General features: G+C 74.3%; 46 protein-coding genes (1 of these 46 cut by a window edge). 31 read left to right on the top strand and 15 right to left on the bottom strand.

Going from position 1 to position 57671, the window contains the following annotated elements; all coding sequences use genetic code 11:
* Positions 1-165: 165 nt before the first annotated feature.
* A complete protein-coding gene (locus tag EKG83_RS05615) occupies positions 166-1584 on the bottom strand; it encodes an MFS transporter (RefSeq protein ID WP_033435612.1) in 1419 nt (472 codons plus the stop codon).
* 1275 nt (positions 1585-2859) lie between these two features.
* Positions 2860-3828 (bottom strand): oxidoreductase, encoded by a 969-nt coding sequence (locus tag EKG83_RS05620; RefSeq protein WP_063741556.1) that lies wholly within the window; start codon positions 3826-3828, stop codon positions 2860-2862.
* A 125-nt stretch (positions 3829-3953) separates the two neighbouring features.
* Between EKG83_RS05620 and EKG83_RS05625 the strand changes: the two genes are divergently transcribed.
* Positions 3954-4874 (top strand): LysR family transcriptional regulator, encoded by a 921-nt coding sequence (locus EKG83_RS05625; protein ID WP_051767006.1) that lies wholly within the window; start codon positions 3954-3956, stop codon positions 4872-4874.
* A gap of 91 nt (positions 4875-4965) precedes the next feature.
* Here the strand turns inward: EKG83_RS05625 and EKG83_RS05630 are convergent, their stop codons facing one another.
* Entirely contained in the window at positions 4966-5916 is a 951-nt protein-coding gene (locus EKG83_RS05630; RefSeq protein ID WP_051767007.1) for a mycofactocin-coupled SDR family oxidoreductase, read from the bottom strand.
* A gap of 227 nt (positions 5917-6143) precedes the next feature.
* Between EKG83_RS05630 and EKG83_RS05635 the strand changes: the two genes are divergently transcribed.
* The 11 genes from EKG83_RS05635 to EKG83_RS05685 all read left to right on the top strand — a co-directional run bounded on the left by EKG83_RS05635 (position 6144) and on the right by EKG83_RS05685 (position 18153).
* On the top strand, positions 6144-7178 hold the full coding sequence (locus EKG83_RS05635; protein WP_084717165.1) for an ankyrin repeat domain-containing protein: 1035 nt from the start codon (positions 6144-6146) through the stop codon (positions 7176-7178).
* Between the two features lie 201 nt (positions 7179-7379).
* The gene (locus EKG83_RS05640; RefSeq protein WP_051767009.1) at positions 7380-7721 is read left to right on the top strand and encodes a muconolactone Delta-isomerase family protein; all 342 of its coding nucleotides are present in this window, start codon (positions 7380-7382) and stop codon (positions 7719-7721) included.
* Positions 7718-8419, top strand: coding sequence for an EthD domain-containing protein (locus EKG83_RS05645; protein WP_033435613.1), 702 nt, complete (start codon positions 7718-7720; stop codon positions 8417-8419). The genes EKG83_RS05640 and EKG83_RS05645 overlap by 4 nt, the downstream gene beginning before the upstream one ends.
* Before the next feature lie 119 nt (positions 8420-8538).
* Entirely contained in the window at positions 8539-9345 is an 807-nt protein-coding gene (locus EKG83_RS05650) for a type 1 glutamine amidotransferase domain-containing protein (RefSeq protein ID WP_228122512.1), read from the top strand.
* Between the two features lie 13 nt (positions 9346-9358).
* The gene (locus EKG83_RS05655; protein ID WP_033435615.1) at positions 9359-10972 is read left to right on the top strand and encodes a thiamine pyrophosphate-binding protein; all 1614 of its coding nucleotides are present in this window, start codon (positions 9359-9361) and stop codon (positions 10970-10972) included.
* A 13-nt stretch (positions 10973-10985) separates the two neighbouring features.
* Positions 10986-11468 carry a Cif family virulence factor gene (locus EKG83_RS05660; RefSeq protein ID WP_051767010.1) on the top strand — a complete coding sequence of 161 codons (483 nt, stop codon included), beginning with the start codon at positions 10986-10988 and terminating at the stop codon, positions 11466-11468.
* Positions 11469-11657: 189 nt separating this feature from the next.
* Complete coding sequence (locus EKG83_RS05665) at positions 11658-12275, top strand: DJ-1/PfpI family protein (RefSeq protein ID WP_033435616.1); 618 nt, start codon at positions 11658-11660, stop codon at positions 12273-12275.
* Positions 12265-14070 carry an AGE family epimerase/isomerase gene (locus EKG83_RS05670; RefSeq protein WP_033435617.1) on the top strand — a complete coding sequence of 602 codons (1806 nt, stop codon included), beginning with the start codon at positions 12265-12267 and terminating at the stop codon, positions 14068-14070. The genes EKG83_RS05665 and EKG83_RS05670 overlap by 11 nt, the downstream gene beginning before the upstream one ends.
* On the top strand, positions 14067-16073 hold the full coding sequence (locus EKG83_RS05675; RefSeq protein ID WP_051767011.1) for a glycogen debranching protein: 2007 nt from the start codon (positions 14067-14069) through the stop codon (positions 16071-16073). The genes EKG83_RS05670 and EKG83_RS05675 overlap by 4 nt, the downstream gene beginning before the upstream one ends.
* Positions 16070-16387, top strand: coding sequence for an STAS domain-containing protein (locus EKG83_RS05680; RefSeq protein ID WP_033435618.1), 318 nt, complete (start codon positions 16070-16072; stop codon positions 16385-16387). Before EKG83_RS05675 ends, EKG83_RS05680 begins: the two co-directional genes overlap by 4 nt.
* A 623-nt stretch (positions 16388-17010) precedes the next feature.
* Positions 17011-18153 carry an IS701 family transposase gene (locus EKG83_RS05685; RefSeq protein ID WP_170191979.1) on the top strand — a complete coding sequence of 381 codons (1143 nt, stop codon included), beginning with the start codon at positions 17011-17013 and terminating at the stop codon, positions 18151-18153.
* 178 nt (positions 18154-18331) lie between these two features.
* Here EKG83_RS05685 and EKG83_RS05690 read toward each other — a convergent pair whose 3' ends face one another.
* From EKG83_RS05690 to EKG83_RS05705, 4 genes are all read right to left on the bottom strand, one after another.
* Entirely contained in the window at positions 18332-20365 is a 2034-nt protein-coding gene (locus tag EKG83_RS05690) for an iron ABC transporter permease (RefSeq protein WP_033435619.1), read from the bottom strand.
* Complete coding sequence (locus EKG83_RS05695) at positions 20365-21330, bottom strand: ABC transporter substrate-binding protein (RefSeq protein WP_033435620.1); 966 nt, start codon at positions 21328-21330, stop codon at positions 20365-20367. Before EKG83_RS05695 ends, EKG83_RS05690 begins: the two co-directional genes overlap by 1 nt.
* Before the next feature lie 35 nt (positions 21331-21365).
* Positions 21366-22187 carry an ABC transporter ATP-binding protein gene (locus EKG83_RS05700; RefSeq protein ID WP_033435621.1) on the bottom strand — a complete coding sequence of 274 codons (822 nt, stop codon included), beginning with the start codon at positions 22185-22187 and terminating at the stop codon, positions 21366-21368.
* Positions 22188-22352: 165 nt separating this feature from the next.
* On the bottom strand, positions 22353-22676 hold the full coding sequence (locus tag EKG83_RS05705) for a hypothetical protein (protein ID WP_033435622.1): 324 nt from the start codon (positions 22674-22676) through the stop codon (positions 22353-22355).
* 268 nt (positions 22677-22944) lie between these two features.
* On the opposite strand from EKG83_RS05705, the gene EKG83_RS05710 reads away from it, so the two are divergent.
* The gene (locus EKG83_RS05710) at positions 22945-23106 is read left to right on the top strand and encodes a hypothetical protein (RefSeq protein ID WP_153277898.1); all 162 of its coding nucleotides are present in this window, start codon (positions 22945-22947) and stop codon (positions 23104-23106) included.
* A gap of 117 nt (positions 23107-23223) precedes the next feature.
* Here the strand turns inward: EKG83_RS05710 and EKG83_RS05715 are convergent, their stop codons facing one another.
* A complete protein-coding gene (locus tag EKG83_RS05715) occupies positions 23224-23676 on the bottom strand; it encodes an SRPBCC family protein (protein WP_211269317.1) in 453 nt (150 codons plus the stop codon).
* 196 nt (positions 23677-23872) lie between these two features.
* On the opposite strand from EKG83_RS05715, the gene EKG83_RS05720 reads away from it, so the two are divergent.
* The 4 genes from EKG83_RS05720 to EKG83_RS05735 all read left to right on the top strand — a co-directional run bounded on the left by EKG83_RS05720 (position 23873) and on the right by EKG83_RS05735 (position 32862).
* The gene (locus tag EKG83_RS05720) at positions 23873-26071 is read left to right on the top strand and encodes a terpene synthase family protein (RefSeq protein WP_033435623.1); all 2199 of its coding nucleotides are present in this window, start codon (positions 23873-23875) and stop codon (positions 26069-26071) included.
* 101 nt (positions 26072-26172) lie between these two features.
* On the top strand, positions 26173-29196 hold the full coding sequence (locus EKG83_RS05725) for an AfsR/SARP family transcriptional regulator (protein WP_153277899.1): 3024 nt from the start codon (positions 26173-26175) through the stop codon (positions 29194-29196).
* A 385-nt stretch (positions 29197-29581) separates the two neighbouring features.
* The gene (locus EKG83_RS05730) at positions 29582-31822 is read left to right on the top strand and encodes a hypothetical protein (protein WP_051766449.1); all 2241 of its coding nucleotides are present in this window, start codon (positions 29582-29584) and stop codon (positions 31820-31822) included.
* A gap of 158 nt (positions 31823-31980) precedes the next feature.
* Positions 31981-32862: an alpha/beta fold hydrolase gene (locus EKG83_RS05735; RefSeq protein WP_033433323.1), complete on the top strand. Its 882-nt coding sequence runs from the start codon at positions 31981-31983 to the stop codon at positions 32860-32862.
* Positions 32863-32919: 57 nt separating this feature from the next.
* Here the strand turns inward: EKG83_RS05735 and EKG83_RS05740 are convergent, their stop codons facing one another.
* Entirely contained in the window at positions 32920-35907 is a 2988-nt protein-coding gene (locus EKG83_RS05740) for a LamG-like jellyroll fold domain-containing protein (protein WP_153277900.1), read from the bottom strand.
* A 223-nt stretch (positions 35908-36130) separates the two neighbouring features.
* On the opposite strand from EKG83_RS05740, the gene EKG83_RS05745 reads away from it, so the two are divergent.
* On the top strand, positions 36131-38794 hold the full coding sequence (locus EKG83_RS05745) for an AfsR/SARP family transcriptional regulator (protein ID WP_033433322.1): 2664 nt from the start codon (positions 36131-36133) through the stop codon (positions 38792-38794).
* Between the two features lie 197 nt (positions 38795-38991).
* Here EKG83_RS05745 and EKG83_RS05750 read toward each other — a convergent pair whose 3' ends face one another.
* Positions 38992-40269 (bottom strand): MFS transporter, encoded by a 1278-nt coding sequence (locus tag EKG83_RS05750; protein ID WP_033433321.1) that lies wholly within the window; start codon positions 40267-40269, stop codon positions 38992-38994.
* Positions 40270-40357: 88 nt separating this feature from the next.
* On the opposite strand from EKG83_RS05750, the gene EKG83_RS05755 reads away from it, so the two are divergent.
* From EKG83_RS05755 to EKG83_RS05765, 3 genes are read left to right on the top strand one after another with little or no spacing between them, the layout of a single operon-like run.
* Positions 40358-40936, top strand: a complete 579-nt coding sequence (locus EKG83_RS05755; protein WP_033433320.1) for an NADPH-dependent FMN reductase — start codon at positions 40358-40360, stop codon at positions 40934-40936.
* A gap of 2 nt (positions 40937-40938) precedes the next feature.
* A complete protein-coding gene (locus EKG83_RS05760; RefSeq protein ID WP_033433319.1) occupies positions 40939-41880 on the top strand; it encodes a zinc-binding dehydrogenase in 942 nt (313 codons plus the stop codon).
* A gap of 10 nt (positions 41881-41890) precedes the next feature.
* Positions 41891-44581, top strand: coding sequence for an AAA family ATPase (locus tag EKG83_RS05765; RefSeq protein ID WP_033433318.1), 2691 nt, complete (start codon positions 41891-41893; stop codon positions 44579-44581).
* Between the two features lie 323 nt (positions 44582-44904).
* Here the strand turns inward: EKG83_RS05765 and EKG83_RS05770 are convergent, their stop codons facing one another.
* Positions 44905-45681, bottom strand: coding sequence for a hypothetical protein (locus EKG83_RS05770; protein ID WP_228122513.1), 777 nt, complete (start codon positions 45679-45681; stop codon positions 44905-44907).
* Positions 45682-45791: 110 nt separating this feature from the next.
* Positions 45792-46043: a hypothetical protein gene (locus EKG83_RS05775; RefSeq protein WP_033433316.1), complete on the bottom strand. Its 252-nt coding sequence runs from the start codon at positions 46041-46043 to the stop codon at positions 45792-45794.
* Between the two features lie 198 nt (positions 46044-46241).
* On the opposite strand from EKG83_RS05775, the gene EKG83_RS05780 reads away from it, so the two are divergent.
* The 7 genes from EKG83_RS05780 to EKG83_RS05810 all read left to right on the top strand — a co-directional run bounded on the left by EKG83_RS05780 (position 46242) and on the right by EKG83_RS05810 (position 52541).
* A complete protein-coding gene (locus EKG83_RS05780) occupies positions 46242-47333 on the top strand; it encodes a hypothetical protein (RefSeq protein ID WP_033433315.1) in 1092 nt (363 codons plus the stop codon).
* Positions 47330-48475, top strand: coding sequence for a hypothetical protein (locus tag EKG83_RS05785; RefSeq protein WP_153277901.1), 1146 nt, complete (start codon positions 47330-47332; stop codon positions 48473-48475). Before EKG83_RS05780 ends, EKG83_RS05785 begins: the two co-directional genes overlap by 4 nt.
* Positions 48476-48589: 114 nt before the next feature.
* On the top strand, positions 48590-49714 hold the full coding sequence (locus EKG83_RS05790) for an acyl-CoA dehydrogenase family protein (RefSeq protein ID WP_051766445.1): 1125 nt from the start codon (positions 48590-48592) through the stop codon (positions 49712-49714).
* A complete protein-coding gene (locus EKG83_RS05795; RefSeq protein WP_033433314.1) occupies positions 49714-50721 on the top strand; it encodes a s-methyl-5-thioribose-1-phosphate isomerase in 1008 nt (335 codons plus the stop codon). Before EKG83_RS05790 ends, EKG83_RS05795 begins: the two co-directional genes overlap by 1 nt.
* Positions 50714-51379, top strand: a complete 666-nt coding sequence (gene mtnC, locus EKG83_RS05800) for an acireductone synthase (RefSeq protein WP_033433313.1) — start codon at positions 50714-50716, stop codon at positions 51377-51379. The genes EKG83_RS05795 and mtnC overlap by 8 nt, the downstream gene beginning before the upstream one ends.
* Positions 51376-51963: a methylthioribulose 1-phosphate dehydratase gene (gene mtnB, locus EKG83_RS05805; protein WP_033433312.1), complete on the top strand. Its 588-nt coding sequence runs from the start codon at positions 51376-51378 to the stop codon at positions 51961-51963. The genes mtnC and mtnB overlap by 4 nt, the downstream gene beginning before the upstream one ends.
* A 5-nt stretch (positions 51964-51968) precedes the next feature.
* Positions 51969-52541 carry a 1,2-dihydroxy-3-keto-5-methylthiopentene dioxygenase gene (locus tag EKG83_RS05810; RefSeq protein WP_033433311.1) on the top strand — a complete coding sequence of 191 codons (573 nt, stop codon included), beginning with the start codon at positions 51969-51971 and terminating at the stop codon, positions 52539-52541.
* Here EKG83_RS05810 and EKG83_RS05815 read toward each other — a convergent pair.
* From EKG83_RS05815 to EKG83_RS05825, 3 genes are all read right to left on the bottom strand, one after another.
* Positions 52516-53124, bottom strand: a complete 609-nt coding sequence (locus tag EKG83_RS05815) for an HD domain-containing protein (RefSeq protein WP_033433310.1) — start codon at positions 53122-53124, stop codon at positions 52516-52518. The two genes, EKG83_RS05810 and EKG83_RS05815, sit on opposite strands and share 26 nt — an antisense overlap.
* Complete coding sequence (locus tag EKG83_RS05820) at positions 53117-54436, bottom strand: HAMP domain-containing sensor histidine kinase (protein WP_051766444.1); 1320 nt, start codon at positions 54434-54436, stop codon at positions 53117-53119. The genes EKG83_RS05815 and EKG83_RS05820 overlap by 8 nt, the downstream gene beginning before the upstream one ends.
* A gap of 290 nt (positions 54437-54726) precedes the next feature.
* Positions 54727-55404 carry a response regulator transcription factor gene (locus EKG83_RS05825; RefSeq protein ID WP_033433309.1) on the bottom strand — a complete coding sequence of 226 codons (678 nt, stop codon included), beginning with the start codon at positions 55402-55404 and terminating at the stop codon, positions 54727-54729.
* 162 nt (positions 55405-55566) lie between these two features.
* Here EKG83_RS05825 and EKG83_RS48890 point away from each other — a divergent pair, with 162 nt between their 5' ends.
* From EKG83_RS48890 to ctaD, 3 genes are all read left to right on the top strand, one after another.
* Entirely contained in the window at positions 55567-56493 is a 927-nt protein-coding gene (locus EKG83_RS48890) for a hypothetical protein (protein WP_153277903.1), read from the top strand.
* 126 nt (positions 56494-56619) lie between these two features.
* Positions 56620-57330, top strand: coding sequence for a hypothetical protein (locus EKG83_RS05835; protein ID WP_033433308.1), 711 nt, complete (start codon positions 56620-56622; stop codon positions 57328-57330).
* Positions 57331-57567: 237 nt separating this feature from the next.
* Positions 57568-57671 carry the 5' end (the start) of an aa3-type cytochrome oxidase subunit I gene (ctaD, locus tag EKG83_RS05840; RefSeq protein WP_033433307.1) on the top strand. Its footprint extends 1684 nt past the window's final position, so the window shows 104 of its 1788 coding nt (coding positions 1-104); it begins with the start codon at positions 57568-57570; its stop codon lies beyond the right edge, outside the window.

The following is a 57671-nucleotide window of genomic DNA, read 5'->3' on the forward strand; positions in this document are numbered from 1 at the left end:
TCCTCACTCGATAGGCGGAACAACGGAGTACACCCCTCGGCCCGGAGGTCTGGGGAACCTCCGGGCCGAAGATCGGGATTCGGTGCACGCTCGCGGGGAAGCCTGTGCACCTAGCCCCCGCCCCACCCTGGGGGGAAAGCGGAACGGGAGCCCCGAGCCGGGTGGTCAGGTGCGCCGCGCACCCCGCAGGAGCACGGCGATGAAGACGACGCCCACCCCGATCACGGCTATCGCGGCGAGGTAGGCGGCGTGGTAGCCGGCCAGCACGTCCGCCGGCTCGGCGGTCCCGGACACCGTGGCGGCCAGCGTCACCAGGGCCGCCACCCCGACGCTGCCGCCGAGCTGCTGCGCGGTGACGTTCAAGCCGCCCGCCACGCCGTGCTCGTGCTGCGGGACGCCGGTCAGCGACGCCGCGGTCAGCCCCGCGAACGCCACGCCCTGCCCGACGCTCATCACGAGCACGGCCGGGAACACGTGCAGCCAGTACGTGCCGCCCAGCGGGGTGGCCGCCCACAGGCCGACACCCGCCGCGATCAGCAGCAGACCCGCGATCAGCAGGGGCCGCTGGCCGGTGCGGGCCATCAGCCGCCCGGCGACGTTCGAGCTGACGACCACCGTGACGCCCATCGGCAGGATCGCCAACCCCGACTGCAGCGGCGTGTAGCCGAGCAGCCCCTGGAGGTAGAGCGGCGCGAAGAACAGCACGGCCAGCACCGCGGTGAAGAACACGACGGCCGCCACGGTCGCCGCCGACACCGAGGGCAACCGGAAGATGCCGAGCTGGAGCAGCGGGTTCGCCGCCCGGCGCTCCCAGGCGACGAAACCCGCCAGCAGCACCGCGGCCAGCACCAGCGGCACCACGGTCAGCGGGTCGGTCCAACTGGAGTGACCGGCCTGGCTCAACCCGAGGACGGCCAGCAGCAGACCGCCGGTGACCGAGGTCGCGCCCCCGAGGTCCAGCTTCTCGCGCTTCCGGCTGCCCGCCGGCAGCACCGACTTCACGGCGGCGAGCACCGCGACCCCGATGAGCAGGTTGAACACGAACACGGCGCGCCAGCTGAACAGGTCGGTCAGCACACCGCCGATCACCACGCCCGCGCTGAAGCTCGACGCGCCGACGGAGGTGTAGACGGCGAGGGCCTTGTTGCGGCGCGGGCCCTCCGGGAACAATTCGGTGAGCAGGGCCAGCGAAGCGGGCCCCGACAGCGCGGCGCCGATCCCCTGGAGGGCGCGGGCCACCATCAGCACCTCGGCCGCCGGAGCGACCGCCGCCACGACCGTGGCGAGCGTGAACAGCCCCACCCCGATGGTGAACACGCGGCGACGCCCGAGCACGTCCGCCGCGCGCCCGCCGAAGAGCAGGAAGCCGGCGAACGTGACCGCGTAGGAGGTCATCGTCCACTGCAACCCGCTGCTGCCGATGTTGAGCTCCTGTCCGATCACGGGCAACGCCGCGTTCACCACGGCGACGCTGCTGGTGTCCAACGCCAGCGCGGCGGCCAGGACGATGACCGCGAGCGGGCCCGGGTTGCCGTCGTCGGGTTTGCGGGTGGTGGTGTCGACCGGGTCGACGTGGGTTGACACTGTGGGTTTCTCCAGTTCAGAGGACGCGGCGGCGCGGCTCGTGCCGCAGGCGCGCCGCGTGGGTTCGAGGCCCCGCCTCGCTCCGGCCGGCGCTCAGGGGCGCGGGGGCGGGCGGGTGCGCTCCGGGTGGCGGGATGATCAGCGCCATGGCACGGTTGTGCCGGCACAGGGCTGCCGGGCCACACGATTGGGTGATCATCGCCGGAAGATGTACGTAACCGGGGGTCTCGGCCATCGGTTGAGAGAAACGGACGCCCGAGACCACCCCGGGACCCCGGCCCCCTCCGCGCCGCGGGTCGCCGGCCGTCGCGCTGGGAGGAGGACGGAGGGGAGAGCGGTGAACGGCTGGTGCGGGTTGGGACGGGCCGGTGGGCAAGCCCGAGCCCGCGTGTTCGAGCCGCCCGCGGACCTGGGTGCACGCACGGGGGTGAGCCTGGGTGCACGCATGGGTGCGGGCTTGGGTGCACGCATGGGTGCACGCATGGGTGCAGGCTTGGGTGCACGCATGGATGCGGGCCCACACGCCCAGGCACCCGGGTACGTGCCCGCGAGCCCGCGCCCGCCGGCCTGCGCTCGTGGGGATGAGGCCAGGAGCCTGCCGGCCTGAGCCATGGCCAGGGGCTGCCGCACTCGCGCCCCCGCGCTCGTTGCCACCCGCCCGCACCCCGCGGCCAGCTCCCGGCCCGCACCCGCACCCGCACCCGCAGCCAACTCCCGGCCCGCGGCCACGCGCCCGTGCCCGCCGCCAAGCCCTTGGGGCGCGCCCACGCGCTCGCCGGCGGCCGGGTGCCTGCTTGCGGCCGGGTGCCTGCCGGCGCCCGTGATCGGTGCGCGGACGTGCGTCCACGCGTGACCAACCGGTGCGTGGTTGGCGCCGCCCACCGGCGGTACCGGCTGCCTGCGGCGAGAACGGGCCTGCGGTGCGAGCGCCTGGACTCGCGGCGTTGGCCGCCTGTACCCGGAAAGTGGGTGGTGGGCATGGGGGTGGTCGGGGAAGTGGTCGGGGTGGGGCGCGGGACGGGCGTGGAGCATGTCGCGATTGTCTTTTTGGTGTGAAATGGGAAGTTCATCCCATTTTGGAGCGAATGCGTCGCGGCCGGTCGCCGTCGTCGCTCGCGCTGGAGCCGTTGCCCGTGGTCCTGCCGGCGCGAACCGGTGGGCTCGCCGTGCCGCGCTGCCGGATGGGGGTTCATCGGCGCGCGAGGCGAGCGGGTGGGTTCGGGGGGCGGCGGGGCGCGTCAGGCCCCGCGGCTGGTGTGCGGGCACGGCTCGCTCTCAGCCTTCGGTCCGGCCGACGGGCTGGGGTTCGGGTGCCCGGGTGGCCGTCTCGATGTCGGAGGTGTCGGAGGTGTCAGAAGTCCCGGTGTCGGTCCCGGCGGTCTCGACGTCGGTCGACCGGCCGACGGCTTCCCACTCGTCCAGCTCCGCCCGCACGGTCGCCAACCGCGCCCCGATCGCGTCCACGGCGTCGTTGCCGAGCGCCAACCGCAGCGGGGTGTTCGGCGCGTCCAACGCCGCGCGGATCGCCCGAGCCGCCTTGGCCGGGTCACCCGGCTGGGCACCGTGCACCTCGCGGAGGAACTCGCGGGCCGGGTCGATCACGTCCCGGTACTCCGGGATCGGTGCCCCGAACCGCAGCGCGCTCCCCGCGAACTCCGTGCGGAACGCGCCGGGCTCCGCCAGCAGCACCTTGATCCCGAACCCGGCGACCTCGGCGGCCAGCCCCTCGGACCAGCCCTCCAACGCGTACTTCGCCGCGCAGTAGCCCGAGAACCCGGGCCACACCACCTGCCCGCCCATGCTGGACATCTGCACGACCGCCCCGGTCCGCCGCGCCCGCATGTGCGGCAGCACGGCCTTGGTCAACGCCACCGGACCGTGCAGGTGGACGTCCATCAACGCCCGCAGCTCGTCGTCGGGCGTCTCCTCGGCCGCGCCGACGAAGCCGTGCCCCGCGTTGTTCACCAGCACGTCGATGTGCCCGTGCCACGTGATGGCGTCCTGCACCGCGTGCGCGATCTGCTCGCTGTCGGTGACGTCGAGCCGAAGTGGAGTGACACGATCGGGGGCAATTGCGATCAATGGGGCGAGCGATTCGATGTTGCGAGCGGTGGCGACGACGAGGTCGCCGTGCGCCAGGGCGTCCTCCGCGATCGCCCGACCGAGACCCGACGAGGTGCCGGTGATGAACCACACCCGCGCCGGCGCGGCATCGGTCTGGTGCGGTACCTGGTTCGTGCTCATGGGATCCTCCTCGCCCGTGGACCGGTCAGCCCTGTAGATCAAGAAGACACCGGGACTTCACAGGAAGTCCAAGACCCTTGCCCATACGTTCACGGCATAGATCGCAACAGGGGGCTTTCAACTCGATGGACGTCGACACCCGCGTCCTGCGCTACTTCGTCGCGGTGGCCGAGCAGCTCAGCTTCACCCGCGCCGCGGAAAGCCTGTTCGTCTCGCAGCCGGCCCTCAGCCGGCAGATCCGCCAGCTGGAGGCCGACCTCAAGATCACCCTGTTCGAGCGCACCAGCCGCGAGGTCCGCCTGACCGCGGCAGGCGAGGCGCTGCTGCCGGTGGCGCGCAAGCTGATTGACGACTGGCGGGACGCGCAGCGCGTCGCCCGCGGCATCGCGGCCGCCGAGAAGCGCGTGCTGCGCGTCGGGTTCGAGGCCACCGGCGCCGGCCCGCTGACCACCCTGGCGCGCACCGCGTTCGCCGCCCGCCACCCCGACGTCACCGTCGAACCCAAGCGCTTCGACTGGGGCGGCGAGGTCGCGGCCCTGCGCGACGGCCTGGTCGACGTCGCCTTCCTGTGGCTGCCCGCCGACACCACCGGCTTCCACACCGAGATCGTCGCGATCGAGGAGCGCCTGGTCGGCTTGGCGGCCGGGCACCGGCTGGCCGGCCGCCACAGCGTCGGCATCATGGACCTGCGCGACGAACCGGTGGTGTGGACCCGCAAGGCGCCCAGGTACTGGGTGGACTGGTGGGCGGTCAACCCGCGCCCGGACGGCTCGGAACCGGTGTGGGGCCCGGAGAACGACAACGTCGAGGAGATGCTGGAGCACGTCGCCGCGGGCGAGGCGATCTGCATCGGCCCCCGCTCGATGGCGGCCTACTACGCCCGCCCCGACCTGGTGTGGCGGCCGATCACGGACGTCGCGCCGCTGCGCATCGCCTTCGCCCGGCCGGCCGCCGGCACCAACCCGCTGGTCGCCGACTTCGCCGTGGTCGTCCGCGAGCTGGCGGACGTGCCGGAGCGGCGGCGCGAACCCGACCAGCGAGCCTGACCAGCGAGCCTGACCAGCGAGCCTGACCAGCAAGCCTGACCAGCAAGCCTGACCAGCAAGCCTGACCGGCGAAACCGACCAGCGGAACCGCCTAGCTGCTCCACCTCGTGCTGGCTCCCGCCGTGACGTCCAGGACCGTGCCGGAGACGTAGCGGGCGCGCGGCGAGGCGAGGAACGCGATCGACTCGGCCACGTCCTCTGGCTCGATCAGGCCGACCGGCTGCGTGTTGTACGTGCGCAGCGAGCGCTCCAGGTCGTCGACCGTCGTGCCGCCCGCCCACCGGTAGGTGGCCTCGTTGAGCACCATCGCGGTGCGCGTGCCGGTCGGCGCGACGCCGCTGACCCGCACGCCGGCCGGCCCGACCTCGGTCGCCAGGGCCTTGACCAGGCCGATCACGCCCCACTTGGCGGCCTGGTAGTGCGGCAGCAGCGGCGCGCCGTGGCGGCCCTCGCTGGAGGACACCACGACGACCGACCCGCTCTTCCGCGCCACCATGTGCGGCACGACCGCGCGCATGGTGTTGGCCACGCCGACGAGGTTGACGTCGAGGACGTCGGCGAACTGGCGCGGTGACATGTCGGCCATCGAGTTGTAGCTGCAGATGCCCGCGTTGGCGACGGCGACGTCGAGCCGCCCGTGCTCGCGCACGACCTGCCGGGCGACCTCCTGCATCCGCGCCGCGTCCCGCACGTCGGCCTTGACGGCCGTGGCGCGCCGGCCGAGCGCGCGGACCCCGCGCACGGTCTCGTCGAGCTCCGCCTCGCTGCCGAGCGGGTAGTCCAGCGCGATCGCGCGGGGGGAGGCGATGTCGAGCGCCACCACGTGCGCGCCCGCGCGGGCCAGCGCCAGGCACGTGGCCCGGCCGATGCCCCGGGCCGCACCGGTCACCAGGGCGACCTGCCCGCGCAGGTCGCCGCCCTTGTCGCCCTCGGGGGCGGCCTGGGCGCCACCGGCGCCCGCCACGACACCCGCCGCCGCGCCGGCGCCCGCCAGCAGCGCCCGCCTGCTCACCCCGGCCTGTTCCCTGGCCTGTTCCGTCATGGGCACGATCGTGGTGAGCGGGCCCGCGCGGTGTCCAAGACCCGCGACGATGCCGTTTGGTAATGGCTCCCGTGCACCCGGTCAAGTCCGACCAGTCGCGCACCGCGCCTTGTCGCCCGTCGCCGACCGCTAGTTGACTGGACCTCGTTCCCGGGCACGTCGTCCCGAACCACCTTGTCGCACAAGGGGAATCGGCCGTGCCCAGAAACCCACCCTAGGAGAGATCCATGAGTGACGCGGTGCGCACGCTGCTGCTCAACGCGGTCCGGCGGGACGACGTGGCCGAGGTGCGCGGCCTGCTGCGCAACGGCGTCGACCTCAACTGGCGCGGCTCGGACGGCCTCACGCCGCTGATGGTCGCCGCCGGCAAGGGCAACGCCGACCTGGTGCGGCTGCTCCTCGACGCCGGCGCCGACGTCTACACCACCGACAGCGCCGCCGGCGGCACCGCCCTGCACAAGGCGGTCCAGGGCGGTGACCTGGAGACGGTGAAGGTGCTGGTGGAGGCCGGTGCGTTCATCGACGCGGTGGCCGTGACCACCGGTCACACGCCGCTGCTGGACGCGTTCTGGTACAAGCACCCGGACGTCGTCGGCTACCTGCTGGACCTGAACGCGGGGCTGAACCTGGCCACGCACTACGGGTTCTCGATGCGCGACCACTTCGAGTACGCGATCAACGTCAACACCCTCGGCCGGGAGAAGCTGCTGGCCGCGGAGGCGTTGCTGAAGCGGCGCATCGAGGCCGACGAGCGCGCGGTGGAGCGGCAGAAGCTGATGGCCGCCACCGCCGCGGGCGACCTGATCGGCGTGCAGGTGCTGCTGGCCAACGGCGCGGAGGTCGACGCGCGCTACCCCGTGCTCAACGGCTTCAACGACCTGCACACCCCGCTGCTGGTCGCCTCCCGCGACGGGCACGTGGAGATCGTGCGGGCGCTGATCGCGGCGGGCGCGGACGTCAACGCGACCGAGCCGACGTTCGGGGCGGTGCCGCTGCACAAGGCCGTCTACAACGGACACGCCGAGATCACGCAGATCCTCGTCGACACCCCCGGCACGGACATCGACTTCCAGGGCTCGACGAACGGCTACACCCCCCTGCACGACGCCCTGTGGCACGGCTTCGAGGACTGCGCCCGCATCCTCGTCCGGGCCGGTGCCCGCCTGGACCTGGTCGGCCACGACGGCAAGACCCCGCTGGAGATGGCGGTGGACGTCTTCGGCCCCGACCACGACCTGACCAACACCATCCGCAACACCTGACCCCGCGCGAGTCGAACCCCCACGACCCGCGTGTCGAACCTCCAGGACCCCCGAGTTCGACATTCGGGACCGGAGGACCAGGTGCCTGCCCGCGCCGGAGTGTTCAACACGAGGGGGCTGAACGTTGAACACGGGGGGCTTGAGGGTTCGACACGAGGGGTCTGGAGGGTTCGACTCGCGCGAATTCGGAGGAGAAGAGAGATGTTGTTTTACTGCCAGATGCGGTGGAACCACGAGGGCCGCATCAGCTTGGACGAGCTGTGGGAGATCGAGGAGGAGGAGACCCGCCACGCCGAGGAGACGCTGAGCTCCGGCTACTGCATCGGCTTGTGGAAGGTGGCCGGGCAGAAGCGGGTCATCGCGGTGGTGGACGCGGAGTCCGCCGAGGAGCTCGACCGGTCGGTGTTCCGCCTGCCGATGCGCGAGTACCTGGAGTTCGAGGTCATCTGGCCGCTGCGCGACTACCTCGGTTTCGCCGAGGACGTGGCCAACCGCTACCGGCCGGCCGAGGACCCCGCCGGGGCGACCGGGGGCAGCCGGTGATCCACCAGTTGATCTTCGCCTACCCCAGGCCGGGGATGAGCGAGGAGGAGTTCCACCGCTACTGGGTGGAGGAGCACGCCGTCCGCTACGCGAGCCGGATCCCGCAGATCCGGCAGTACGCGGTGGACACCCGCGTCGAGCTGGGCCTGGACGGGCCGGAGCCGCTGTGGTCCGGGGTCGCCGAGATCTGGCTGGCCAACGAGGAGGAGCAGCTCGCCTCGCTCCAGACGCCGGAGTTCCTGGAGGGCGCGCGGCTGGACGAGCCGCGGTGGGCGGCGTTCTGGCGGACGCTGGTCCTCGACACCGACGCGCACGTGGTCGTGCCGGGTCCGCCGCAGCGCGCCGACCGGCCGGGCACCAAGCTGTTCGTGCTGGTCAAGCGCCGCGAGGGGATGCCGCTCACGGAGTTCCGCCAGTACAGCCGGGACGCCCACGCGCCGCTGATGGCCAAGGTCCCCGGCCTGCGCCGCTACTACCAGAACCACACCCGCGACGGCGCCTACGGCGTCGGCGAGGCGACGCTCGACTGCGCCTTCCAGCTGTGGTTCGACGACGCGGCCGCCCTGCGCCGGGCGATGCGCACGCCCGAGTTCCAGCGCGCCATGGCCGACCTGGCCACGTTCACCGAACCCCGGTACGTGCACACCCTCGCGGTCCGCGAGAACTGGGTCATCGGCCCGTCCGAGAACGTCATCTAGTCAACTCGGCGATATCGTCCGGCGATTCTCGCCAAACCAACCGGAAAACGGTTGGATGAGAAGTGCAAGCCCCGTTGGAAACCTCTTTAGGGAGAACTGTGACCAAGCGAATTTTGGTCGTGCTTTCCGAGTACGGTTATTGGGGTGAGGAACTGGTCGGCCCGGTCGAGGCGTTCGACGCCGCGGGCTACCGCACCACCTTCCTCACGCCCACCGGCAAGCGGCCCCAGGCCCTGCCGCCGAGCCTGGACCCCGAGTACCTCGACCCGCCGCTGGGCCGCTCGGTCACCACGCCCGACATGGCCCGCCGCGCCCGTGAGCTGGACGCTTCGCCCCGCCTGGACAACCCGCTGAGCCTGGCCGACCTCGTCCCCGAGCGGCCCTACTACAGCGCGGTCAACCACCTGCGCGAGGTGGAGGAGTACCACCGCCGGCTCGACGGCGCGATCGCCGACCTGGTCGGCAGCTTCGACGCCCTGGTGCTCGTCGGCGGTTCCGGCCCGATCGTCGACATGGCGAACAACGAGCGCCTGCACGAGCTGGTGATCGGTTTCGTGAACGCCGACAAGCCCATTCTCGCGGAGTGCTACGGCGTCGCGGTGCTGGCTTTCGCGCGGGACCTGGAGAACCGCGCCAGCATCATCCAGAACAAGCACGTGACCGGGCACCCGAAGGAGTACGACTACAAGGACGGCACCGGTTTCATGGGTGTCGAGTTCAACATGGGCCCGCCGCCGTACCCGCTGGAGTACATCCTGCGCGACGCGACCGGCCCGGTCGGCCGCTTCCACGGCAACGTCGGCAAGGAGACCTCGGTCATCGTCGACTACCCCTTCATCACCGCGCGGTCCACCCCGGACTCCGTGCCGGCGGGCGAGCTGCTCGTGCGGGTGCTGGAGCAGGGCCTGCGCCGGTTCGGCTGGTAGGAGGGGACCACCCATGAACGGCAGGCCGGGAAAGGTCGCCATCTTCGAGCAGTTCGCGGCCGACGGCATCAGGCACATGTTCGGCAACCCGGGGACCGTCGAGCAGGGTTTCCTGGACGCGGGGGGCGAGTTCGACGTCGAGTACCTGCTGGCGCTGCACGAGGGCGTCGCGGTGGGCATGGCCGACGGCTACGCCCGGGCCGCGCAGCGACCCGCCCTGGTCCAGCTGCACAGCGGGGTCGGGCTGGGCAACGGCATCGGCATGCTCTACCAGGCCAAGCGGGGCGGTTCGCCGCTGGTCGTGCTGGTGGGCGAGGCGGGCATCCGCTACGACGCCATGGACGGGCAGATGGCGGCCGACCTGGTCGCCATGGCCGAGCCGGTCACGAAGTACGCGACGCGGGTGCTCGACCCGTCGTCGACGCTGCGGGTGCTGCGCCGCGCGGTGAAGATCGCCATGACGCCGCCGCGCGGCCCGGTGCTGGTCGTCGTCCCGGCCGACGTGCTGGACGAGATCACCACCGAGCCCGCGTTCCCCACCCCGATCCCCAACACCCGGGTGGTCCCGGAGACCCCGCTGGTGGCCGAGGCCGCCGCCGCGCTGCTGGCCGGCGAGCGCCGGCTGGTGCTGATGGGCGACGGCGTCGCCACCAGCGGGGCGCAGCGCGAGCTGACCGCCGTGGCCGAGGCGCTCGGCGCGCGGGTGTGGGGGGTGAACTCCTCGGAGTTCAACTTCGACGCCACGCACCCGCTCTACGGCGGTCAGCTCGGGCACATGTTCGGCGCGGACAGCGCCCGCGTGGTCGCCGAGGCGGACTCGGTGCTCATCGTCGGCACCTACGTGTTCCCCGAGGTGTTCCCGAGCCTGGACAACCCGTTCAAGCCGGGCGCGCGGATCGTGCACGTCGACCTGGACGCCTACGAGATCGCCAAGAACCACCCGGTGGACGTGGGCATCGTGGCCGACCCGAAGCCCACCCTGGCCGCCCTGGCCAGGGAGCTGCTCCGCCACGGCCCGGCCACCGCGCCGGCGCCCGCGCGGCCCCGCCCGGTGCACCCCGAGCCCCCGCTGGCCGAGGACACCGTGCTGGACCGGTTCGTGCGGCGGCTGGCCCGCCGCGCCCCGGAGGACCTGGTGGTGTTCGACGAGGCGCTGACCGCGTCGGCGCCGCTGGCCAGGCACCTGCCGCCGCAGCAGCCCGGCCGGTTCTTCCAGACCCGCGGCGGCTCGCTGGGCGTGGGCATCCCCGGCGCGCTGGGCATCAAGCTGGCCCGCCCCGAGCTGCCGGTGGTGGCGTTCACCGGCGACGGCGGCTCGATGTACACGTTCCAGGCGCTGTGGACCGCGGCCCGGTACGGCATCGGCGCCAAGTTCGTCATCTGCAACAACCGCCGCTACCACCTGCTGGACCTGAACATCGAGCAGTACTGGCGGGAGCGCGGGATCTCCCCGCACGCCTTCCCGGCCGCGTTCGACCTGTCCGACCCGGACATCGGGTTCACCGGGCTGGCCGCGGCGCTGGGCGTGCCGGGGCAGCGGGTGGAGAAGCTGTACGAGGTGGACACCGCCGTGGAGGCCATGCTCGCCCACGACGGCCCCTACCTCGTCGACCTGGTCATCGACTGAGGAGGCAGGAGCTGTGACTGGGGGAGCCGGTGACCGGATCACCGAGTCGGCCGTGCGCGGCCTGGTGCGCGACTGGTTCGCCGCGCTGGACCGGCACGACGAGGTCGAGGTGCTGCTGGACCTGCTGACGGAGGCGGGCCTGGTGATGCACCTGCCGCAGCGCACGGTGCGCGACCACGACGACTTCCGCGCGTGGTACCGGGAGACCACCAGCACCTACTTCGACGAGGTGCACGACGTGCTCGACGCGAAGGTGACGGCCACGTCGCCGCTGCACGCCGAGGTGGTGCTGCGGGTGAACTGGCAGTCCCGGATGTGGGCGCCGCCCGCGCCGAGCAGCGCGTGGGTCGGCGTCACCTCGAAGGAGACGTGGTCGGTCGTGCTGCGGGACGGCCGCCCGAGGATCCGCACCTACACCGTCGGGGGCCTGACCCCCATGCCGGGATCCGCCGCCCCGCGCGCGACCGGGGACGCCCCGCAGGGCGCCGCGGCGTAGCAGGCGTCGATCCCCCCGCCGCCGGTCGCGTCGCGGGAACGCGACCGGCGGCCCGCGCCCGGTCCCGGTGGGGCGGCGAACCCACCGGGACCGGGCGCCACCCGGGCCCACCCGGGGCCCACCCACGAGGCCCACCCGGGGCCGATCCACGAGGCCCACCCGAGGCCGACCGCGAGCGGAGACGAGGAAATGACCCAGACCACGGAAGTGCCGGGCACCACCGGCAGGCTCCAGGGCAGGCGCATCGGCATCCTGATGGAGAGCGACTACGTCGAGGAGGAGATCGCCTACTACCGGATGCGCTTCGCCGAGGAGGGCGCGCAGGTCGAGCTGCTGACCCGGCTGTGGGGCAGCGACTCGCTCACCTTCACCGGGCACGAGCAGCGCGCCCCGATCGAGGTGTCCGGCGACCTGGAGAAGCTGGACTACGACGAGCTGTCCCGGCTGTCCGCGCTGATCGTGCCCTCGGGCATGGTCGCGGACCGGCTGCGCTACACCGACGACGTGACCAGGCCCGCGCCCGCGGTGGAGGTGATGCGGCGGGCGTTCCGCCTGCCGAACCTGGTCAAGGCGTTCTCCTGCCACGGGCTGCTGCTGCTCTCGGCGGTGCCGGAGCTGGTCCGCGGCAGGTCGGTGACCTGCCACAACAACCTCGTCGGCGACGTGCGCAACATGGGCGCGGTCTACACCGGCCGCGACGTGGTGGTGGACGGCGACCTGGTCACCTCCCGCACGGTCGAGCAGTGCAACCTGCTGGCCCGCACGGTGATCGACATGCTGGCGGCCAGGGGCAACGGTGGCCGCTGAGCACACCGCCGTCCCCCACTCCTACTCCGACACCACCGCGGGCCGCGTCCGCTCGTTCACCGGCGACGCCCTCGTGCTGCGCACGCTCGACGGCCGCGACGTCGCCCTGCACCTGACCGGCACCACGTCCGCGCAGGTCGTGCGCAACCTCGGCGAGCCGTACCGGGACGCCACCGGTCGGCTCGCCGAGCTGCTGCGGCCGGACCGGCTGGTGTTCGCCCACGGCCCGGTCTACCGGGACGGCCGCCACCAGGCGGCGCAGCTGCTGCTGGTGGGCGACGAGACCGAGGAGCACGTGTTCGAGCGGCCCGGGTGGTGGGTCGACCAGCTGCGCGAGCTGGCCCGGTTCTACCGGCGCGCCCAGTTCGGCGCCGGCGAGGTCGACTACGCCGACTACCGCACCGAGATCCGGCTGGGCGGCGACAAGGGCGGCCGGCACGTCCAGGAGACCGACACGATCTCCCGCCTGGTCTACGGCATGGCGTCGGCGTACATGCTGACCGGCGACGAGGACTTCCTGACCGTCGCCGACCGCGGCTCGGCCTACCTGCGCGAGCACATGCGGTTCGTCGACCGGGACCTGGGCGTCACCTACTGGTACCACGGCGTCGACGTGGACGGCGGGCGCGAGCGCAAGCTGTTCACCTCCGAGTTCGACGACGACTACCGCGCCATCCCCGCCTACGAGCAGATCTACGCCCTGGCGGGCCTGGTGCAGAACTACCGCGTCACCGGCGACCCGGCGATCAAGGCCGACGTCGACGGCACCATGCGGCTGTTCGAGCGGTTCTTCGCCGACCCGGTGCGCGGCGGCTACTGGTCGCACGTGGACCCGGTGGACCTGAGCCCGCACGCCGCGTCGCTGGGGCCGAACAGGGCGCGCAAGAACTGGAACTCCGTGGGCGACCACGCGCCCGCCTACCTGTTCAACCTGTACCTCGCCACGGGCGACGAGCGGCACCTGGACATGTTGGAGCACACCTTCGACATGATCGTGGCGCACTTCCCCGACCGCGGCACGCCGTTCGTGCAGGAGCGCTTCCACGGCGACTGGACGCCGGACCGCGAGTGGGGCTGGCAGCAGGACCGGGCCGTGGTGGGGCACAACCTCAAGATCGCCTGGAACCTGACCCGGATGAACGCGGTGCGCGCCAAGTACGACTACGCGCGCCTGGCCGAGACCCTGGCGCGCACCATGCCGGACGTGGGCCGCGACGGGCAGCGGGGCGGCTGGTACGACCTGGTGCAGCGGCAGCCGCCGCACGACTTCGTGTGGCACGACCGCAAGGCGTGGTGGCAGCAGGAGCAGGCGATCCTGGCCTACCTGGTGCTGGCCGGGCACCGGCGCTCGCCGGAGTTCCTGGCGCACGGCCGGGAGGCGGCGGCGTTCTACAACGCGTTCTTCCTCGACCACGACGAGGGCGGCGTGTACTTCAACGTGCTCAACAACGGCATCCCGTACCTGGTGGGCACCGAGCGGCTCAAGGGCAGCCACTCCATGTCGATGTACCACTCGGCGGAGCTGTGCTACCTGGCCACCGCCTACACCGGCCTGCTGGTGCGCGGCGAGCCGCTGGAGCTGTGGTTCAAGCCCCGCCCCGACGCCGACTTCCCGGGCCGGCTGCTGCGGGTCGCGCCCGACGTGCTGCCCGCGGGCCGGGTGCGGCTGGACGGGGTCCTGGTCGACGGCGAGCCGTACCGCGACTTCGACGCCGGGGCCATGGCGGTCCGGCTGCCCGACAGCGCGTCGGCGGTGACCGTGCGGGCGCGGCTGGTCCCGGTGGAGGGGGCATGACGGCGACCCCGGAGCGGTGGGTCGACGGGTTCCGGGTGGCGCCCGCCCCGCCGCTGCCGCTGGGCTCCACCGCCGTCGCGCGGGGCATCTGCTTCGCGGTCGCCTCCGGCACGGCCCGGCGCATGACCCTGGTGCTGCTGGACCCCGAGCACGGCGACGTGGTCGCCGAGCTGCCGTTCCCCGAGGAGTACCGGGTCGGCGACGTGTGGGCGATGACCGTGCTGGGGCTGGACCCGGACCTGGTGCACTACGCGTACCGGGTGGACGACGGCGACGCGCTGCTGCTCGACCCGCGCGCCCGGCGCATCGCCGGCGGCGAGGAGTGGGGCAGGCGGCCCCGGTACCGGTCGGCGGTCGTGCCGCCGGACGACTTCGACTGGGGCGACGACCGGGCGCCGCGCATCCCAGCGGCGGACCTGGTGGTCTACGAGCTGAACGTGCGCGGCTACACCCGGCACCCCTCGTCCGGGGTGGCGGCGCCCGGCACGTTCGCGGGCCTGCGGGAGAAGGTGCCGCACCTGCGGGAGCTGGGCGTGAACTGCGTGGAGCTGATGCCGGTCTTCGAGTTCGACGAGACCGACGTGGCGGGCGCGCCCGACCGGCTCAACACCTGGGGCTACCACCCGGTGGGCTTCTTCGCGCCCAAGGCGTCCTACGGTTCGCCGCGCGAGCTGAAGGAGCTGGTGCGCGACCTGCACGCGGCGGGCATCGAGGTGGTGCTCGACGTGGTGTTCAACCACACCGGCGAGGGCGACCACCGCGGGCCGACGCAGTCGTTCCGCGGCCTGGACAACGGGGTGTACTACCTGCTCACCCCGGACGGCGACCACTACAACTTCAGCGGCACCGGCAACACGCTCAACTGCAACCACCCCGTGGTGCGCGAGCTGATCGCGGACAGCCTGCGGCACTGGGCGCTGGAGTACCGGGTGGACGGGTTCCGGTTCGACCTGGCCTCGGTGCTGACCCGCGGCCCCGACGGCGCGCCGCTGCCGAACCCGCCGCTGCTGGAGGCGCTGGCCCGCGACCCGGTGCTGGCCGACCGCAAGCTGATCGCCGAGGCGTGGGACGCGGGCGGCCTGTACCAGGTGGGCTCGTTCCCGTCCTACGGCCGGTGGATGGAGTGGAACGGGCAGTACCGCGACGCGCTGCGCCGGTTCCTGGTGGCCCGGCCGGGCAGCGCCGCCGCGCTGGCGGGCAGGCTGATCGGCTCGCCCGACCTCTACGCCGGGCGCGGCACCGGGGCGTCGGTGAACTTCGTGACCTGCCACGACGGGTTCACCCTGGCCGACCTGGTGTCCTACGACCACAAGCACAACGAGGCCAACGGCGAGGACAACCGGGACGGCCACGACGCCAACGAGAGCTGGAACTGCGGCGTCGAGGGACCCACGGACGACCCCGGGGTGCTGGCGCTGCGGCAGCGGCAGGCGCGCAACGCGCTGACGCTGCTGATGGTGAGCAACGGCGTGCCGATGCTGCTGGCGGGCGACGAGTTCGGTCGCACCCAGCGGGGCAACAACAACGCCTACTGCCAGGACAACGAGATCACCTGGGTGGACTGGGAGCTGGCCGGGCGCAACCGGGACCTGGTGGCGTTCGTGGCCTGGCTGACGCGCTTCCGCGCGCGGCACCCCGTGCTGCGGCGGGCCGGGCACCCCGGCGGCCAGGACGTGCCCGGGTGGCAATACCCCGCGGTGAGCTGGCACGGCGCGCGGCCGTTCGAGCCGGACTGGTCGCCGGACTCGCGGCTGGTGGCCGTGCTGCTGCACGAGGAGGGCGTGGACTCGGTGTTCGTGGTGGCCAACACCGACCCGGCGGCGGTGGAGGTCGTGCTGCCGGAGGCGCCCGGTGGCACGGCGTGGCACGTCGCCGCGGACACCGCCACGGGCCGGTTCGGCGACGGCGGGGACCGGCGCGACGCGCTCGTGGTGGCCGGGAAGTCGGTGGTGGTGCTGGAGGCGCTGCCGCAGGTGGTCGTGAGCGGAGGAGGACAGCGGTGAGCTTCGAGGCGTACCTGGGGTTCAACGGCCGGACCGGGACCGTCTACCTGACCGGTGAGCTGGACGCGGGCACCGCGCCGGTGTTCCGGTCGCTGGTGGAGCAGGCGGCGCAGCGGCCGCTGGAGCGGCTGGTGCTGGACCTGACCGGGCTGGCGTCGATGTCGTCGGCGGGCGTGCGCTGCCTGGCGTTCGCGCAGCAGCAGCTGCCGCCGTCGGCGGCGATCATCGTCGTGGGCGCGCGGCCGGAGGTGGTGGAGGTGATCCGGCTGGCCGGGTTCGACCGGGCGGTCACCATCGCCGAGCGCACGATTTGACCGAAATGGCCAGAGGACCGATAGGGAAATAATTAACGGGCGCGCGGGCGCGCCGGCGAACCCCTGCCGGGTAATCGGTTCACGTGAACCGCTCGCCAACGCAGGGTAATGCCGGCGTGCCCGCGTCGTGTGGAATGCGGCACGTCTACCGGCGCAGCCGGCATCGATTCCGAGCGGCACGGGACGACCGCGGGCCAAGAGCTTGAATCTTCAACTTGATCACGCTCCGTCTAGGGCGTGGTGACCCAGGTACACCCGGATGTACGCAGTGGGCGTCCGCCGGGTGGACCTGTCTTTTCGCTACTCCGTGTGATCGACCGGACGCGGCAGGCGGTTCGCCGATCCGCCCTTCTTCCTGCTGGCAAGGGCGCGGGGGACGGTGTCGAACGACCTCCGCAAGCCCGCCTCTACAGAGGGTGAGCATGGGCGGCGCGCAGGATAACTATTCAACGATAGCGCTTGCGTTTCGACCTCACGAGATCGTCCCGACTTGAGTCGGAGCGACTTGCCGCGCGCGTTCCCCATATGGAGTATCAATTGGGTACGGTTTGTACCAGTTTCGGGGGTCAACGGTGGTCGAGAGCAGTCTTCGCACTGGTCTTTCGCTTGCCAAGAATGATGAGGTGGCACGCTTCGCGCACGACAAGTTCAGCTCCCTTCCGCGCTCTGACCAGCGCAGATGGGCTGAGGTGTATCTCCGGGGGCTGTTGCTTGGACATGGTCGGAAGTCTGTCCGCAGAATTGCGGAGGAGGTGCTCAGGTTACCGGTTTCACAGTCGCTCCAGCAGTTCATCAACCAAAGTCCCTGGGACTGGCGGGAAGTACGGTCCCGAATTGCCGGGGAAGTCGACGGGTTGCTCTCGCCCAGGGCGTGGGTGATCGCCGAGACGACTATTCCGAAAAGGGGCGACCACTCGGTCGGCGTGGAACGCAGGTTCGTGCCGAGCGAAGGTCGCGCGATCAATTGCCAGTTGGGCACCGGGCTGTTCCTGGCCGCGGAAGCGGCGAGCATCCCGGTGAACTGGCGCATCCAGCTCACCCGGCGGTGGACCGATGACCCGTGCCGCCGCACCCGGACCTACATCCCCGACGGGGTCGAGGCGCTGCCCGCGTGGCGGTACGCGCTCGACCTGGTCGAGGAGGTCGGTGAGTGGGGCGTCCCGCGGGCGCCCGTGGTCGGCGACCTGCGGCACGCCGCGGGTGCCAACCTGCTGATGGCGAAGCTGGCCGAACTGGGGGCGGACTTCGTCTTCGAGGTGCCCGACACGTTCGAGCTGGTGCCCGGTCCGCACCTCGCCGCCGTGCGCGGCGGCCTCGGCCCGCAGCGCGGGCCGAACCTGGTCCGCGCGCGCGACTGCCTGCGGGGCGCGGACATCAAGCACCGGCAGGTCGTCACCTGGGCGCCGGGCGTGGACGGCAAGCACCGCGCCACGCAGGCGCTGTCGGTGCCCGTGCGGCTGCCGTCCGACCCGGGCCGGCGCGGCGGCCCGGCGCTGCACCTGATCGGCACCACGCGGCAGGACGGCCGGGTGAAGCTCTGGCTGACCAACCGCACCGACCTCCGCGCGGCGGAGGTCATCTCACTGGGGGCACTCGTCGACCGGACCGCGTCCGACCTGCTGGACCTGCGGGCGCACTACGGTCTGCTGGACTTCGAAGGCCGGTCCTACCGGGGTTGGCACCACCACATGACGCTCGTCTCCGCGGCGTACACCTTCGCCAAGCGCAGCGCGGTGCTCGGCCGGCGGGAGCGGCAGCTGTCCTGATGCGCGCGCACGCCTCAACGGCGAGGTGTGCGTCCGCGCCGGGGAGGGCCGGGCGCGCCGGCGGGTCGCGACGCCGCCGGCGGGGAGCCCTCCGGCTGCCCGGCAGGTCCGGGTGCCCGTCGGGGTTCCGGGGCGCCGGGGTCCGCCGGTCCGGGCCCGCCGCGTCAGGTGCCCCGCGTCAGACCCGGTTCTCCCGCGTCCGCCACAGCGCCAGCACGAAGTACGGCGTGCCCAGCAGCGCGATCACCAGCCCGGCGGGCACCTGGGCGGGCGAGATGACCGTGCGCCCGATGGTGTCCGCGAGGCTCACCAGCACCGCGCCGACCGCGGCCGCCACCGGGACGACCCGCCGGTGCCGCCCGCCGACCAGCGAGCGCGCCAGGTGCGGCGCCACCAGCCCGACGAACGCCACCACGCCGATCGCCGACACCGCCGTCGCCGCCAGCAGGCCGGCGCCCACCAGCACGGCCAGCCGCGAGCGCTCCACCCGCACCCCCAGCACGCGCGGCGTGTCCTCGTCGAGGCCGTGCAGGTCCAGTTCCCGGTGCCGCAGCCACAGCAGCGGCGTGACCACCGCCAGCGCCAGGGCCGTCGGCAGGACCTGCTCCAGGGTCCGCCCGTACGTGGAGCCGGACAGCCAGGTCAGGGCCTTCGCCGTGTTCCACGGGTCCGACACCACGATCAGCAGCGTGATCAGCGCCATCCCGGCCGACCACGTGGCGATGCCGATGACCACCAGCCGGTCCGGGTCGACGCCCGACCGCCACGCCAGCCCGTAGACCAGCGCGAACACCACGAACGCGCCCGCTCCCGCGGCACCGGCGACGGCCCACGCGCCCGCCACCGGCACGAGCGTGATCAACGAGATGGCGCCCAGGCCCGCGCCCGCCGTGATGCCCAGCAGCCCGGGTTCGGCCAGCGGGTTCCGGCTCACCGCCTGGATGCCGCACCCGGCCACCGCCAGCGCGGCGCCCGCCGCCAGCGCCGCGAGCACCCGCGGCAGCCGCTGGTCGAGCACGAACGTCAGCGCGGTGCCGGTGCGCCCGGACAGCCAGTTCGCCAGGTCGCCCAGCAGCACCACCCGGTCGCCCAGCATCAGGCCCGCGACCGGCGCCGCCACGACGAGCACGGCGAGCGCGCCCGCGACCGCCACGAGCCGGCGCCGCGACCCGGCCACCCCGACCCGCCCGGCGGGCGCCTGGCGCGGCGTCCCGCTCGACCGGCCGCGCCGCGCCAGCCACACCAGCACGACCGCGCCGAGGAGCGTGGTCATCACGCCGGTGGGCACCCGCACCGCCGCGGCCGACCCCATGACCGCCCGCAGCAGCACGTCCGCGCCGAGCACGATCAGCACGCCGACCAGGCCGGACACCGGCAGCAGCAGCCGGTGCCCGCCGAGACCGGGCGCGAGCGGCACCAGCAGGCGCGTGATCACCGGCGCGCTCAGCCCGACGAAGCCGACGGGCCCGGCGACCGTCACCGCCGCGGCGGTCAGCGCCACCGTCAGCAGCACCGCGCCGACCCGCGTCCGCCGCACGTTCAGGCCCAGCACGGTCGCGTTGTCGTCGCCCAGGGCGAGGACGTCGAGCGACCGCCCCATGAACACCAGCCCCACCACCGCGATCACCACGACAGGTGTCACCTGACCGGTGGCGCGCAGGTCGCTGACGGTCAGCGAGCCGCTGCCCCAGGCGAACAGCCCGGTCGTCTCCTGCTCATACATGAGCAGCAGGAGCATGGTCACCGACTGCACCGCCAGCATCACCGCCGAGCCCACCAGCACCAGCCGCGGGCTCGTCGACCCGCCGCCGGACAGCCCGAGCACCGCCACGGCCGCGGCCAGGCCGCCGGCGAACGCCGCCGCGCCCGCGGGCAGCGCGGGCAGGGACACCCCGAACGCCGCGATCGCCACCACGGCGAAGTGCGCGCCCGCGTTCACGGCGAGCGTGTCCGGCGAGGCCAGCGGGTTGCGGGCCACCGACTGCATGCCCGCGCCCGCGACGCCGAGGGCGACGCCCAGCAGCAGCGCGGTCAGCAGGCGGGGGACGCGCGAGCCCTCCAGCACGGCGAGGGTCTGCGCGTCGCCGTCGCCGACGAGGGCGGCCAGCACGTCGAGCACGCCGGTGTCGGAGGTGCCCTGGGTGAGGTGGACGGCGGAGAGCAGGGCGATGGCCGCCACGATCCCCGCCGTCACGGCGGCGGTGCGCGGCATCAGGCGGTGACGGCCTTCACGACCTGCTCGGCGATGTGCACGACCGACCGGGGACCGCCGAAGGTCCACGTGCCGGGCGCCAGCTTGACCACCTTGCCGGAGGTCACGAACGGCAGCCGCTGCCACACCGGGTTCTGCGCGAGGCCGGTGGTGAACACGTCGTCCTCGGAGGCGCTGTAGAACAGGACGGTCTTCGGGTCGGTGATCGCGGTCATGCCCTCGACGTCGGTGGCGCCCAGGCCCCACTGCGGGTCGACCTCGCCCGTCCAGGCGTTCTCCAGGCCGACGGCCTCGGCGGTGTCGGAGACCAGCGAGCCCTTGCCGAACGGGCGGATGTTGACCGTGCTGCCCTCCAGCCAGCCGTCGGCGGCCACGAACGGCGTGCCCCCGGCGCCCTTGTCGGCCACGGCCTTCTTGCCGTCGGCGAGCGCCTTGTCCATCTCGGCCAGCAGCGCGTCGCCCTCGGAGGTCTTGCCGAGGGCCTTGGCGACCAGGCCGAGGTCGCCGCGCAGGCGGTCGAGGTTGCGGCTCGCGTCGCTGGCCTCGGTGACGATCACCGGGACGTACTTCTCCAGCTGGTCGGCCAGCGTGGCGTCGCGGCCCTCGGGCATGATCACCACGTCCGGGTCGAGCGCGACGATCGAGTCGACGCTGGGCTCGTTGCGCTTGCCGACGTCCTTGACGCTGTCGTCGAGCGGCGCCACCGAGTCCCACGCCTTGTAGCCGGTGGTGTCCGCGGCACCCACCGGCATGACACCCAGTGAGGCGACCATCTCGGTCTCGGCCCACTCCAGCGTGACGACCTTCTGCGCGGGCGCGTCGAGCTTGACCTCCTTGCCGCGGGCGTCGGTCACGGTGACCGGCCCGCCGGCGCTCTGCGCGGTCGGGGCGGTCGGCGCCTCGGTGGTGCCGCAGGCGGACAGCAGCACGGCCGCCGCGACGAGGGCAGGGGTGGACAAGCGCATGGCGCGCACCTCTTCCGGTTCGGGTCTTCGGGGGTTCAGGCGGTGGGTCGGGGCGTGTGGCGCCCGACGGGGCGGCAGTGGACCGCGCCGGTGACCGGGTCGTCGGCGACGTGCACGGTGATGCCGTAGGCGCGGGAGAGGTGCTCGGCGGTCAGCACGTCGCGCACCGCGCCCGCGGCGACCACGCGGCCCTCCGCCAGCAGGACCACCTCGTCCGCGACGACCGCGGCGTGGTCGAGGTCGTGCAGGACCACGCCGACCGCCACGCCGTGGTCGTTCGCCAGGTCGCGGACCACGTCCAGGACCTCGACCTGGTAGCGCAGGTCGAGGTGGTTGGTGGGTTCGTCGAGCAGCAGCACGGAGGTCTGCTGCGCCAGGCAGGAGGCGAGCCAGACGCGCTGCAGCTCGCCGCCGGACAGCTCGTCGACGCCCCGGTGCGCCATCGGCGCGACCCCGGTCAGCTCCATGGCGCGGGTGATGGCGGCGTTGCCCTCCAGGTCCACGCCGCGCCAGCCGGAGCGGTAGGGGTAGCGGCCGTAGGAGACGACGTCGCGGACCGAGACGCCCGACGGGGTGGGGCGCTGCTGGGTCAGCAGGGTGACGTTGCGGGCGAACTCCTTGCCGGACAGGGCGGCGTGGCCCCAGACCGCGCGGTCCCCGACGCGGATCCGGCCCTGCTTCGGCTTGTGGAGGCGGGCCAGGGAGCGCAGCACGGTGGACTTGCCGGAGCCGTTGGGGCCGACGAGCGCGGTCACCGCGCCGGCGCGCAGGTGCAGCGAGACGTCTTCCACGACGGTGCGGTCGTGGTGCGCGAGGACCAGGCCGTCACCGGCCAGCAGCGCCTCTCCCTTGGACATGAAGGGGAGCCTAACCTAAGCCGTGGGTTCACCCGTATGGGTGCGATCTACCGCACTTTTCGGACGAGTCGATCTCGTGGCGGTGGTCGGCCCGGCCGCAGTGCCCCACGAGGTGCGCACGGGTGGGAAGCCGCGTCCGGACGCGGGTGGACCTGCGCGGCCCGCTCAACGCTCCCCGTACGGGGCCAACACCCACTTCGGGCCGCCGTCGGGTCCTTCGGCGAGCGAATAGCGCGGCCTGTCGCCCATGCCGGTGACGCGGTAGGGCTCGCCGTCGTTACCGTCGATCACGACGTCGGGGGACAACGTGAACTCGACGCGGTCGACCACGTCGCCGAAGTGGAGCGTGAACACCTCCGGCTCACCCCGGTTGACCTGGTACGGGAATCCGCCCTGCGATTCGCCGACCGCTTCTCCGGCCTCGGGCGGGAACGGCTCCACGCGCGACGGGGAGGTGTCCGGCTCGACCGAGAAGTTCCTGGGCGGCACGGGGGCGGTGTGCGCGCGACGATCTCGACGCCCATGCCCATGAGCAGGACTTCGCGGGCGCTGGGGTTCTGCAGGGTGGGTTCGACCTTGCCCGACGTGAGGGTCGCGTGCTTGTTCGTGCTCCACACTCGTTCGACGTCGATTCCGGTGGTGCCGCCTTCAACGTGCCGTGGGCGGCAGCCGGTGTGCAGCAGTTGCGCGGAGGAGCCGAGGGTCTTCTTCGGCGACCGCCCTGCCCGCTTCCCGGGCCGGCGGTGTGTCGACCGCCGTGACCAGCACCGCGGCGATGACCGCCAACGGCGAGGTCGCCGCTGTCACCGCCGCCCGTCCGGGTGATCGGGTCGACGACCGCGTAGTGGTGTTGACGTCGCCGTGGACGTCGCGGCCTTGGAACGCCGTTTCCGTCGTTCCGGTGAACCGGTTGCCATGATTCCTGGATCGGTGCTGTCCGGTCACGTCGCACTCCGGGGGCCTGCAGCCGGACTCCTCCTCACATCGCCGCCCGGGACGACCTGTTGCGACTGCCATCACGGCCGAAGGACCGGGCTCACCCGCCGAAGTGCCGCCGCGTGTCCGCCACCAGCGAGCCGAACACCGCCGCGTTCACCCGGTCCCCGCCCCGCACCACCGGCTCCCACGCGAAGGTCCAGGTGAACCGGCACCCGCCGGCCGAGGGCTCCACCAGGTAGTCCTCCGCGAACCGCCGGAACACCGGCAGGTTCGCCGACTCCGCCCAGAACGACTGCCGCCCCCGCTCCCACCGGAAGAACCGCTCCCGCATCCGCAGCACCCCCAGCACCGACGCCCGCCGCGTCGTGCCGACCCCGAAGGGCCGGGGCGAGGTGTGCTCCACGGAGAGCAACCGGCACCACCACAGCGGGTTGGAGGCGGTCAGCCCGCGCCACACGCGTTCGGGTGACACGGGCAGCTCCAGCACGTACGCGCGGCGCCGGGGTGCCGTGGTGAAGAAGTCCTCGTCGACGGGCTGCAAGCGGGGCACGCCACCCAGTGTGCGACGGAAGGGGCCGGAGCACCGCTCCACGCGCAATGCGGACACCGGGAGCAGACCGCGTTGCGCCCGACGGGGGACGGGTGCGCTCGAACGTGTGGATCAGCGCCGCGGGGTATTGGCCCGCGCGGCCCGGCCCTGGTTGCGTACCCCTGGTACGCCCTGCCGACCGGAGAGGTGCGAGCCGATGCAGCCGTTCCAGTTGCCGGACTTCTACCTGCCCCACCCGGCGCGGCTGAACCCGAACCTCGAACGCGCGCGCGCCCACGCGAGGGCCTGGGCGCGCGACATGGACATGATCGACGTCCCGCAGCACGGCACCGTGATCTGGACCGGGCACGACCTCGACTCGCACGACTACGCCCTGCTCTGCGCCTACACCCACCCCGACGCCTCGGCCGACGACCTGGACCTGGTCACCGACTGGTACGTGTGGGTCTTCTACTTCGACGACCACTTCGTCGAGCTCTACAAGCGCAACCCCGACCTCGCGGGCGCCAAGGCGCACCTGGACCGGCTCCCGCTGTTCATGCCGGTCGACGGCGCCATCACCGAGGAGCCCGCCAACCCGGTCGAGAAGGGCCTCAAGGACCTCTGGGAGCGCACCGTCCCCGCCCACTCGCCCGACTGGCGCCGCCGGTTCGCCGAGAACACCGAGCACCTGCTCGACGAGTCGATGTGGGAGCTGCTCAACATCTCCGAGGGCCGCCTGGCCAACCCGGTCGAGTACGTCGAGATGCGCCGCAAGGTCGGCGGCGCGCCGTGGTCGGCGAACCTGGTCGAGCACGTCACCGGCATGGAGGTGCCCGCCCGCATCGCCCTGTCGCGGCCGATGGGCGTGCTGCGCGACACCTTCGCCGACGCCGTCCACCTGCGCAACGACCTGTTCTCCTACGAGCGCGAGGTGCTGGACGAGGGCGAGCTGAGCAACGGCGTGCTCGTGCTGGAGAAGTTCCTCGACATCCCCACCCAGGAGGCCGCCGAGGCGGTCAACGACCTGCTCACCTCGCGCCTGCACCAGTTCGAGCACACCGCGGTCACCGAGGTGCCGCCGCTGCTCGACGAGCACGGCGTGGACCCGGCGGGCCGGCTCGCCGTGCTCGCGTACGTCAAGGGCCTGCAGGACTGGCAGTCCGGCGGCCACGAGTGGCACGCCCGCTCCAGCCGCTACATGAACGAGGGCGCGGTCACCACCCCGGTGCTGGGCGGCCCCACCGGCCTGGGCACCTCGTCGCTGCGCTCGCTGGTCGCCACCGCGCCGCAGCGGCTGCGCGCCTTCACCCACGTGCCGTTCGAGCCGGTGCCGCCGATCCGGGTGCCCGACATGCGCATGCCCTACCCGACCAGGGTCAACCCGCACCGGCGGGCGGCGGGGGAGCACAGCCTGGAGTGGAGCCGGGACATGGGCTTCTTCGACGACGTGCCGCGCGTCTGGACCGAGGAGAAGGCCCGCGGCCACGACGTGGCGCTGTGCGCGGCGGTCATGGACCCGCGCGCCACGCGCGGGCAGCTCGACCTGTCCGCGGACTGGCTGGCCTGGCGCACCTACGGCGACGACTACTACCCGGCCGCGTTCGGCCGCACCCCGGACCCGGTCGCGGCGAAGGCCGCCACCGAGCGCCTGAAGCAGCTGATGCCGCTGGAGGGCGCGGCGCCCGTCACCCCGGTGACCCCGCTGGAGCGCGGCCTGGCCGACCTGTGGCGCCGCACCGCCGTCCGGCTGCCCCCGCCCCGCCGCGAGGAGCTGCGCGGGAACGTGTCCGCGATGCTGGACTCCTGGCTGTGGGAGCTGCACGGCCACCGGCTCAACCGCATCCCCGACCCGATCGACTACGTGGAGATGCGCCGTCACACGTTCGGGTCGAAGCTCACCATGGGCCTGACCGCGGCGGGCGGCGCGGCCGTGCCGCCGGAGGTCCTCCGCACCCGGACCGTGCGGAACCTGGAGAACGCCGCCGCCGACTACGGGTGGATGGTCAACGACCTGTTCTCCTACCGCAAGGAGGTCCAGTACGAGGGCGAGCTGCACAACCTCGTGCTGGTGGTGCGCAACTTCCTCGACGTCGACCTCGACCGCGCGCTGCAGGTGGTGCACGACCTCCAGACCGCGCGGATGCGGCAGTTCGAGCACGTCGTGGACGTCGAGCTGCCCGCCCTGGTCGCCGAACTCGGCCTGGACCGCAGGGCGCGCGAGGCCCTGTCCGGGTACGCCACCGCCCTCCAGGACTGGATGGCGGCGATGCTGGAGTGGCACCGCCGGACCTACCGCTACGGCGACGACGCCCTGGAGGAGCACCACCGGCCGCGGGTCGTCGCGCCCCCGTCGCTGCCCGGTCCCACCGGTCTCGGCACCGCGTCCACGCGCATCCTGGTGAACAAAGGGTGAAATAGAACTTAAGCAATAACGGACGAATAGTTAATTGCCATCCGGAACGGTGTGTTGAAACTCTTTCGTGGAATTCGCGCGTTCGGTGGCAGTATGTATTCGTGACCGAAGGGGACGTGCGCTACCGGGTGTTGGGCCCGGTGGCCGCGTACCTCGACGACGAGCCGGTGCGGCTCGGCGGGCCCCAGCAGCGCGCCGTGCTCGCCGCGCTGCTGCTCAACGCCAACCGCGTGGTCTCCGAGGAGCAGCTGATCGGCGCCACCTGGGAGGGCGAGCCGCCGGCCAGCGCCCGGGGCCGGCTCCAGGTGCGCGTGTGGGAGCTGCGCAAGCTCATCGGCCGGGACGCGATCGTGCGCCGGTCGCCGGGCTACCTCGTCCGCGTCGAACCGGGGCGGCTCGACCTCCAGGTGTTCGCCGACGAGGTCGCGGCGGCCCGCGCCGACCTGGCCGCGGGGCGGGTGGACGCCGGCGTCGCGCGCCTGCGGGCGGCCCTCGCGCTGTGGGAAGGACCGGTGCTGGGCGGCGCCACCGAGGTCCTGGTGGACCGGGAGGCCCGGCCGCTGGAGGAACGGCGGCTGGCCGCCCTGGAGGAGCTGTTCGACGCCGAGCTGCGGGCCGGGCGGCACGCGGCCGTCGTCGGCGAGCTGCGCCGGCTGGGCGCGGAGCACCCGTTCCGCGAACGCCTCCAGGCCGCCGTGATGCTCGCCCTGCACCGCTCGGGCCGCACGTCCGAGGCGCTGGCGGCGTACGCGCAGACGCGGCGCAGGTTCGCCGAGGAGCTGGGCATCGAACCCGGGCCCACCCTGCGCGACCTGCACGTCCAGGTGCTCCAGGGCGGCGCCCCCGCCCCCGGACCGACCCCGCCGCCCGCCCCTGACCCGGCCCCCGCCCCCGTCCCGGCCCCCGCCCAGCTGCCGCACGACGTGCGCGGCTTCACCGGGCGCGCGGCGGAGCTGTCCCGCCTGGACGAACCGGGCATCTGGGTGATCAGCGGCCCGGCGGGCGTCGGCAAGACCGCGCTGGCCGTGCACTGGGCGCGCGGCGCCCGCGACCGCTTCCCCGACGGCCAGCTCCACGTGGACCTGCGCGGCTTCGACGCCGACCACGAGCCCGTGCCGCCCGCCGTCGCCCTGGCCCAGCTGCTGCGCGCCCTGGGCCACCAGCGCCTGCCGTCCGACGTGGACGAGCTGACCTCGCTCTACCGGACCGCCCTGGCCGACCGGCGGGTGCTGGTGCTGCTGGACAACGCGCGCGACGCCGGGCAGGTGCTGCCGCTGCTGCCGCCGTCCGGCGTGGTCCTGGTGACCAGCCGCCACCGGCTCGGCGACCTGGTCGTGCGGGCGGGCGCCCGACCGCTGCCGCTGGCCGCGCTGCCCGCCGGCGACTCCCGCGCCCTGCTCGCGGACCTGCTCGGCGCGGCCCCGGCCGACGAGGGCCCGCTGGACGAGCTGGCCGCCCTGTGCGGGCACCTGCCGCTGGCCCTGCGCATCGCCGCGGCCAACCTCCAGGTCGCGCCCCGGCCGCGGGTGGCGGACCTGGTGGCCGTGCTGCGCGGGGGCGCGCTGGCGGGCCTGACCGTGGACGGCGCCGAGGAGAGCGCGCTGACCAGGGCGTTCGACGTGTCCTACCGGGCGCTGCCCGAGCCGCAGCAACGCCTGTTCCGGCTGCTCGGCCTGGTGCCCGGCCCGGACTTCACCCCGGCCGCGGCCGCCGCGCTGCTGGACGTGCCGGTCGCGCAGGCGGGGCGCCTGCTGGCCCGGCTCGCCGCCGCGCACCTGGTCGAGCAGCACGCGCCGGGCCGCTACCGCTTCCACGACCTGGTGCGCGACCACGCCCGCGCGCTGGGCGCCGACGAGGGCGGGTGGGACCGCCTGGTGGCGTTCCACCTGGCCGCCGCGGACGCGGTGGACCGGCACTTCAGCCGCCGCCCGCTGCGGCTGCCCCGCCGTCCCGCGCCCGGACCGCCCGACGAGGTCGCGTTCGGCTCGTCCGCGGAGGCCGTGGCGTGGCTGGAGGCCGAGCACCGCAACCTGACCGCCGTGCTGCGGCAGGCCGCGGTGCGGGGCCCGCACCCGGTGGCGTGGTACCTGGCCGACGTGATCCGCTCGGTGTTCCTGCACCGCGGGCTGCGCGCGGAGTGGCTGGAGGTCGCGTTCCCGGTGCTGGAGGCGGCCCGCGGGGTGCCGCGCGTCGAGGCGATGGTGCTGCGGGGCATCGGGGCGGCGTGCGTGCACCTGGGGCGGCGCGACGAGGCGGTGCGGCACCTGGAGGCCGCGCTGGAGGCGCACCGCCGGGCCGACTGGCCGGAGGGCGAGGCGGCGACGGTCAACAGCCTCGGCATCGCGCTGCTGGCGTCCGGGCGGTTCGCCGAGGCGCGCGGGCTGTTCACCCGCTCCCTGGGCACGGGCACGCGCACCGACGAGATGATGGTGCGCAACAACCTGGGCTTCGTGCACCGCCTGCTCGGCGAGCCGGACACCGCCCTGGCGCACCTGGACCGCGCGCTGGCGATCGCCGTCGCGGACGGGTCGCGGTGGGGCGAGGCCGTGGCCCGGGTGAACCTCGGGTACGTGCTGCGGGCGCGCGGCGACCTGGCGGGCGCGCGGGGGCACCTGGTCGCCGCCTGCGCCCTGCACCGCCGCCTGGGCAACCTCTACGGCGAGGCGTCGGCCCTGGTCGCGCTGAGCGCCGTGGACCTCGACGAGGGCGACGCCGACGCGGCCCGCGCGGCCGCCGAGCAGGCCCTGGCCGTCGCGCGCCGCGAGGAGAACCGCGAAACCGAGATCGGCGCCCTGACCGCCCTGGGCCGAGCCGAGGCCGCCCATCCCCACCCCACCTACCCCCACCCCCGCCCCGCCGAGCCGCCCACCCACCCCCGCCCACGCCCCCACCCCCGCCCACGCCCCCGCTCCGCGGAGCCCACCCACCCCCACCCCACCGGCCCAGCCGAAACCCACCTCCGCCAAGCCCTGGCCCTGGCCCGCCGCTGGGGCTCAGCGTGGCAGGTGGCCGAGGTCCTGCTGGCCCTGAGCGCCACCACCTCCGACCCGGCGCCGGCCGAGGAGGCCCTGGCCATCTCCCGCACCACCGGCCTCCGCCCCCTCCACCCCCACCTCACCCCCTAACCTCCGCGCGAGTCCTCCACTCAGACACCGCGTGTCCTCCACTCCGACACCGCGAGTCGAACGTTCAGGACCGTCGTGTCGAACCTCCAGCACCCCCGAGTTCCACACCCGGGCACGGCGAACGTGGAACTCGCCGGTCGCGAACGTGGAACTCGGGGGTTCCGGGCGTTCGACACGACGGTCCCGAGTGGACGACTCGCGGTGTCTGAGTGGAGGACTCGCGGTGCCGGAGTGGAGGACACGCGGGGAGTGGACGGGGAGTCGGGGGGAAGTGGGCGTGTTTAGCGTCCCCGACGGTTCGCGGGGCGGCTGGGGAGCGGCGGTGGGCGCCGGACAGCGGGACCTCGGTGACCGAGGACGCGGGGAAGAGACGAGAGGAACCAAGGTGCCCAAGAGATCCGGCGCGGGACTGCTGGCGGTAGCCGCCGCGGTGCTCGCGATGGTGGTCGCGCCGAACGCGCCCGCGGCGCACGCGGACGCGGCCGGCGGCGGTGGCGACTACGTCCAGCTCAACAACGACGCCGAGGTGCTGGACACCCGGGACGGGACCGGCGCCGCCGCCGGCCAGCGCGGTGCCGAGAGCACCACGGTGTTCCCGGTGCTCGGCGTCGGCGGCGTGCCGACCACCGGCGTCGGCTCGGTGCTGGTGCGGGCGTCCGTCCTCGACCCGACCGCGGACACGTGGCTGGTGCTGACGCCGGACGGCGAGCAGCGCTCGGACACCACCGCGGTCACCGCCCAGGCCGGCGAGAGCCTGTCCGCGTTCGTCGCGGTCCAGGTCGGCGCCAACGGCAAGGTCGCCGCCTACCAGGCGGCGGGCAAGGCGCACCTGGTGGTCGAGGTGCACGGCTACTTCAAGTCCTCGCAGGGCACCAGCGGCGGCGGGTACGTGCCGGTCGCGCACACCCGCACCGTCGACACGCGCAGCGGCCTCGGCACCGCCACCGGCACCGTCCCGGCGGGCGGCAGCCGCACCGTCACCCTCACCGGCGGCCTGGTCCCGGCCGGTTCCCCCGCCGCGTACGTCAACCTGGCCACGCTGGGCGCGACCGAACCCGGCTGGCTGTCCTACGCGCCGGTCGGCGGCACCGCCCGGCCGGTGATGAACTACGCGAAGGGCACCACGCAGCAGGCCGCGGTCGTGCAGCTGCCCGCCGACGGCAAGGTGACCTTCACCAACCGCGGTCCGGCGGCCGTGCACTTCATGCTCAACCTGGAGGGCCACTTCACCGCCTCCGCGACCACCGGCAGCGGGTACCGCGAGGTCAACCGCCGCCTGCTCAACACCCGCACGGTCGGCGCGGGCCTGCCGGTGGCCCCGAACAGCACCGTCGACGTCCAGGTCGGCGGCACCCACGGCCTGCCCACGCGCGGCATCGCGGCGGCCCTGCTGTCGATCACCACGACCTCCGAGGAGTCCGGCTACGTCAAGGCGTGGCCGGTGGGCCAGGCCGAGCCGGGCCTGACGGTGATGGACCACGGCGTGGGCAGGCGCACCAACTCGGTGTCGGTCAAGCCCGGCACCGACGGCAAGGTCCGCATCCGCAACGGCAGCTCCGGCACGTCCCACGTGATCGTGGACCTCCAGGGCTGGTTCGCCGAGCCGCTGCCGGTCGTGCCGGTGGTGCCCGACACCGCGACCACCGCGTTCCAGGCCGCGCCCGTGGCCGGCGCCCGGGTCGGCACGCTGGAGTACGCCTACACCGACAACGCGGGCCGCGTGGTGCACGGCCACCAGGGCGACGTGGACAACTTCGGCGCGATCCAGTGGACCGTGGTCTCGGGCAACGAGGCGTTCACCGGCAGGCCGGCGATCACCCAGCTGTCCGACGGCCGCGTCCAGATCACCGCGCAGCACCGCGACGGCGACATCCGGGCCATCACCCAGACCGCCGCGGGCGCGGTGACCTGGGGCGCCTGGAAGGACCTCGGCGGTTCCATGGCCGCCGCGCCCTCGGCGGCCAGGCAGGCGGACGGCACGCCCGTGCAGTTCGCGGTCGATGCCGACGGCAGGCTGTGGGTGTACCAGCAGAAGGGCGCCGTGCCCTACTGGCGCAACCTCGGCGACCAGGACCTGGTCGGCGGCCTGACCGCGGTCGCGGTCCAGGGCGGCCTGCGGGTGTTCGGCCTCGACGGCTCGGGCGCGGTGCGCACGGTGCTGTTCTACGACGACGGCTCGCTGTCGCCGTGGACCAACCTGGGCGGGGCCGGCGCGTCCGGTGTGCCCGCCGTGGTGGTGCGGCCGGGCTACCAGCTCCAGGTGTTCGTGCGCGGCGCCGCCGGCACCGTGGTGACCAAGCTCCAGGACGCGGCCGGCACGTGGCCCGCCGACTGGACCGAGCTGGGCGGCGTGGCCGCGGCCGGCGCGCCGTCGGCGGTGCTCGACCCGGCGCTGGGCCGGGTGGCCGTGGTGGTGCGCGGCACCGACCGCGAGATCCACCGGGTGTGGGAGACCGCCGTCGGCGCCAACACCTGGGGCGAGTGGGGCCTGATGATCGACGGGATCTCCGACCCGTCGGCGACCGACCCGACGACCCTGCCCTTCGCCAACGCCAACGGCCAGTCGTGGCTGGTGAGCTTCCTCAGCCCGAACGGCACGCCGAGGTTCGTGCAGCGCTACGTCTGAGGACGGGCGGACGGGCCGGGGGAGCCTCCCCCGGCCCGTCCCGGCGCTTCGGGGGTTCCTCCCGTTTTCACCATAAACCCGGTGGCAAGGGGAGGACATCGGTCCGCGGGCCGATTTTCCGCGGCGGATTCCGGCCTACCTTCTTCCCCGTGCCGGAAATGAGAGCGTTGAACGTCGGCCCGTCCGGGATCGAGATCGCGTACGAACGGCTCGGCGACCCCGCCGCGCCACCGGTCCTGCTGGTCATGGGCGCCGGGGCGCAGCTCGTCAACTGGCCGGACGGCTTCTGCCGCGAGCTGGTCGACCGGGGCGCGCAGGTGATCCGGTTTGACAACCGCGACGCCGGCCGGTCGACCCACTTCCCCGACGCGCCCGTGCCGGACTTCGCCGCCGCCGCGGCCGGTGACCTCTCGTCGGTGTCCTACACCCTGGAGGACCTGGCGGCCGACACCGTCGGCCTGCTCGACGAGCTGGGGATCGGCACCGCGCACGTCGTCGGCGCCTCGATGGGCGGGATGATCGCCCAGGCGGTCGCGATCGGGTACCCGGACCGGGTGCGCTCGCTGACCTCGGTGATGAGCACCACGGGCGCGCCCGGCGTGGGCGAGCCGGACTTCTCCCTGTTCGCGGGGCTGGGCCCGCCGCCTGCGGACCGGGCGTCCTTCGTCGACTGGTACGTGCGCTCGACCGGGCTCGCCGCGTCACCGGCCTTCGCGTTCGACGAGGCCGAGGTGGCCGAGCGGGGCGGGCTGATGCACGACCGGGGCTACGACCCCCTCGGCATGCAGCGGCAGGGCATCGCCGTGGTGGCGACCGGCGACCGCACGGCGGGGCTGCGCGCGCTGCGGGTGCCCACCCTGGTGCTGCACGGCTCCGCCGACCGCGTGTGCGACGTCAGCGGCGGGCGCGCCACGGCGGCGGCCGTGCCCGGCGCGGAGCTGGTGGTGCTGGAGGGCATGGGCCACAACCTGCCGCGCGAGCTGTGGTCGGTGATCGCCGGGCACGTCATGAGGCTGGTCGACCGCGTCGAGGCCGCCTGACCGGGGGGTGGGGCTCGTCGGCCGGTCCGCCCGGACCGGCCGACGAGCCCCGGGGGTTCAGCCGCGGGCGAAGGGCTCGGTCGTCACGGCCTCGAACGGCAGGTGCGTGATCGTCGCCGCGCCGCGCCGCACGCGGAACTCGTCCAGCGCGCCCTTGAACGCCTCGGTGCCGCCGGGCCGCATGCCCAGCTGGATGCCGTCCACCGCGAACGCGTCGCCGTAGGTCGGCGTGCCCCGCACCGTCGCCGTGCCGCGCACGGTGCCGTCCACCAGCAGCTCCAGGGCGGTCCCGGTGCGCCGCAGCTCCACCTGGTGCCACCGGCCGTCGCCGAAGGCGTTGGCGTCGGGTGCCGCCACCGCCGCGGTGCCCGCGTCGGTCTGCACCATGGCGTAGAGCCGGTCCTGGCCGGGCTGGGCGCGCAGCCACAGCGCGCGTTCGGTCGCCCCGAGCCCGTAGGCCCAGACCAGCACCTGGTCGGTCGTCCCGGCGGTGTAGCGCACCCGGAAGTCGATCGAGAAGTCGCCGGGCAGGGCCTGGTAGGGGACCAGCACCGCGTCGTCCACGCCGTCGAACGCCAGCGCCCGCCCGACCGCGCCCGCGGTGGTCGCCGCGCCGCCCCGCACGGCCGAGTGGTGGCAGTGCGCGGAGACGTCGGCCGTGGCCGGGCCGAGCGGGGTGCGGACCACGTCGTGCGCCTGGGTGTTCTGGTGCTCGAAGCCCCACCGCAGCACCCGCTGCCCGGCGATGTCCAACCGGACGTCGTCGAGCTGCCCGGTGAGCACGTCGGTGTCGCCGGGCTTGGAGCCGACGCGCACGCCGAGGGTGCCCGACACCGACCCGGTCAGGCCGGTGGCCGCGGCCGGGGTGCCGCCGTCGACGGCCAGCTCCACCCGGTCGCCCACGCGCCGCAGCACCACCTCGTGCCACGCGTCGTCGCCGAACGCCCTGGCCGCCGACGGGTCGGCGAGCGCCACGGCCACCGGCCCGGTGTCGGTCTCGACCCACGCGTAGAGCCGGTCCTGGCCGGGCTGCGCCCGCACCCACACCGACGGCGCGCCCGAGGTCGCCCCGTAGGCCCACAGCAGGGCGTGGTTGGCGGTGCCGGCCTGGTAGCGGAACCACAGCGAGAAGGCGAAGTCCCGCGCGCCGGGGTCGATCACCGGCGTGTAGGGCACCTCGACGCCGGGGTGGGTGGCGTCGACGGCGAGCGCGCCGCCGCCGACCCGGCCCGCGACCGTGGGCCGGTAGGCGCCGAGGATGGTGCCGTCCGCGCAGTTCCCGCTGATGTCGTCGGTGATGGGCGAGCGGGTCCGGGTCGGCGCCACCGCGGTGTCCACCACCCGCAGCGGCAGGTCCAGCACGAGGGCGCCCGCCTTGCGCAGCCGGACGTCGCGCAGGGTGCCGGAGAACGGGTTGGCGCCGTCGAGCCGCGCGCCGAGCTTGACGCCGGTGCGGCCGCCGGTGACCGCGCCCGCGACGCCCGCGGCCGCGGCCGACGCGCCGTCGACGGCGAGGGTGATCCGGTCGCCGGCGCGGGTCAGGGTGAGCCGGTGCCAGGCGTCGTCGGCGTAGGTGCCGTCCACGGCCGCGGTGGCCGTGCCCTGCGTGCCGCGCACCCAGGCGACCACCTGGCCCTGCTGGAGCCGGACCCACACCTGCGGCGGGGTCGAGCCCTGGCCGTAGGCCCAGAACAGCGCCTGGTCGGCGGTCGAGCCGGTGTGCCGGAACGACAGCTCGACGGTGAAGTCCTCCGCGCCCACGTCCAGCGACCGCGCCCACGGCACGTCCGCCTGCCCGACGAGGCCGCCGTTGACCGAGCCGCGCACGTACGCGTCGTTGGCCTGGGCGGTGACGTCCGGCGAGGTGGGACCGGCGGACTGGGACGCCTCGGCGGCCGGGCTGGTGCCGCCGGGCACCTGGGCCTGCCGGGTGGTGAACCGGTTGAACCGGATCTCGTCGGCGGAGAAGTCCTGCCCGCCCTCGTAGAGCAGGCCGATCTCGCCGGTGGCCAGCTCGGCCAGGTCGGAGTACCCGGCGCGGCCGGTGTTGACCAGCGCGCCCGCGCCCCAGGTGACGCCGTCGTCGGTGGAGTAGCGGATGCGCATCAGCTCGCGGTCCTGCGGGTCCGACGGCCCGGAGAACAGCATGACCCCGCTGCCCAGGGTCAGCACGGCGCCCTGCACGTTCGGCGTGACCAGGGTGGGCACCTGGGTGTGGACCGACGTGGTGGTGCCGCCGTCGGTGCTGATCGCCCTGGTGCGGTGGGGCGCGGAGTCGATCTCGTTGCGCGCGGCCAGGTACACGTCGCCGTTGGGCAACTCGGCCACGGACACCTCGCCCGGCCGCACCTTGCCCGCCACGAACGAGTCGGGCGTCGCACTGGCCTGCCAGGTCTGGCCGTGGTCGTCGCTGTAGAGGACACCGGCCCGCACGACGTCGCCGACGGCCTGGTGCGCGCCGACGACCAGGCGCCCGCCGCGCAGCTGCACGCCGTGCGACGGTCCGGTGGCGAACCAGCCGCGCGTGGTGCCGTCGAACGACACCGGCAGCTGCTCGGCCGCCGACCAGGTCAGGCCGTCGTCGTCGCTGTGCTGCACCCACGGCAGCCGCGCGCCGCCGGGGACGTTGGGGATGGCCTCGTTGGAGGTGGACACCAGGAACACCCGGCCGGTGGTCCGGTCCACCACGGGCGCCGGGTTGCCCCTGGTGAACGGCTTCTCCGGGTCGCCGGGGACCCCGCTGAGCACCACCCGCGCCGGTCCCCAGGTCCGGCCGTCGTTGGTGGAGCGCCGCACCACGACGTCGATGTCGCCGCGGTCGGCGCAGGACGGGGACTCGCGGGCCTCGGCGAACGCCAGCAGCGTGTCGGCCGCCGTCCGCACCAGCGCCGGGATGCGGTAGCACCCGTAGCCGCCGGTCCCGCCCTTGAACAACACGTGCTCGACCCCGATGGACGAGGGCGACGGGCCCACGCCGCTGGCCGAAGCCGGTGCCGGTACCCAGGCCAACGCCAGGACCAGCACCGTTACCAGAAGTCTGCTCACCGAGGCAGGCTAGGGAGCGCCGCTCCCCGTCCACTCCCGATCCGCTTCACGGCGCCCCGGCCTGCGGCGGACCGCCTGCCGGGGCGTCGACCCCTCGATCCCGGTCGCGCGGCGCGCCGCCGCCGGGGTCATCACCTGTCCGCAGTCATGGGGACAGCGTGTCCGCAGCATCGGGGGCGAACCTAGGATGGACCTTGAACAGGCTGCTGAAGGGGCTGGGGGCGTGGACTTCGGGCTGCTCGGCGGCGTCCGGGCGGAAGCGGGCGGCACCGACCTCGACATCGGTCACACCCGCCAGCGCGGCGTGCTGGCGGTGCTGCTGCTGGAGGAGGGCCGACCGGTCCCGGTGGACCGGCTGGTCGACCGGATCTGGGGCGACCGGCCCCCGCTGCGGGCCAGGGAGACCGTCTACGGGTACGTGTCGCGGCTGCGCGCCGCGGGCATCGACATCCGCCGCGGGCCCGGCGGGTACGCGCTCGACGCCGAGCGGGTCGACCTGGACGAGTTCCGCGACCTGGTGGCACGGGCCCGCGTCGCGCCCGACGACGAGGCCGCGCGGTGCTACGACCGGGCGCTGGCGCTGTGGCGCGGCGAGGCCCTCGACGGCCTGGACTCGCCGTACTTCGCGCAGGTCAGGGCCTCGCTCGCGGCCGAGCGCGCGGCCGTCGAGCTGGACCGCAACGACGTGGCCATCCGGCTCGGCGGGCACGCGGCCCTGCTGCCCGCCCTGCGCGCCGCCGCCGAGGCCGACCCGCTGGACGAGCGGGTGGCCGGCCAGCTCATGCTGGCCCTGCACCGCGACGGGCGGTCGTCGGAGGCGCTGCGGCACTACGAGGCGCTGCGGCTGCGGCTGGCCGACCAGCTCGGCGCCGACCCGAACCCCCGGCTGCGGGAGCTGCACCTGCGGATCCTCGACCCGGACGCGCCGGTCGAGGTCGAGCCGCCCCGCGCCGTGCCCCGCCAGCTCCCCGCGCCCCAGCCGTGGTTCACCGGCCGGGACAAGGAGGTCGCCGCCCTCGCCGCGCCGTCGCCCGCGCTGGCGTCCACCGTGGTCATCACGGCCATCGGCGGTGTCGGCGGCATCGGCAAGACGGCGCTGGCGCTGCACTGGGCCCACCGGCACGCCGACCGGTTCCCGGACGGCCAGCTCTACGTGAACCTGCGCGGCTTCGACCCGCGCGCCGAGCCGGTGACCCCGCACGCGGCGCTGCGCGGGTTCCTCGAAGCCCTGGGCGTGGCCGACCCGCCCGCGGACCTCGACGCCCGCGCCGCCCTCTACCGCAGCCTGCTGGCCGACCGCGAGGTGCTGGTGGTGCTGGACAACGCCCGCGACACCGACCAGGTCACGCCGCTGCTGCCGGGCGGCGCCCGGTGCACCGTCCTGATCACCAGCCGCAGCCGGCTGATCAACCTGATCACCACCCACGGCGCGCGGTCGGTCGCGCTGGACGTGCTCGACGACGACGACGCCGCGGCGCTGCTCGGCGCCCGCATCGGCGCGGAGCGCGTGCACGCCGAGCGCGAGGTCGTCGAACGGCTCGTCCGGCTGTGCGGCGGCCTGCCGCTGGCGCTGAACATCGTCGCCGCCCGCGCGGTGACCCAGCCGGACCTGCCGCTCGCGGCGCTGGCCGACGAGCTGGAGGAGCACCGGCTCGACGCGCTCGACGACCTCAGCGCCGACCTGCGCACGGTGTTCGCCGGGTCGTTAAGGGTGCTGTCGCCGCCGGCGGCGGAGCTGTTCGGGCTGCTGGGCCTGGTCCTGTCGCCGGACGTGAGCCTGCGCGCGGCCGGGCACCTGAGCGGCCGCGCCGACACCCGCCGGCTGCTGCGCGAGCTGGAGGCCGCCCACCTGGTCCAGCAGCACCGGGTGGGCCGCTACCGGATGCACGACCTGGTGCGCCTGTACGCCGCCGAGGTCGCCCCGGCCGACGCGGACGCCGCCCTGGAGCGGTTCATCGGCTACTTCGCCGCCACCGCGCACCGCGGCGACCGGCTGATCGAGCCGCACCGGCCGCTGATCCCGGACCCGGTGGGCGACCCGGCGCCGCTGGCCGACGCCGCGGCCGCGATGGCGTGGTTCGACGCCGAGCACGAGTCGCTGCTCGCGGCCCAGCTCCTGGCCGCCGCGCGGGGGCGGCACGCCGTGGCCTGGCACCTGGCGTGGTCGTCGGTCAACTACCACCTGCACCGGGGGCGCGCGGCCGAGGACCTGGCGGCGTGGCGGATCGCCCTGGACGCGGCCGACGCGCTCGGCGACCGGTTCGGGCAGGCGGCCGCGCACAAGTTCCTCGGCATGGCGTTCACCGACGTGGGTCGGCACGACGAGGCCGACCACCACCTGCGGCGGATGCTGGAGCTGGTGGACGGCGACTACGACCGGGCCGCCGCGCACCGGGCCATGGCGTGGGCCATGGAGCGCCGGGGCGACGTCGCCGGTGCCCTGGAGCACGCGCGGGCGCAGCTCGCGCTGTTCCGGGAGCTGGCCCTGCCGGTGCGCGTCGCCGAAGCCCTCAACGACGTCGGCTACCGGCTGGCGCGCCTGGGCGAGTACGACTCGGCCGAGGAGCACTGCCGGGAGGCGTTGGCGCTCAACGAGGAGCTGGGCCACACCGACGGCGCGGCGGCCACCTCGGACAGCCTCGGCTACATCGCCCACCACCGCGGGCGCGACGCCGAGGCGGTGGAGCACTACCGGCGCGCGTTGGAGCTGTACCGGGAGCTGGACAACTCCTACGAGGAGGCCAGCGTGCTGCGCCACTTCGGTGACGTGCTGGCCGCGGTAGGGCGGGCGGGTGAGGCGCGCGAGGCGTGGCAGCGGGCGCTGACCCTGTTCCGCGCGCAGGGGCGGGTGGAGGACGCGGCCGAGGCGCTGGCGCTGCTGGGGTAGGGCTTCGGTGCGGTGGTGCGGTGGTGCGGTGGTGCGGTGGTGCGGTGGTCCCGGTGGTCCCGGTGGTCCCGGTGGTCCCGGGGGTCCAGCGGTGCGGCGGTCCCGGGGTCTCCGCGGTTTCACCGGTTCGTGGTGTCTTCGGTCCGCGATTTCGCCGGTTCGTGGCGTCTTCTCCCCGTGGCGCCCGATCCCCGGCGTCACCGGCGCGCGCAGGCCAGCGCCGTGACCCCCAGCACCGCCGTCGCGGTCAGCACCGCCACCCCGCTGTGGAACCCGCCCACCGCCAGCGCCGGCCCCACGGTCGTGCCGACCATGCGTGCGGTGGAGCCCAGCCCACCCGCCGCCCCCGCCGCGCCGGCCGGCGCGGTCGCCACCACCAGCGCGTTCACCGCCGGGTTGAACAGCCCCTGCCCGACCCCGACCGCGAACAGCCGCCACCCCAGGTCCACCAGTGAGGTCACCGGCAGCAGCAGCGACGCCATGCCCAGCACCGACACCACCGCACCCACCAGCGCCACCGGCCACGGCCCGCACCGGTCGGTCAGCGCGCCCGCCACCACCGACAGCACCGCCACCCCCGACACGTACACCAGCAGGACCAGCCCGACCTGCCCGGACGTGCCGCCCAGCGCGCCGGTCACCTGGTAGGGCACCAGGAAGAACAGCAACCCGCCCAGCGTCGACATCAGCGCCAGCGCCAGCAGCGGCAACCCGAACACCCGCCGCCGCACCAGCGCCAGCACCGGCCGCGACCCGGGCAGCCGCGCCCACCACACCGCCGGCACCACGGCGACCGCGGCCGTCCACGCCGGACCCCCGAACGCCAGCAGCACCCCCGCCACCGCACCGCCGAGCAGCACGGCCTCCAGCACCAGCCCCCGGTCCGGCGGCGGCAGGCCGCGGCCGTCCCCGCGCAGCGACCGCCACCCCAGCCACAGCGCGGCCACCACCACCGGCAGCTTCACCAGGAACACCGCCCGCCAGCCGAGCGCCCCGGCCACGAACCCGCCCAGCGGCGCACCGGCCATGCCGCCGACGGTCATCATCGTCACGATGGACCCCATCGCCCGCCCCCGCCGCTCGGCCGGCACCGCCGCCACCACGATCGGCATGTACCCGGCCAGCACCAGCGCCGCCGCCAGCCCCTGCGCCACCCGGCCGACCAGCACCACCCAGAACACCGGCGCCAGGGCCGTGACCAGGCTCGACACCCCGACACCCACCAGTGCCAGCGCGAACGCCCACCGCACGTCCACCCGGTCCACCCACCGCCCGGCCGGCACCGCGAGGGCCGCCATGGGCAGCGTGTAGGCCGGCAGCACCCACGCCGCGGCCGACGGCCCCACCCCCAGCTCGGCGCCCAGCGCGGGCAGCGCCACCGCCGCCAGGCTCATCTCCGTGGTGACCGCCACCATCGCCATCGCCAGCGCCACCACGGGCGCCCAACCAGCCCTGACCTGCGTGTCCCCAGTCATGGGCGCAACGCTATGGGCGAACCGGCACGCGCCGAATCAGTCACGTGACAGATGCCCGCCCGGTCGTCCCGCTCGTAGCGTCGCCGGCATGGCAGACACGATCAAGCTCGCCGTCATCGTGGGCAGCACCCGCCGGGGCCGGTTCGCCCCGGTGGTGGCCGGCTGGTTCGCCGACCTCGCCGCGCAGCGCGCCGACCTCACCGTGGACGTGCTCGACCTGGCCGACCTGGGCCTGCCCGACACCCTGCCCGCGCATGGCGAGGCCCCGCCGCCCGAGGTCGTCCGCCTGTCGCCGCGCCTGGCGGCGGCCGACGCGTTCACCGTGGTCACCCCCGAGTACAACCACAGCTTCCCCGCGCCGCTGAAGAGCGCCATCGACTGGCACGGCAGCGAGTGGCACGCCAAACCGGTCGCCTTCGTCTCCTACGGCGGCCTCAGCGGCGGCCTGCGCGCGGTCGAGCAGCTCCGGCAGGTGTTCGCCGAGCTGCACGCGGTCACCGTGCGGGACACCGTCAGCTTCCACGGCGCGTGGTCCAGGTTCGACGAGGAGGGCAACCCCCTCGACCGCGCCGAGGTCGACAAGGCCGCCACGACCGTGCTCGACCGGCTCGTCTGGTGGGGGACGGCGCTCAAGGAGGCCCGCGCCAAGCGGCCTTACGGGGCCTGACCGTGCGCGCCGTGCGCCTGCGCGAGCCCGGGGTGCTGCGGGTGGAGGAGGTCGAGGACCCGGAGCCCGGACCGGGGCGGGCGCGGATCGCGGTCCGGGCGGCGGGCGTGCACCCGGCGGACCTGTCGTGCCCGGACCTGCCGACCACCCCGGGCCGCGAGGTCGCGGGCGTGGTGGACGCGATCGGCCCGGACGTGGACGGGGCGTGGCTGGGCCGGCGGGTGGTGACCCAGCTCGGCCTGGCCGACGGCGGGTACGCCGAGCTGGCCGTGCGCGAGGTCGGCGCGCTGCACGTCGTGCCCGAGGGGGTGGGCTTCGCCGCCGCGGTGGCCATGATCCGCACCGGCGGCACCGCCCTGGGCGTGCTCGACGCGGCCGGGTTGGACCCCGACGACGTGGTGCTGGTGACGGCCGCCGCGGGCGGTGTCGGTGGCCTGCTGGTGCGCGGCGCGGTGCTGGCCGGGGCCTTCGTGGTGGGGCTCGTGGGTGCCGCGGACAAGCGGCGGGCGGTGCTGCGCGCGGGCGCGGCCGCCGCGGTCGACTACCGGCGGCAGGGGTGGCGGTCCGAAGTGGCCGGTGCGCTGGCGGGCCGCGAGGTGACGGCGGTCCTGGACGGCGTCGGCGGGGCGGAGGGGCGCGGCGCCTTCGACCTGCTGGGCCAGGGAGGGCGGCTGGTGGTGTTCGGCTCGTCGTCGGGGGAGTTGCTGCCGATGTCCACTTCGGACTTGTTCGCCCGCTCGCTGACCGCCGTGGTGGCGGCCGGGCCGCACATGGCCAGGCGGGCGGGCGGGGTGCGGGCGCTGGAGGCGCGGGCGCTGGCCGAGGCGGGGCGGTTGGCGCCGGTGGTGCAGGAGTTCCCCTTGGCGGAGGCGGCGCGGGCGCACGCGGCGCTGGCGGGCAGGCGGACCGTCGGCAAGGTCGTCCTGCTGCCGGGCGCTCGTTAGGGTCGGGGACGTGCTGCACGGGAGGTCCGCCGAACTCGCCACCCTGGACCGCCTGCTCGACGACGCGCGGGCGGGGCGCAGCGGGGTGCTGGTGGTGCGGGGTGAGGCGGGCATCGGCAAGTCCGCGCTGCTGGACCACCTCGCGGCGCGGGCGGCGGGGCCCTCGACCGCCGACCAGGGCTTCCGCGTGCTGCGCGGCACCGCCGTCGAGTCCGAGTCCGAGATCCCCTTCGCCGGCCTCCACCTCCTCCTCACCCCGGTCGTCGACCGCGTGACCGCCCTGCCCCCACCCCAGGCCACCGCCCTGCGCGCCGCCCTCGGCCTGGCCCCGCCGGACCGCGACGACGGCTACCTCGTCGGCCTCGCCGTGCTCACCCTGCTCGCCGACCTGGCCGAACAGGGCCCCGTCCTGTGCCTGGTCGACGACGCACACTGGCTGGACGAGGGCTCGGCCCGCGCCCTGGTCTTCGCGGCCCGCCGCCTGCAGGCCGAGGGCGTCGCGGTCGTGTTCGCCGCCCGCGACCTGCACGCGCCGCCGTTCCCCGCGCCCGGCCTGCCCGAGCTGCGGCTCACCGGCCTGGCCCCGGCGGCCGTCGCCGCGCTGCTGGCCGAGCACGCGGCCGACCTGCCGCGCCACGTCCGGGCGCAGATCGCCGCCGAGGCGCGCGGCAACCCGCTGGCCCTGCTGGAGCTGCCCGCCGCCCAGCGGGAGGGCCACCTGACCGCCGCGCACGCCCACCACGTCGCCGCCCTGCCCGCGCACAGCCGCGTCCAGCAGACCTTCGCCGACCGCATCGCCGCCCTGCCCGAGCGCACCCGCACCCTGCTGCTGGTCGCCGCCGCCGACGACACCGGCGACCCGGGGGCCGTGGTCAAGGCCGCGGAGCTGCTGGGCGCCTCGATCGCCGACCTGGAGCCCGCCGAGCGGCGGCAGCTGCTGCGCTCCGACGGCGGCCGGCTGGCGTTCCGGCACCCGCTGATCCGCGCCGCCGCCTACCGGGGCGCGCCGCTGGCCCGCCGGCTGGCCGTGCACCGCGCGCTGGCCGGGGTGCTGGAGGACGCCCACCGCGCCGCCTGGCACCTGGCCGCCGCCACCACCGAGCCGGACGAGGCGGTGGCGGCGGCACTGGCCCGCACCGCGGAGGACGCGCGCGGCCGGGGCGGGTTCACCGCGGTCGCGACGGCCTACCAGCGGGCCGCGGAGCTGAGCCCGGACCCGCTCGACCGGGGGCGCCGGCTGGTCGCGGCGGCGGGGGCGGCCGGGGTGGCGGGCCAGTTCGACCGGGCCGCGGTGCTCGCCGAGCAGGCGTGGGACGTGCTGCGCGACCCCGTCGAGGTGGCCCGCGCGGCCCGCATCCAGGCCCGGGTGGCCAGCGAGCGCGGGTTCCCGGCCGAGGCGGCGGCCACGCTGGTGCGCGCCGCGTCGTGCGCCGCGCACGCCGAGCCCGAGCTGGCCGGTGAGATGCTGTTCAACGCCGCGCAGAACGCGTGGGCCGGTCGCGACCTCGCCGCGGTGCGCGAGATCGCCGACCGCGTGGGCGACCTGCCGGGTGCGGCGGACACGCGGGCCGTGGCGCGGGCCGCGCTGGGGCTGGAGGGCGGGGACGTGCCCGGTGGGCTGGCCGCCCTGCGCGAACTGCTCCGCTCCCCGTACGCCGAGGGCGCGGGCGACGCCGTGCGCGCGTGGTGGCACCTGGTGCTGGGCGACGACCGGGCCGCGTCGGGCGTGGCGGTGGAGATGGAGCGCCGGGCGCGGGCCCAGGGCGCGCTGGCCGTGCTGCCGCGCGCGTTGGCGTACCTCGCCCGGTGCCGGCTGCACCTGGGCCGGCACCGCGAGGCCCGGGCGACGGCCGAGGAGGGGCTGCGGATCGCCGACGACATCGGCCAGGGCTTCAGCGTCGGCTTCCTGACCAGCGTGCTGGCCGAGCTGGCCGCGGTCGAGGGTGACGAGCGGCGCTGCGCCGAACTGGTCGCGCGGCAGCCGGTCGAGCCGCCGGGGTCGGTGCGCGCGGCCTGCGCGCTGGCCCTGCTCGACCTCGGCCTGGGCCGCCACGACGCGGTCCTGGAACGCCTGGCCGACGCGGCCGCGGGCACCCACCGGCTCTACGCGATCAGCAGCCTGCCCGACCTGGTGGAGGCCGCCGTCCGCACGGGCGACCGGGCCGCCGCCGAGGACCCGGCCGCCTGGTACGCCGAGTGGGCGGAGCACACCGGCCGACCGTGGGCCCGGGCCGTGGCCGCGCGCTGCCGCGCCCTGCTGACCGACGACGAGCGGTGGTTCACCCGGGCCGCCGAGCTGCACCGCGGTTCCGACCACCGCCCGTTCGAGCGGGCCCGCACCGACCTGCTGCACGGCGAGTGGCTGCGCCGGGCGCGCCGGCGCGCGGACGCCCGCACCCCGCTGCGCGCCGCCCTGGAGGTGTTCGAGCGCCTGGGCGCGACCCCGTGGGCCAACCGCGCCCGCACCGAGCTGCGCGCCACCGGCGAGAGCCGCGCCGTGCCCGGCCCGGACCCGCTGAGCGCGCTCACCCCGCAGGAGCTCCAGGTGGTCCGCCTGGCCGCCGAGGGGCTGAGCAACCGGGACATCGGCGCGCAGCTGTTCCTGAGCCCGCGCACCGTCGGCCACCACCTCTACAAGGCTTACCCGAAGCTGGGCGTCGCCTCCCGCGCCGAACTGACCCGCCTGGACCTGACCGGCTGACCCCGCGCGAGTCGAACCCCCAGCCCCCTCGTGTCGAACCTCCAGACCCTCCGAGTTCCACACTCGGCACCGCCCGAACGTGGAACTCGGGGGTCGCGAACGTTCGACACGACGGTCGTGGAGGTTCGACTCGCGAGCCCTGAACGCATGACACGCCGGTCCTCAACGCATGACACGCCCGGCTTGGACGCATGACACGCCGGGGGGAAGCGCTCCCACCCGGCGTGTCATGCGTTCAGACCTCGCGTGTCATGCGCTCGGAGCCTGGGTGTCATGCGTTCAGAGCCTGCGTGTTCTTCGGGCTGGCACGGTGAGCCCAGTGGTCAGGGGAGGACGCGGGCGGCGGCCACGGGGCGTTGGGTCGTGGTGTAGGTGCCGGCGGACGAGGTGTTCACGCTCCACCGGTACCGGGTGAACTCGCCGGTCGCGTCGGAGGCGTAGAACATCATGTGCCCGAAGCCCGCCCCGTCGGTGGCGGCGGTGGCGTTGAAGATGCGGCTGTCCGGGAACCGGGAGTAGTTGCCCACCCCGTACCGGCCGTGCGGCTCGGACGTGCAGTCGACCACCTCGACCGCGTACTGCGTCTCACCGGGGAAGTTCAGCGACGCCACCGGCGCGCGGTAGGCGCCCTTCACCGACCGCACCATCACGATGTGCCCGGTGTTGGTGTCCTGGTCGTTGCGGTAGTCCACCGCCACCAGGTCGCCCGGCCGCAGGTCGGCCACCCTGGTCACGCGCTCGAAGTGCGGCACGGCCCGCTCGGCGAACACGCGCCGGTAGTCGCGCGCGAACGGGCTCGCCGTGCCGAAGTGGGTGCGGAAGAAGCGCCCGGTCGCCCACTGGTAGGTCCGCCGGAGCACCGCGGTCTGGAACGAGGCGCACTGGCTGCGGTTGACCCACCCCGAGGCGTCGCCGGGCGAACCCCAGCGCACCACGTTCGGCTGGTCCGGTTCCTTGTACGCGTTGTTGCCCAGCGGGCACGTCGGCAGCGACAGGTAGCCGACCAGCAGCTCGGCCTCGATCAGGTGCGGTGTGGACGTCCACACCGGACGCGGCGCGCCGGTCCCGGGGGGCGCGGCGAGCGCGGTTCCCCCGGGCATCGGTCTCCAGGACAGGTCCATCACGCGGCTCCCCCCTTCGGTGCGGGCCCGCATACCGTAGACGAAGGGGGGAGTCCGCACCCGGTGGTCACCTCGGCTCCACCGGGTGGTCAGCGCACGTACACCATCAGCACGGTGGTCAGCACGGCGCACAGCGCGATCATCGTGGCGATCCCGGTCATCGCGGCGCCGGCCGACACCAGGACCCTGGTGAGCATGCCGAGCAGGCGGCGCAGGAGTCTGGCGAGGCCGAGCACCAGCGCCATGGCGCCCATCATGATCATCACCACCACGGGGGCGCCCTCGGTGGTGTCGGCGGTCTGGGCCAGGGTCGTCTGGGCGAGGGAGGCGAGCACGTTCATGGTTACCCCCGGATGGCTTCCTGGGTGAACTTCAGCTCTTCTACTGAAATTTGGTAAATCTCAGTATGTGGAGCGTAAGTCAGGTGTACTTGACTGACAAGGCCGTATTGCGGACTCCGGGTCGCGAGTTTTGCCTAACGTCGTGTATGTTTCTCGCTTCGGCAGCATTGCTGAAGTTCGCTGAAGGGCGCGGCAGACGTGGCTGTTCCGAAAGGCTCCGGCTCGCTCGCGCAGCGCCTCCGGGCGCTGCGCAAGGAGCACTGGCCCGACGTACCGATCACCCAGGGGGACCTGGCCGAGGCGTTCAGCGAGGAGCAGCCGGCCAGCGTGCCGCTGCTGTCGTCGTGGGAGAGCCGGGGCAAGCCGAAGGTCCCGCCGCCGCACCGGCTCGCCGCCTACGCCACCTTCTTCGCGACCCGCCGCTCCGTCGCCGAGCGCCCCTACCGGCTGCTGCCGCTCGACGAGCTGACCGCCGACGAGCAGCGGTGCCGCCAGGAGCTGCTGGACGAGCTGGTCGGCCTGGCCGCCGGGGAGCGCGACAACGGCGGGGCGCCCGCCCCGGACGAGCGGGACCGCGGCTTCTGGTACTTCGACGACCGGCACGCCATCACCATCGTGGTCGCCCAGCTGCCGCGCGAGATGCGCGAGCGGATGCCGTACGCCGACCCCTCCGAACCGGACTACGTCGAGCTTTACACCTACGCCGACCTCGACGCCCTGATCGAGCTGCACGGCCACATCCGCGCGCTCAACCCGCGCAGCCAGGTCAACTTCCGCATCGCCACGGAGATGGTGACCGACGACTACACCACCCACCTGGTGCTGCTGGGCGGGGTCGACTGGAACTTCGTCACCCGCGAGCTCCAGGAACGGGTCGACCTGCCGGTGGAGCAGGTGGGCAGGCACCGCGAGTGCGAGTCCGGCGGCTTCTCCCTGCGCCGCCCGGACGGCACGGAGGTGCTGTTCGCGCCCAGGCTCGACAAGTCCGGCGACCGCGAGGTGCTGCTGGAGGACGTGGCCCTGTTCCACCGTGGGCCCAACCCGTTCAACCACCGGCGAACGGTGACGATCTGCAACGGCATGTACGGCCGGGGGACCCTCGGCGTCGTGCGCGCCCTGACCGACGGCAGGTTCCGCGACCGCAACTCCAGGTACCTGGAGGAGCGCTTCGGCGACACGGACGCCTACAGCGTCCTGACCAGGGTGTCCGTGGTGAACGGCCTCGTGGTCACCCCGGACTGGGCCCTGCCCGACTCCCGACTCCTCGAATGGCCGGAGAAGCCGAGTTGAACCCCGTCCCGCCCGCCGCCACGCGCGTGCCACCGCGGTCGGCCCACCACCACGCCTCGCACCGCCACCTGCTGGCCCGCGACGCGGTCGCCGAGCCCGCCGGGGTGGACGCGATCATCGTGCCGACCGCGCGGCCCACCGCCTACCTCAGGACCGCGGTCGCCCTGGCCGCGCACCACGAGTGCACCCTGGTGGCGCTGTGCAGCCGCCGCTCGTCGGCCGACGGCGCCGCCGCGCTCGCCGAGCGCGAGGGCGTGGACGTCCTCGCCCTCGACATCGCCGAGGTGCCGCCGGACCTCGTCCCGGACTTCGCCACCACGAGGATGCTGCGCGGCGGCCGGTTCGCCCGCCGCACCGACACCAGCGCCAAGCGCAACCTGGCCCTGCTGCTGGCGGCCGTCGCCGGCTGGGAGCGGATCGTCTACCTCGACGACGACGTCGCCGTCCCGCGGCCCGAGGACCTCAACGACGCCGCGGGCCTGCTCGACCGCCACGCCGGGGTGGGCCTGTCGGTCGGCGGCTACCCGGACAACTCGGTGGTGTGCCACGCCTACCGCGACGCGGGCGGCGAGCAGGACACGTTCATCGGCACGGGCGCGCTCGCGGTCGGCCGGGAGTCGTTCACCTCGTTCTTCCCCGACATCTACAACGAGGACTGGTTCTTCCTGCTCCACGACACCGGCCTGTCGCCCTCGGCGGTGACCGGCCTGGCCGTCCAGCAGCCGTACGACCCGTACCGGGAGACGATGCGGGCCCGCACCGAGGAGCTGGGCGACTGCCTGGCCGAGGGCCTGTTCGGGCTGCTCGACGCGGGCGAGCCGCTGACCGGCGCCGGGGTCGCCTACTGGCGGCGGTTCCTGGCCCGCCGCAGGCGGTTCATCGACGACGTGATCGCCATGGTCCACGCCGCCGGGCTGGAGGAGGGCCAGAAGCGCCGCATGGTCGCCGCCCTCAAGGCCGCCCGCGGGCGCAACCAGCTCATCGAGCCGGAGCTGTGCGAGGAGTACCTGGCGGCCTGGCGGGCCGACCGCGAGGTCTGGCGGGCCCACGTCGAGGCGACCCGCGCCCGGTACCGGGGCCAGTCCGCCCAGAAGCTGCTGGCCGACGCGGGCCTCCTGCACGGCTACCACCCGTGTCGCTGACGGGGCCACCACCCGCGCCGCCGAACGGCCCTCCCATGTGTCGGAACGCTCAGCCCACGCCGGCGATCGCGCGTTAGGCTCGCCTGCTGGGGCAGAACTGGCAGGAGGCAGGGGATGACGAGCACCGATGGTCGGCAGAAGTGGCTGACCGTCGCCGAGGAGCTGGCCGCCGGGCTGCGCGTGGACGCGGCCGAGCGCGACCGGCTGGGCGCCGAACCCGTCGCCGAGGTCGGGGCGCTGCGGCGGTCGGGCCTGCTGGCCGTCCGCGACTGGGCCACGCAGCAGGCGGTGACCCGCGTGGTGGGCGCGGCGGACGCCAACATCGGCCACCTGCTCGGCTACCACTACCTCCAGGTGTGGCGCAGCGGGCTGTTCGACAACCCCGCCTTCGACCCCGGCGAGGACCTGTTCTGGGCCGGGGTCAGCAACCCGCTGGACGCGGCCCTGGAGCTGACGCCGGTCGAGGGCGGGTTCACCGTCAGCGGCCGCAAGACCTTCGCCACCGGCGCGTCCGTGGCCGACCGGCTCGTGGTCAGCGCCACCCGCGCCGACACCGGCGAGAAGCTCACCTTCACCCTGGACGCCAGGGCCGAGGGCATCACCTACGCCGGCGACTGGGACAACATCGGCCAGCGGCTCACCGCCAGCGGCGGCGTGGCGTTCGACCGCGTCCACGTGCCCGCCGGCCAGGTGCTGGGCGGCCAGGACACGGCCACGCCCCGGCTGTCGCTGGCCGCGCTGGGCTTCCAGCTCGTGCTGGCCCAGCTCTACGTCGCGCTCGCCGAGGGCGCGCTGGCCGAGGCCGCCCGCTACACCCGCACGACCACCCGCCCGTGGTTCCTCAGCGGCGTGGACAAGGCCGTCGACGACCCCTACGTCCTGGGCACCTACGGCGAGCTGGTCGCCGACGCCAAGGCCGCCGGCCTGCTCGCCGACCACGCCTCCGAGCTGCTGCACCAGGCATCCGGGCGCGGCGCCGAGCTGACCGCGGGCGAACGCGCCGAGGCCGCCGCCGCCATCTCCGCGGCCAAGGTCGTCTCCACCAGGGTCGCCAACCAGACCACCAGCCGCGTGTTCGAGCTGTGCGGCGCCCGCGCCACCGCGGCGGGCTACGCCTTCGACCGGTTCTGGCGCAACGCCCGCACCCTCACCCTGCACGACCCGGTGTCGTACAAGGCGCGCGAGGTCGGCGCGCACTTCCTCACCGGCGAGCACGCCCCGTTCACCGGGTACAGCTGATGGAGCCGGTGCTCGCGCGCAGCGTCGTCCTGGCGGACGACGGCGTCCACATCCTCGACCGCCGCAACTTCCCGTTCGAGCGCGTGTGGGTGCGCTGCACCACGGTCGCCGAGGTCGCCAAGGCCATCGAGGACATGGTCACCCAGTCCTCCGGCCCGTACTTCGCCGCGCTGTGGGGCATGGTGCTGGCCGCCCGCGAGGCCCGCGGCCTGCCCCGCGACGAGGCCAGGGCGAGCCTGGAGCGGGCCGGTGAGCTGCTGGTCGCCACCCGGCGCACCAACAACGCCCTGCGCAAGGCCGTGGCCGCCGTGCTGGCCGGCGTGGACGCCGCCGAGGACGTGGAGGCGGGTGCCCTGGCCGGTGCCCGCGCGGGCGACGAGCGCTACCGGGAGCGCAGCCGCAGGCTCGGCGCCTTCACCGCCGCCCTGCTGCCCGACGACGGCGCGGTGCTCACCCACTGCTGGGCCGACCTGTACCTGACCGAGACCGTCAAGGCCGCCCGGGGCCTGGGCAAGCGCTTGCGGTTCGTGTGCACCGAGACCCGGCCCTACCTCCAGGGCGCCCGCCTGACCGCGGAGACCCTGGGCGAGATGGGCGTGGACACCACCCTGATCACCGACGGCATGGGCGCGGCGGTGATGTCGGCGGGCGAGGTGGACGTGCTGCTGACCGCCGCCGACCGCGTCACCATGGACGGGCACGTGGTGAACAAGGTCGGCACGCTCGGCCTGGCCGTCGCCGCGCACGCGTTCGACGTGCCGTTCCTGGCCATGGTGCAGGCGCCGGACCGGCTCGCGCCGACCGCGGGCGACGTGCCGATCGAGCACCGGCCGGGCGAGGAGGTGCTGCACACCCTGGGCCGCCGCACGGCCACCGACCGGGCGCGCGGCCGCTACCCGGCGTTCGACGTCACCCCGCCGCGGTTCGTGAGCACCGTGGTGACCGACCGCGGTGCGTACGCTCCGCACGAGTTGGCCGATTACTACGCCGAGGACGTTCATGACTGAGTGGGTTGTGCTGGACATCGAGGGCACGCTCAGCGCCACCGACCAGGTGCTGGTCACCCTGTACGACTACGCCCGGCCCCGGCTGGGCCCGTGGATCGACGGGCACCCCGGCGACCCGGCCGTCGTGGAGGCCGTCGCGCAGGTCCGCGAGCTGTCCGGCGCGCAGGGGGGCACCGACGAGCTGGTCGCCGTGCTGCACGGCTGGATGGACGCCGACCGGAAGGCCACCCCGCTCAAGACCCTCCAGGGCCTGATCTGGCAGGAGGGCTACGCCCGGGGCGACCTGGTCGCCGAGTTCTTCCCGGACGTGGTGCCCGCGCTGCGCCGGTGGCACGCCGACGGCGTCAGGCTCGCCGTGTTCTCCTCCGGCTCGGTGGCCGGGCAGGTGGCGTTCTTCCGGCACACCACCGACGGCGACCTGACCCCGCTGTTCGAGCACCACTTCGACACGGTCAACGCGGGGCCCAAGCGCGAGGCGTCGTCCTACTTCAAGATCGCCTCCGTGCTCGGTTCCGACGACGTCACGTTCTACTCGGACGTGCCCGCCGAGCTGCACGCCGCCGCCGAGGCGGGCTGGCGCACCGTCGGCGTGGCGCGCCCCGGCGAGCCGCACGAGCACTCCGACTTCGGTCCACACCGGACGGTGAGCGCGCTGTGACGCCAGGGGAGGCGCTGGCCGCCGAGTGCGCCCGCTACACCGCGATGGGCTGGATGCGCGGTACGTCGGGCAACCTGTCCGTGGTGGTCGACCGCGACCCGCTGCGGCTCGCGGTGACCGTCAGCGGCAAGGACAAGGGCGAGCTCGCGCCCGACGACGTGGTGCTCGTCGACGCCGAGGGCAACACCGACGACCCGGTGCGCGTGCCGTCGGCCGAGGCGGCCCTGCACGGGCGCATCGCCGCGGTGTCCGGCGCCGGCGCCGTGGTCCACGTGCACGCGCTCGCGCCCGTGGTGGCCGCCGAGCACTGGCCCGGCGGCGTGGAGCTGCGCGACCTGGAAATGCTCAAGGGCTTCGGGCGGTACGCGCACGACGACGTGGTCGTCGTCCCGGTCGTGCCGAACAACCAGGACATGAAGGTCCTCGGCGACGCCTTCGAGGAGGGCTTCCGACCGGACGTGCCGGCCTTGCTCGTGGCCCGGCACGGGGTGTACGTGTGGGGTGACGACCTCTACCAGGCCCGTCACCGCCTGGAGTGCCTGGAGTGGCTGCTGCGCTTCAAGGTCGAGACTTCGCGGAGGTAGGCGAGATGACGTTGCTGACCGTGTGGCCGGACACCGACCCGCAGAACCCGGTGGTGCGCACCGCCGACCCCGCCGAGATCGCCGTCGAGCTCAAGCAGCTCGGCGTCCGCTACGAGCAGTGGCCGGTCGTGCCCGGCGTGACCAGGGAGAACGCCCTGGAGGTGTACCGCGAGCAGGTCGCGCGGGTCACCGAGACCGAGGGCTACGTCATGGTCGACGCCATGGAGATGACCCCCTCGGACGACCCCGGGTGGCTGGAGTCGGCCGCGCAGGCGCGCGCGAAGTTCCTGGCCGAGCACACCCACGACGACGACGAGGACCGGTTCTTCGCGCGCGGCGCCGGCGTGTTCTACCTGCACGTCAACGACCGGGTGTACGCGGTGCTGTGCGAGGCGGGCGACCTGCTCAGCGTGCCCCGCAACACCACGCACTGGTTCGACATGGGCACCCGGCCCGACTACGTGTCGATCCGGTTCTTCCACGACGACGACGGCTGGGTCGGCAACTTCACCGGCAGCGACATCGCCCTGTCGTTCCCGACGTTCGACCGGCTCATGGCGGGTCACCGAGCGAGCTGAGCTCGGCGGCCAGGTTGTGCCTGGCGCGCGCCTCCCAGCGGGCGCGCGCCCCGGCCGTGGCGTACAGCGGGTCCCGGTCGAGCAGGGACCGCAGCACCGCGCCGCGCCCGACCCGCCACGCCTCGTCGGTGACGTGCGCGTACTCGGCGCGCACCGCCCGCCGGTAGCGCTCGTAGTCCTCCGGCGCGGAACCGAGCACGGCGAGGTCGGCGTCCAGCAGGAGCCGGGCCAGCCGGTCGTCCGAGACGTGGTCGGTGGTGGCCAGCACCAGCTCCGCGACCCGGTCGGCCTGCGGCAGCCCGGCCAGCCGCGCCCGCGCCCACTCGGCGCTGCGCCGCTCGTCCTCGCCCGGCCGGCCGTCGTAGACCACGTCGTGCGCCAGGGCGGCCAGGACCAGCACCGCGCGCTCCCCGCCGGTCCGGTCGGCGGCCAGCGCGGTCACGTCCCGCACGACGGCCAGCACGTGGTCGGCGTTGTGGTAGCCGCGGTGCGGCTCGGCGTAGCGGTCGGCCAGGTCGCCGGGGCCGTGGTCCCCGCCCAGGGCGCGCACGGCGTCGTGCCAGAGCGCTTCCAGCTCACGCATGGGGCAGCCTCACCGTGAAGGCCGCGCCGCCCTCCGGCGCGGGTCCGGCCCCGATCGTGCCACCGAGCCTGGTGACCAGGCCGTGCACCAGGGCCAGGCCGACGCCGGTGCCGACCGGCCGGGAGCGCTCGTACTTCGCGTGCAGGGCGCCCTTGCGGAAGGCGACCCGGTAGTCCTCCGCCGACAGGCCGGGGCCGCCGTCGCGCACCTGGAGCGCACCGCCGGGGTCGTCGGCGAGGGCGATCACCACCGGCCGACCGGCCGGGGTCAGCCGCACGGCGTTCTCCAGCAGGCCGTCGAGGACCTGGCGCAGCCGGCGGGCGTCGGTGGTCCGCACCACCGGGCCGGGCGGCAGGTCCAGCCGGAACTCCAGCCCCTTGGCGGCGCACCGGGCCCGCCACACCTCCGCCGCGCCGGCGACCAGCCCCACCAGGTCGACGGGCGCGAGGTCGACGCGGAAGTCGTCGGCGCCCAGCCGGGCCAGGTCCAGCAGGTCGGCGACCAGCCGGTCGAGCCGGTCGGCCTCCGCCACGACCGTGCGGCCGACCGCGGGCACGTCCCCGCCCGCGACCACCCCGTCGGCCAGCGACTCGGCGAAGCCCTTGACCGCGGTCAGCGGGGTCCGCAGCTCGTGCGACACCGACAGCAGGAACTCCCGCTGCCGCGCCTCGCTGCGCGCCAGCGCGTCGGCCAGCGCGTTCACCGCGCCCGCGACCTCGGCCACCTCGGCGGGCCCGCGCTCCGGTGCCCGCAGGTCGCGGCGCCCGCCGCCCATCGCGTGCGCGACGGCCGCGGTCCGGCGCAGCGGGCGGGCGACGAGCTTGCCGAGCAGCAGCCCCGCGGCGGCCGCCACCAGCAGGCCCACGCCCAGTGCCACGGCGATGTTGCGCAGCAGCGCGCGGCCGGGCCCGTCGCCGGTGGCGGTCTCCTGCACCAGGGCGATCCGGTCGCGGACCTCCACCAGGCGGGTGCCCGCCGTGCCGGACCGGCGCCCGGTCAGCTCGACCGCCCGCACGGCCCGCGGATCGCCCACCAGGTCGCCGTCCACCCCGAACAGCACCACGGCGATGCCCTGCCCGCGCAGCACCCGCACCACCCGCGCCCGGCCGGCCCCGTCGGGCGCGGTGAGCTGGTCCGCGACCACGTCGGCCTGGTCGGACAGGGTTTCGCGCATCACCTCGCGCGACGCGGTGAGCACCAGCCGGGCCGACACCAGGCCCGCGACCAGCACCGCGACCCCGGCCACGGCCAGGCACAGGGCGGTGACGCGGAACGCCAGGCCGGTGCGGGGCGCGGTGCCTCGGCGGGGCACGTCCTGGCGGGGGCCGGGACCTGGGGCCGAGGTGGGGGTGGGACCTGGGCTCGGGTTCGGGCCGGGGCCGGCACCAGGGCCGGGACCTGGGTCGGAGGTGGGGCTGGGACCTGCCCCTCGACCCGGGACGGCGCCGGTACCTACGCCTGAGTTCGGGCCGGGACCGGTGTCGAGGCCGGGGGCGTGACCAGATCCGAGGTCGGAGCCGAGACCGGTCGCGGTGTTGGTACGGGGGTCGGGCACGGCGTTGGTACCGGGGCCGGGCACGGCGTCGTGGTGCGGGGGCAGGCTCATGCCCCCTCCACCGAGTAGCCCACCCCGCGCACGGTCCGGATCGGGCTGTGCGCGCCGAGCTTGGCCCGCAGCTGCGCCACGTGCACGTCCACGGTCCTCGTACCGGCCACCGCGGCGTACCCCCAGACCGCGCTGAGCAGCTGCTCCCGCCCGAACACCCGCCCCGGGCTGCGCATCAGGTGCGCCAACAGGTCGAACTCGGTCGAGGTCAGCGCCACCTCCCCGTCCCCGGCCCACACCCGCCGCCGGTCGCCGTCCAACCGCACGTCGCCGACCACGTGCACCGCGTCGACCCGCGGCTCACCCCGCCGCAGCACCGTGCGCACCCGGGCCACCAGCTCACGCGGGCTGAACGGCTTGGTCACGTAGTCGTCCGCGCCCAGCTCCAGCCCGAGCACCCGGTCCACCTCGTCGTCCCGCGCGGTCACGAACAGCACCGGCGTCCAGTCACCGCCCGCGCGCAGCTCGCGGCACACCTCGACCCCGTCCATCCCGGACAGCCCCACGTCCAGCAGCACCGCCACTGGCCGCAACCGCCGCACCGCGGCCAGCGCCGACCGCCCGTCCGCCTCCACGTGCACGCCGAACCCGTCGCGCCGCAGGTAGAGGGTCACCAGGTCGGCGATGGCCCGTTCGTCCTCCACGACCAGCACGAGTCCCCGCACGTCGCGCATGGTGGCACGCGCCCGGCCACGACCGGGGGTGCTCCGGTGTTCGGGTTGGGTAAAGACGCCCACCGACCAACCCCGAGAAAATTCCACGGCGGCGGGACACGTCTGGTCGGCTCAGCGCGATACAGCGGATGGAGCAACCCTTCGACTCGCGCGAGGTGCACCATGCGCACAGCCGCCCGCCGCCTGATCGCCGCCTGGCAAGCCCCCACCGCCGGCCCTCTCGCCGCCAGCCCTCTCGCCGCTGGGGCCTCCGCTGCCGGCCTCTCTGCGGCTGGCCCTTCCGTCACCAGCCCTTCTGCAGCTAGCCCCTCTGCCGCCAGCCCCTCCGCTGCCGGCACTCTGGCCGCCCGCGCTCTCACTGCTCGCGCCTTCGCCGTCGGTGTCCTCATCGCCGGCGTCCTCGCAGCCGGCCCCTTCACCGCCGGTGCCGCGATGGCCGATCCGCCCCAGTCCGGCGATGCCCGCGCCACCGCCTACGCGGGCAATGTCAACATTCAACATCCGGGTGTCTGTGCGACCGTCGGCTTGTCCGGCGACGGGGCCACCCTCCCCGCGGGCACCTACTACGACAACGGCACCTATGTCGACATCTGGACATTCCCGCCCGGCCGCACCGTGACCGGCGTGGTGGTGAAAGGTGGCGACGCCTACAACGTCTATCCGGCCACCACCCTCGGCGACCTGCCGTGGGAGGGCCTGCACGCACCGCTCGACAACGGCGACAACGTGCCCGCCATCAGCCACTGGTTCGCCTGCGTGACCGAACCGGCCACCACGACCAAGTCGACCACCAACAGCACGGCCACCACCTCGCTGGACTCGCCGGTCGCCAGCAGGAGCACCACGACCCGGCCGGCGACGACCACCACCACTGCCAAGGCCGCCGCCCTGGTCGCCGCCGCCACCACCACGGCCACCACGACCACCGCCGCCACCAGCAAAGCCACCACCCCCGCAGCGGGCACCAAACCGGCCAACGGCCTCGCCACCACCGGCTTCAACGCCGCCTGGCCACTCCTCACCGGCCTCGCCCTGATCGCCACCGGCCTCGCCCTGCTCCTCCTCCCGCGCCGCCGCCCACAACACTGACCCGCCATCACAGGACCGTCACGAATAGCGGACGGACCGCGACCCCCGAACGTGCTCACTCGATAGGGGGACGACCGGCGTAGTTGGCTGCGCCGGTCGGTCCCTCTGACCAGTGGAGCACCAACCATGCGCATGACCCCCCGCCACCTGATCGGGGCAACCCTGCTCACCCTGACCACCGCGGGCCTGCTCGGCGGCACCGCCACCGCCACCCCGGACAAGAACGTGGACGCCGGCCACGCGGACGCGTGCGCCAAGGTGGGCCTCGCCGGCAAGGCCCACGACGGCAGCACCGGCGACCTGAAGCTGCAGTTCACCGTGACCGGCGGGACCTACCTGACCATCACCGGCGGTGTCGCCGGCCACACCGTCACCGGCGTGGTGGTGAAGGGCGGCGACGGCTACACCGTCTACAAGGCCGCCGAGCTGGGCGACCTCCCGTGGGAGGGCCTGAAGTCGCCCCTCAACGGCGGCGGCAAGGTGCCGGCCATCAGCCACTGGTTCTTCTGCGCCGAGCAGACCACCCCCGGCGAGCAGCCGGGCGGCGAAGAGCCCGACACCCCCGACACCCCGAACACCCCCGACACCCCGACCCCGGACGCCCCCGAGACCGACACCCCGGGCGACCAGGTCGTCGCCCCGGCCCCCGAAGCCCCGACCACTCCGACCGGCACCCCGACCACCCCGGCAAGCGCCACCCCGACCGCCGCCGAGGCGAACGACCTGGCCAACACCGGTTTCGGCGCCGGCTGGCTGCTGTTCGCCGGCGCCGCCCTGGTCGTCACCGGTGCCGCGTTCGTCGCCTCACCGAGGCTGCGCGGCCTGCTGCGCCGCTGACCCGCCCCACCGGGGCCGCCCCCACCGTCCGGGAGCGGCCCCGGCAGGCTTCCGGCAGGCTTCCGACGGCCCTCCGACGGGCCTCCAACTGCTCCGCCACGGGTTGTGACCTGCGCTACCTCCCTTGATCCAGCAGCCGGCCCAGCCGAACCCCCCGGAACGGGGCCGTCTACGATCCGATGAGTCCGGTGGGCCCGCCCGCCGGTCACGCCGGAACCAGTACAGGCAGGAGGCACCGTGACGGCCGTAGCCCCGCAGCCGATCGCTACGCGGCCCTTCGGGACTCGCAAGGCGGTCAAGGGTTCGTTCCTGCTGCGGATGTTCCGCACCACGGACCACAA

This window comes from Saccharothrix syringae (assembly GCF_009498035.1).
Classification (GTDB): Bacteria; Actinomycetota; Actinomycetes; order Mycobacteriales; family Pseudonocardiaceae; genus Actinosynnema; species Actinosynnema syringae.

What these genes read in the sequence shown, in the direction of transcription:
- EKG83_RS05620 (WP_063741556.1), bottom strand. Translation starts at nt 3,828, where the DNA reads ATGAGCACGAACCAGGTACCGCACCAGACCGATGCCGCGCCGGCGCGG.
- EKG83_RS05625 (WP_051767006.1), top strand. Translation starts at nt 3,954, where the DNA reads ATGGACGTCGACACCCGCGTCCTGCGCTACTTCGTCGCGGTGGCCGAG.
- EKG83_RS05630 (WP_051767007.1), bottom strand. Translation starts at nt 5,916, where the DNA reads ATGACGGAACAGGCCAGGGAACAGGCCGGGGTGAGCAGGCGGGCGCTG.
- EKG83_RS05635 (WP_084717165.1), top strand. Translation starts at nt 6,144, where the DNA reads ATGAGTGACGCGGTGCGCACGCTGCTGCTCAACGCGGTCCGGCGGGAC.
- EKG83_RS05640 (WP_051767009.1), top strand. Translation starts at nt 7,380, where the DNA reads ATGTTGTTTTACTGCCAGATGCGGTGGAACCACGAGGGCCGCATCAGC.
- EKG83_RS05655 (WP_033435615.1), top strand. Translation starts at nt 9,359, where the DNA reads ATGAACGGCAGGCCGGGAAAGGTCGCCATCTTCGAGCAGTTCGCGGCC.
- EKG83_RS05665 (WP_033435616.1), top strand. Translation starts at nt 11,658, where the DNA reads ATGACCCAGACCACGGAAGTGCCGGGCACCACCGGCAGGCTCCAGGGC.
- EKG83_RS05675 (WP_051767011.1), top strand. Translation starts at nt 14,067, where the DNA reads ATGACGGCGACCCCGGAGCGGTGGGTCGACGGGTTCCGGGTGGCGCCC.
- EKG83_RS05690 (WP_033435619.1), bottom strand. Translation starts at nt 20,365, where the DNA reads ATGCCGCGCACCGCCGCCGTGACGGCGGGGATCGTGGCGGCCATCGCC.
- EKG83_RS05695 (WP_033435620.1), bottom strand. Translation starts at nt 21,330, where the DNA reads ATGCGCTTGTCCACCCCTGCCCTCGTCGCGGCGGCCGTGCTGCTGTCC.
- EKG83_RS05700 (WP_033435621.1), bottom strand. Translation starts at nt 22,187, where the DNA reads ATGTCCAAGGGAGAGGCGCTGCTGGCCGGTGACGGCCTGGTCCTCGCG.
- EKG83_RS05720 (WP_033435623.1), top strand. Translation starts at nt 23,873, where the DNA reads ATGCAGCCGTTCCAGTTGCCGGACTTCTACCTGCCCCACCCGGCGCGG.
- EKG83_RS05735 (WP_033433323.1), top strand. Translation starts at nt 31,981, where the DNA reads ATGAGAGCGTTGAACGTCGGCCCGTCCGGGATCGAGATCGCGTACGAA.
- EKG83_RS05750 (WP_033433321.1), bottom strand. Translation starts at nt 40,269, where the DNA reads ATGACTGGGGACACGCAGGTCAGGGCTGGTTGGGCGCCCGTGGTGGCG.
- EKG83_RS05755 (WP_033433320.1), top strand. Translation starts at nt 40,358, where the DNA reads ATGGCAGACACGATCAAGCTCGCCGTCATCGTGGGCAGCACCCGCCGG.
- EKG83_RS05770 (WP_228122513.1), bottom strand. Translation starts at nt 45,681, where the DNA reads ATGCCCGGGGGAACCGCGCTCGCCGCGCCCCCCGGGACCGGCGCGCCG.
- EKG83_RS05775 (WP_033433316.1), bottom strand. Translation starts at nt 46,043, where the DNA reads ATGAACGTGCTCGCCTCCCTCGCCCAGACGACCCTGGCCCAGACCGCC.
- EKG83_RS05790 (WP_051766445.1), top strand. Translation starts at nt 48,590, where the DNA reads ATGACGAGCACCGATGGTCGGCAGAAGTGGCTGACCGTCGCCGAGGAG.
- EKG83_RS05795 (WP_033433314.1), top strand. Translation starts at nt 49,714, where the DNA reads ATGGAGCCGGTGCTCGCGCGCAGCGTCGTCCTGGCGGACGACGGCGTC.
- mtnC (WP_033433313.1), top strand. Translation starts at nt 50,714, where the DNA reads ATGACTGAGTGGGTTGTGCTGGACATCGAGGGCACGCTCAGCGCCACC.
- EKG83_RS05810 (WP_033433311.1), top strand. Translation starts at nt 51,969, where the DNA reads ATGACGTTGCTGACCGTGTGGCCGGACACCGACCCGCAGAACCCGGTG.
- EKG83_RS05815 (WP_033433310.1), bottom strand. Translation starts at nt 53,124, where the DNA reads ATGCGTGAGCTGGAAGCGCTCTGGCACGACGCCGTGCGCGCCCTGGGC.
- EKG83_RS05825 (WP_033433309.1), bottom strand. Translation starts at nt 55,404, where the DNA reads ATGCGCGACGTGCGGGGACTCGTGCTGGTCGTGGAGGACGAACGGGCC.
- EKG83_RS48890 (WP_153277903.1), top strand. Translation starts at nt 55,567, where the DNA reads ATGCGCACAGCCGCCCGCCGCCTGATCGCCGCCTGGCAAGCCCCCACC.
- EKG83_RS05835 (WP_033433308.1), top strand. Translation starts at nt 56,620, where the DNA reads ATGCGCATGACCCCCCGCCACCTGATCGGGGCAACCCTGCTCACCCTG.